Origin of the sequence: Lactovum miscens (assembly GCF_014202895.1) — a bacterium.
Lineage (GTDB): Bacteria > Bacillota > Bacilli > Lactobacillales > Streptococcaceae > Lactovum > Lactovum miscens.
On sequence record NZ_JACHHV010000015.1, the window covers coordinates 1 to 42,671 of the forward strand.

Consider the following 42,671-nt stretch of genomic DNA (forward strand, 5'->3'; position numbering starts at 1 on the left):
TTTTTGACGATAATCAAGTACCCAACGGGTAAGGAGGGCAGGATTATTCAGTCTCAGCTCGTGAGCGAGTGTTTGGTACGATTTCTCGCTTGTTATTACCGCATTGAGTTTGAATGGTGTTGAATAAGCTGTGTGTTGACGTTTACGCTCAAGCCCTTGAATCCCATAAGATTGATAGGAATGAACCCAATTTTCAATGAGTTGATGCCCTTTCATATGATATTTCTGAGCAAGAAAGGGAGTGCCTCCAATCCCATTAAGATAATCTTGAACAACTTTGAATTTGAATTCAAATGAATATTTTGCCATAAGAAAAGACCTTTCATTTTTGAAAAGTCTATATTCTTGGGTTCACATCAATCAACTTCCTCTTTTTTATTTTTAAGAATCAATTTATATAAAAAATTACTTATTCTCACAAAGCCAGATTATCTTCCTCCCCCGTACGAATCCGAATCACTCGTTCGACAGGTTGAACGAAAATCTTCCCATCTCCAACCTCTTCAGTCTTTACTGCATTAATGATGACATTTACAATTTCATCTACTTCTTCATCAATACACACAACTTCAATTTTGATTTTCGAAAGAAGAGTCGTTTCAATTTTTTGGCCTCTAACATACTCAGTAAATGCGATTTGCTTCCCATATCCAAGAACTTGCGAAACAGTCATACCATGAGTAAATCCTTTAGTGGAAAAGGCTCTTTTTAAGTCTTCCAATTTATCAGTACGAATAATTGCTTCTATTTTTTTCATATTAACCTCCAATTTGTTATGAATCTAAACCTAAGAAGGTAGGATAGGCCGTCTCTTCATGCTCACTATCATCAAGTCCAATTGCTTCAGCACGATCACTTACTCGAATTGGCATTATGATGGAAATCACTTTAATAATAATAAAGCTAACCAGAGCAGAGAAAATTACAGAAAAAATTACAGCAGAAAGATTGGCAATAAAGAGTTTTGATGACCCGTAAATCAGTCCTACAAATCCATGCTGCGGTGACAAAGCCGGTGTCGCTAAAATTCCCGTCATGATTCCACCAAACATCCCGCCTATGCCGTGACAGCCAAAGGCATCAAGTGCGTCATCATATCCAAATTTTTGTTTCACCTTGCTGATCATAAAGAAGCTTAGAGGGCTGACTAAAAATCCAATAATCATTGATCCCAAAACAGAAACATATCCTGCACCAGGTGTTATTGCAACTAGACCAACTATTGCCCCCGAGCAAGTCCCCACAACTGAGGGTTTGCCAATAATAATTTTTTCAAGAATCATCCAAGACAACATGGCCGCCGCCGCAGCTGTATTTGTTGTTACAAATGCATTTATTGCGACAGAGTTAGCTGACAGTGCCGATCCTGCGTTGAACCCAAACCAACCAAACCAAAGTAACCCAGCTCCAAGGACAACAAAAGGAATATTATGTGGGCGGTATTCAAGCCTTTCATAATCACGTCTTTTTCCTAATACAAGTGCAAGAACCAAGCCCGTCACCCCACTCGAAATGTGAACCACATTTCCGCCAGCAAAATCAATTGCATGGAGTTTTGCTAGGAAACCACCACCCCAAACCATATGAGCCAGTGGGTAATAAACCAAAAGCAACCAAAAAACCATGAATATCAGAAGAGGGGTAAACCGCATTCGGCCAACGACCGAGCCTGTAATGAGTGCAACACTGATAATTGAAAACATCATCTGAAATGCACTAAAAAGTCCGTCAGGAATCTGATTTGTAGAGAAAAGTGAATTTTTTGCCATATCCACTCCATACATGAAAAGATGGTTAAAATTTCCAATCCAATCAGCACTACCAGAAAATGAGAGCGTAAATCCAAAAATAATCCACAATAGTGAAGCTAATGCCATTGGTGCAAGTGACATCATCATGTTGTTAAGTACATTTTTCCTTCGTCCAAGTCCTCCATAAAAGAATGCAAGTGCAGGCGTCATCAACAAAACCATGGCTGAGCATAGGAGAATAAAAGCAATAGAACCAGTATTCATTAGAATGCTCCTTTCAATAAGAATTCATATCAAAATCATAGCAAAATTATTTGATGAAACAATTATTTCATTCATTCCATGTTATAAAATCTAACATTTATAAGTTGAAATTAACTTACTGCTTTATTTCTATTAATTTTCTTGTAGAATGATTTCAATTTTTCCAATAGCTGTTATAAAAATATAAAAAAACTAAAGGTGCAAAATTTTAATATCTATTCCCCCTAGCTTTTTGATTTTAATAATTCTTAATTTTGGTTCTATAATTCGATAGAGCTTCTGACAGTTCTAGCATTGTATCTGAATTAAACTTTTCACAAATTTCTTGCGCCAGAACAGTTGCAATCACATTTTCCATAATCACTCCAGCTGCTGGAAGAGCTGTTGGATCTGAGCGCTCAACAGAGGCACGATAAGGTTCATGTGTATCTATGTCAACCGACATTAATGGCTTATAAAGAGTAGGGATAGGCTTCATTACACCTCGGACAATGATTTGTTGACCATTTGTCATCCCACCTTCAAAACCACCTAGCCGATTTGTTGATCTTGAGTAACCTTTTTCTGACCAAACAATCTCATCCATTACTTCAGATCCTAGTCTGTGCCCCATCTCAAAACCAAGTCCAAACTCTACACCTTTGAATGCATTAATTGACACTACGCTTGCAGCTATCTTAGCATCTAACTTCCGGTCAAACTGCACATAAGAGCCCAACCCAGCTGGGATATTTTCAGCTCTGAATTCGACAATCCCACCTATAGTATCTCCTTCTCGCTTAATCTTATCAATGTATTCGCAGATCTCATTATAACGCGACACATCCATTATAGATAGATTGTTTTTACTAGCTATTGATTGAATCTGACCAACTGTCAAATCCAATGGATAGTCCAAATCAATACCACCAAAATTCACAATGTGGTTCGCAACTTTTATATTTAGTTTTGATAATATTTTTTTTGAAACAGCTCCAACAGCTACACGCATTGTTGTCTCACGTGCACTCGAACGTTCAAGAACATTTCTAAGATCTGTAAAATTGTATTTCATACCACCAACTAAATCCGCATGACCCGGCCGTGGATGCGTCATGCGTCGTCTTAACTTGACCTCATCAGATACTTCTCCAATTGCCATTACCTCATTCCAGTTTCGAAAGTCATGATTCTCAACTGTCAAAGTAATCGGTGAACCTAGCGTCTTCCCATGACGAACACCAGAAGAAATTTCTACCTGGTCCGACTCAATTTTCATACGAGCCCCACGACCGTAACCGCTTTGCCTACGTTTTAATTCAAGATTTATATCATCAATTGAAAGTTCTAAACCAGCCGGTACGCCTTCAATAATCGCGGTCAACTTTGGACCATGTGATTCTCCAGCTGTAAAATATCTCATAAGTTTCAGTCCTTAATTTTATTAAATTTTTCGATTTATTGAATTATTAAATTCTCAAAGTAAATGGGTTTAATTTGTGAATTTTAAATAAAACCAATATATAAAAGTTTAAATCCACTTTTGATAAGTATTACCTTTTAGTTCATGCTCATTAATAATCAATTACAATGAATAAAATGCATTCCAATCATTTTGAGTGCACAGCATTTTTGTTTGTATAAAATATTTGAAAAATATCACATCAAAACCTTGTTACGATCATGATTTTGCAAGAATCCATGAATCTAGTACATTATTAGCTCTTTTCAATCCCCTACAATTTGTAAATAAAGAGGAATTAACTCTTTGATTGTTTCTAACATTTCTCGCATATATTTTGATTCATTTTCAATATTAAATTGTAAAGCTGGCCAAACTCTACCAATTTCAAAATCTGCCTTCTTTACATTTTTAAGATGATGAGCAAAATCAGCAAAATTTGATAAGTCAAAAAATTCTTTAGACATATGATCTTTTGAAACTTTGAAATCAACAGGAAATTTTCCATCAAAATCCAAAAGTCGATCACCAAAAGTGATACGTTCCTTTGGATCATCAATGATACCAAGTAAAACAGCCACATAATCTTGACAGATTGAAATTTGAAAATGTGGCATCATTTTATAGCCACGTTTATTTTCCGAAATTCCTGACAGGGTGATTTCTGGTGGATTCACTCGACGTCGTATATGCTGGGCAAGATGAAGATAGAAGTTTCGATCGGGCATTTCTTGAGACAAAACTTCAATCATCTTTTGTCCGATTCTTGACATAACAGGGTGAATTTCAGAGCGAATGGCGGGTAACCGCATCTCCAGTGTCTCTAATTCAAAAACTTTAAATGATTTTTCAGTAAACATATTCTCCTAGTTTTTACAATTTCTGGTGCGAGATATCGTCCATTTATTTTTTTTATGATTACATCCAAAAATTTATATTATTTGTCATTTTAATAGTTAATCTTACATTACATATCCCTCTCAAGTTGGCAGGAAACTCATGTTGATTCTATTTTAACAAAACTCAACTTATCTTATAGTATAGAGTATAGAAAAATTTTCTTTGTTCTCAACGATGTTTACTATAAAGAAATACATATTTATTTTCAAAGAGTCTCAACTTTTATTTTCGAAAATCAGTATTGGCTAAAAAGTTTAACTCCATTCAAATACAATGGAGTTACAATTATAGATTTGTTATTAGTTAATTAATAGTGAGGTTTTTACTTCAAATTTAAAAATTCTCTAACTAGAGTTAAATCATATGTAGTGTTTCAGTAGAAAATAATTTTGTTTTTATTAAAACCTGTTAATGCCCTTTTACCAAAATCTGGGATACCAAAAAGGGTGTCTATTGTTAAAAGAATATTTAGATTAAAGTCACCCGAATCAAGGTTAATCCTTAAAAGACTGCATTAACAACCACACTTTCAGTATAGTTTTTTTCATGTTATCAGGAAGTCTTTAATTTTTTCAATTTCAAGTGGATAAATTTTAGCATTACCAATTTTGGGTACAAGGATTAGGTTGAACTGACTCACACGGACCTTTTTGTCATGAGTCAAAATTTCAAAAAGTTCATCTACTTCCCATGGTTCGTAACCGACTGGGAGTATAAACTTTTGCAACATTTGACGAATTTTTTCAGTTAAGCCTGGCTGAGTTAATCCTTTTTCTTCGGCAACTTTAGTTATTTGAAGCATTCCAATAGCTACAGCTTCACCATGCATAACTTGCCCATAACTAGTAAAGGCTTCTATTGCATGGCCAATTGTATGACCAAAGTTAAGTAACAGTCGGCTTCCATAATCATGCTCATCTTCAATTATAGCGTCTCGTTTGACTTTAATCGCATGTTCAATTATGTATTCAGCGTATTTTAAAATACTTTCATTAGAACCAGAGATTAGCTCAAGTTGACTCCAAAGTTCTTGATCTGCAATCAAGGCGCACTTGATTACTTCTCCCATTCCTTCACGTAAACAACGCTCATTAAGTGTCTGAAGAAAATCTGGGTCAATTAAAACTCCATCAGGCTGTGAGAAAGTTCCAATCAAATTCTTTGCCTGAACAGAATTAATTCCTGTTTTACCACCGACGGAACTATCTACCTGAGAAGTAAGTGAAGTTGCAATTTGCAGAAAATGAATTCCACGCATGTAAGTCGAAGCTATAAATCCAGCTAAATCTCCAGCCACACCTCCACCAAAACCAATGATTCCGTCAATACGAGTAAGCCCTATTTCGGCACAAAAATCCCATGCAGCTTCTGCGGTATTTAAATTTTTAGAAGTCTCTCCAGCTGGAAAAGTAAAAAGCGAGACATCAAATCCCGCTTTTACCAAATTTGACATCAAACTTGAAGCATACAATGATGCTACAGTTTCATCCGAAATGATTACGATTTTCTGGGCCTTCCAGATAGAGGATACCCAATTCCCAACAGCTTTAAAAGCACCAGATTCTATTAATACCTCATAAGGATGATTTGCAATATTTATTTCTATTTTCATTAATTTTAAAATCTTTCAGATTCTGCTATTTTTTATTAGCTAGTTGCCTTTTTTCGATTTTTTATGTAACTTGAGAAGCCACCAATTACTGCTGGCAAAAGTGAAATCACAACAATCGCAAGCATAATGATTTCAAAATGAGATTGCACCCAAGCATTTGTGCCAAGTAAATATCCAGCTCCAAGTGCCACAATTACCCAAGAAAAACCACCAAGAAAATTAAAGAGGACAAACTTCTTGTGGGGCATCTTGCCTGTTCCTGCAACAAAAGGTACAACCGTACGAATGATTGGCATAAAACGTCCTAGAAAGATCGCCCAACTCCCCCATTTTTCAAAAAACTTATGAGCTTCTTCAATATATTGAGGTTTTAAAATACGACTAATCCATTTAATTCTTGGTATAACATCTCCGAAGCGACGACCAATTTCATAGTTAATCAAGTTAGCAAGGAAAGCTATAACCCCCATCACTAAAATCAACAACCAGATGTTTAATTTCCCAGCTGACAAGGCAGCAAGTCCACCAACGAAGAAAAGTACTGAATCGCCAGGTAAGAATGGGAAGATTACAAGTCCTGTTTCAATGAAAATAAGAGCACCTAAGCCGACATAAATCCAAATATGTGTTGCAGGAGTTTGAGCAAAATTTTTAAATATCGTATTAATCTGATCAAAAAGCCCAAAAAGAGAGAGGCTAGTAAACGTTGAAAGCATTATTTCTCCTTAAATGTAAGTTGTTGATAACTCAACACAATAATCGTATCACAAATGAAAGTTAAATGGGAAAATTCAAAATTCAATCTTTAAAATTTTAAAAATGATTTATAGTTAGTTGCTATATTGAATTGATTATAATTACGCTAGATATTGAATTTATCATACCATTCTTTATTGAAAAAACTTACTAGAAATAATAATGAAAACTAAAGCAAAATTCAAATATCAATATAGCCTCTGAACAATGTGAGTTGACCATCATTTGATTATTTGATATTGAAATTGAACTATATCTCAAATACAATAGCTTACAGCATTGGCTGTAAGCTATTTATGTTTTAGATTGAGATAAATATTTCATCTCAATCTACGCAGTTGACCGTTTAATAAAGCTTTTTTGATAATTCATCTTTTATCAATTTTACTGGCATATCTTTGCCCGTCCATAACTTAAAAGATTCTGCTGCTTGATAAACCAACATTCCTAAGCCATTGACTCTTCTAAGGTTCTGTGAATCAGCCCACCTTAACAAGGGTGTCACTTTGCTCTTGTATATAACATCTGCGACTAATAAATTTGATTCAATTTGTATGTCATCATTAATTGGAATTGAACTACCATCCATTCCTACTGAGGTTGCATTAATGAAAAGCTGAGATTCATTGAGCAAACCATTTAGAAGATTTTGATCATTTAAATCAAATAATTGGATCTCAGTTCCAATAAGGCTTGAGAGGGTTTGAATTTTCTTTGCCAAAAGATTGTACGAAGGTGATTTTCTGGCAAAAACATTAATTTTTTTAGCTTTTTTTAGTGCTGCTTCTGTTATGATGGCCAGAGCAGCTCCACCGCCACCCAAAATTGTAATTACTTTATCTTCAGGAAAGAAATTCTCATCTTCAAGAGATTTAAAAAAACCAATTCCATCCGTATTGTGTCCGGTGAGCTTGCCATCTTCATTCACAATAGTATTAATTGCTCCAATCAGTTTGGCACGTTCAGACAGATTTTCAGGAAACCACATAGCAAGTGATTTATAGGGCATTGAAAGGTTTACCCCATACATATTCAAGGAACGAATATTATGAAGTACTTGAATCAAGTCTTTCTCGTTAACTTCCCACGCTAAATAGACACCATTTTCGCCAGTTTCCTTAAAAGCCAAATTATGAATAAAAGGTGAGAGACTATGCTTAATAGGGGTGGCAATCACGGCTGCCATCCGCGTATATCCAGTAATCTCCATATTTATAAAAGTTCTAAAATTTTCTTAGTTTCTGTCACAGTGTACTGTCCCAGTTCATTTTTTACAGGCTCAAGCCTTGCAAAAGTCCACGGGCTGTCTACTAAACGTGAAATTTTGCCAATTTCCCCCATTATGACTATTATTAAGGGAATCGTGTATTTTTCTCGAAATAGACTTGCTCGCATGAGAACATCCCAGACTTCTGATTTGCTTCTGGCCGTCAGAGCCAATTTGATAACTGAAGGATTCTGGCCAGCAAAAGATGTCAAGATTTTTTCAAGATTATCTGGAATATTTTGAAAATTATGATAGGAATATACTAACTTGTCCTTAAAGTCTGCCAGTTCTTCCATCATAAATGGCTTACTATAAGCCTCAACATCAACAAATTCAGGGTGAAAATCTATTAAAATGTGTCGTAAAATGGAAATGTAGACTGATTCTGAAAGTTCAAAATTTCCACCTTCTTGACTCGTTCTCAAGGTAAATAAAATTGGCCACTGAGCAAATTTTTTAAAAATTTTCTCGGCAACCAAACTAATCCCATCTGGTGTAAAATAGTCTGCACGCCACTCAATTATGTCTGCGCCTTCAAAAAGTGACAATTCAACTTCGTCAATCTCTAGTTCAGAGGTTGGGCAAAATGGAACAATAATTTTCATGTTGTCTTTTTTTAACAAATTAGATGCTTAGATTGTAATTTCGGATAACTTCTTCCTCAGCATCAGCGTAATTTTTGAAATTCGCAAGGAACTTTTGCGAGCTGTGCGCTTCAAAATTACTATCTGTCTCAACTACTGAACCGATTAATTTTTTTCCAATAAAAAGGTCAACACCCTCTTTAGTATCTCGAATTGTAATTTCAATATCTTTTTTATTCATAATCATAATTATAGCAGAAAGCTGAGTTACACTCAATATGTATCTTCAATCAGTAAGTGCCAAATAGTTATCTATGAGTTTTTAAAATTTGTTTTTGGTTTATTTTTTGGTTTATATTGTATAGTCTACTCTAAGCTTTTGAGAAGTAAGATATGATTGTAAAAGTGAAATATAGCCTTATTTCGCCATTTTTTAGAATGATGCTATAGCAAGCTTCTCTGATAGGGTCTAAAGAGTCTTTGCATGTTGTAAGCGGACGCTTTGAATTCAGAAAGGGACTTTATAATTAGTCTAGAAGTTAAAACTTTGATTCCGGTGCGTACTGAGTAACACAGCCATTGCCTGAACCACTTGCCTCACTTCTACGCCGCCCATATTCTTAATTTAGGGGGCATAGAGACAGTAATAACACTTTCAAGTGTCGATGACTTTATCATATTCTTTTAGAAGTCAGCATTGCTTAAAAAGTTTGAGCGGGCTCCAACTACATTCAATATAAGATTGAGCTTGGATTAATTTTTCAAAAAATATACATTATAGTTGTTTAAGCCAGATGATAACACTAGCTAACTTATATTATTCAATTTTTATTATTAAAATATACAAAAGCTTATTGCACTTGTTTTCTTAGCTCCTCAAGCTCTTTCTTATACTGTTCATAGGAGTGGGTATTACCAAATTTTTCGTAAATTAGCACAATGTCAGATAATTCTTTGATTGCCGCTTGAATTTTGCCTGTATGTTCGTACAATTCAATTAAGATAAGTTTTTGAATAACTCTTACTTTAAATTCACTTTCATCCTTTCTATTTTCATCAAGCCAATTTAAAATTGCATAGGTTGTTTCAAAATCATTGTTTCGAATAGAAATAATAGCAAAATTTCTAGCTCCTCTTAATATCAAGTCTCTATTTTCAGGAATATCTTTAAAAAAATATTCTCGGTGAAATATTTCTTTCCCAAGGAATCTTACATTTGGATAATCCATTTGTGAGATTGTTGCGTTAAAAAGGTGTAGTTCATATTGTTGCCATTCTAAAATATTATAAAGATAATCAATAATTATTCTTTTTTCTTCATACGTTAACTTTTTACCCAACTCATGTGTGGCTAAAATTCCCTTAATTGCAAGATAATTAAGACGGTTAATTAGTTTAAAATCATCATAAAATAAATTTAATTGTTCTTCTCCTAATTTTTTTAATTCTGTAAAATCTCCTGTCTGTTCCAGATATCCTATCGTATTAAAAAGTTTTTTACTAGGATCTATATTAAATTCGTGGAACCTTTCTGCAAAGTCCTCTATAGGAACATTAATATTTTCTAATAATGCAAAAAGTTTTTTTGCTGAAATATCATTTTCTCCTCTCTCAAACCGTGAAAGTTGAGATTTTGATAGAACATTTCCAACTGTTTTTCTTATTGAAAAATCCTTTTCTTGCCTTATTGTTTTAAAAATTTCACCCAATTCTTTGACCATTTTTCCTCGTATTAAAATTTTAACATTATTTTATTCTTGTAATATGAAATCATATTATTTTGCAAATACTAAAAATTTCAATAGGCATGTCACAAACCTAAGTAATACCTGAAATTTTTGTATTTATATTTCGAAAAATGTAAAAGACACTGATTCAAATATAAGAACATTCTTATGTAAAGGCAAGCATCTAACATTTATTTATGATAAGTACATGAAGAATCACCGAGTTAGGGGGTATTTTTTTGAGGCTGTTAGGTGAGCTCCACAAACGATTTATCGTAAACTAAAAAGGCTCAAGTCAATTAAAATTTTAAAAATTATGCTACTAAGAAGGTTCAAGCTTCCTATAACACTAGCCCAAAATACCACGGACATTCCTCTATCTCTATCATCCTGATAATGTGCGTACTTTCTAAAACTTACCCTTTTTATGAAATTGTGAATATCCACTCTTATTGCTGTGGCTATACAAGTTCTGACGATAGTAGAAACCGCCATAATCTGATGCATTTGTTCAATAAATACCAATAACTGATAAATAATTTGTTATCTGTATTGAGCTTAGATTAATTCTTACCAATAAAAATGCTCAATTATAAAAGTTCGAGCCAGATGTTAAAACTGGCTAACTTATAATTGCATTTTGCCAAAATTTGTAATTTATAGAAATATATGCTTGATTAGCTCAATTATTGCTCTTTACTCATTTAATAGAGTTTTGTCTGTTTAGTAAGAACATCATAAGAAACCCTAATAAACTGATTAACGAAATTATATAAAAGGTTATTACAATACTTGTTAAATTTGCTATAAATATAAAAAGTGAAGCACCAAAGGGTACTGAAAAAGTAAAAAGTGTACTAATTCCTCCAGAAACTTTTCCTAAGTTATCTGGGGAAATGTTATTTAAAATCAGTGAATTTACTCTTGGACTGGTTTTAGAGGCGCAATATGCAATAGAAAAAAGAACCATAGGAGCTAAAAAAGTTAAATGCATCAATAAAATCCCAAATAGTGTTGAAAAACCAAATACATACAGGATAATAGTATTCATTTTTGTTTCGTTTAAGAAATCATTCATAAAAAGTGAACCTACAATCATTCCTGACGACAAAAAACAATTAAAAATGAGAACTGAGACCCCATAATTATTACCAAAAGGATGAAGGTTTGTCAATGCCAAATCTGTTACGGGGCCGATGCCTGATAAAATGAAATTGATAAAAATAATTGATAATATAGTAATTACAAATTTATTATTCTTTTCTTTAGAAAAAACCGATTTAATTTGCGAAAATGTTTCTCGTATGTTTAATCGAGAAATACTGCTAACAGCACTATTAAAGGTCAAGTATCGTTTAAAAAACAAAAGTATCAGAGCAGAAATTAAATATAAAAATGCATTAAGGATAGCCACAATTGTAAATGACTGTCCTGTTAAGGAAAGAAACATTACTCCAAATGTTTGGCCAACTATCTCTAAAATTGATCCAAAACTTTGAAGTTGTCCAAATGCAGATGATACTTCATTAGATTTTAAATTTTTTTGTAAAATAGGAATTCTGAGACCATTTTTATATGAACTTAATAAATCAGATATAAATTTTATAATTCCTATTATAAAAAAGGAAATAAAGTTATGAGTTAGTCCAATAATAATAGCAATAAGCAAAAAGAAAAACATTTGCATAATTCCGATAAAAATCATCATTTTACTTTTATCTTTAGTCTTATCCGCCCAAAAACCGGTATAAATTGATAAAAATGCTGGCAAAACAATAAATACTTCAGCGATGGATACCATTAAACTTTTATTTTGGAAACTCGTTGCATAAATGAGGAAAACGATACTAAACAAACTTGCTCCAAACATGGTAAAAACACTACTTAAAAACAGCGAAAAAAAAGTTTTATTGTTTTTTAGTAATTTCATATTCTTCCCTCAAACTTTCTACATAATTTAATCCAGCATATCCATTCTAAAATCTGTTTCATAGCCTTTAGAAGAAAAATTAAATAAATTTTCATCTTTTATGAACATCCTGCAAGTCTCTAACTGTGCACAAACCCAACATAAATATTTTTTATTATTTGTTTTCCTAATCTAATATAGTTGTATTAAAAAAGCAATCCACAAAGTTTCTTTTAAAAAGGAAACACATTTACCTATTTGAACATCCATTCCTTCCGCAATTGTAACTACAGTATTTTTATATTTTTCAAAGTTATAATCATTAAAAACAGATCCAAACACTACTTCCATTTGCAATATAGAGGAAATAAAAACTTTTTCTAATTCACACAAATCAATAATATTTAATTTATTATTTATAAGCTTTTTATATGTTGCTTTTTGAAATAATGATATTGCTTCTGAAATTGTTTATCCTTCAATCAATAATACTTTAACAAATCTTTTATATTAATTTCATAACCAAACCGCCTAAATAGAGACTCAACAAGACATATTTTTTATTGACTAATAAATTTTCAGATTCAAATATATTTAGTTGATTAATGCTATACAAAATAGCTTTCCCTAATTTTCTCAAGTCTTTAACGTCACCTTCCATGCATCCCACTTTTTAAAATACTATCCAGGTGTTTTTGTAGTTATTTTTGGATACTATTTAGTTAATGGGAGTACTCTAAATCAATGTAACAGACTTCTAATCATCATTTATTAAAAAATTATTGAGATGTATGTTGCCTTGAATAATTTTGTTGAGTGCGCTATTTGAATCATTTTCAATAGGTTTTCATTTGCATTTAAATACTTTCTTCCCCAATATTTTTAAATTAATTAAAATCCCTTTGCCATTGATTTAAAGTGCATACTTAAAAGTATTCATTAATCCACGAATTAAATTTTCCAATAGGTTTGAAAAATATGATTGCTTAATCTCTTATTAGATTTAAACTCATTTTTTCTTAATTCACCATTTAGTATATTTTCTCATGCAAGAATATTAGGCTGGCTTTCTTTCAAAATAACAAGTTATTTATTCGCTCTCTATATCGTAATAGCTATCTTCTGCATTTGTTTGATAAATAATTTTTTAGATCATACTTCTCAAGAATACTTACTTTAGAATAATTTTGTTTTTTCACTTTTTCTACCTCCTTCATTAAGTGATATGAAAATTTTAGCATTTGAAAATTCTTATAAATACTTTTGTCCCATATTTGCTAAAAATATAAAAATGTTTTTTAAAATTTTTTGAATTTATTCTCACATTTTTGTAGTTTATGTGTATTTAATTTTTAAATAATTTGAGCAAGTTATATTGCAAAGATTGAAAAATATAAATGCCTTGGTTAGTAAATCGCATAATCAAATTAGCTACCCAAGGAGAGAGAAAGCACCTGAATTTTTTTTACTTGAATTTTAAAAACCAAGTAAAAGTAAATCAGATGTAAGACTTTTCTTGCTAAAAACAAAATATTTTGTGATTATTGAACGATGTAAATTGTACCTTGGCATAATAAGTGTTAATCATACTGTACGGCGTTTAGGGAAGATACCACAAGAAATTTATCAAAAACTTAAGCAGAAACGGAATCGATTGAAGGTTAAGATAAAGCATTCTGCTAAGATGATTCAAGCTTCTTGTGATACATGGGTTTTGAATAATCTAATTTGAAGGGTATCTGAGAGAAGTTATTACTTGAGATATTCCCCAATAAGTCTTCTCATTTTGTATTTTAAAAACACAAGAAAGTTCAGCAGTTGATGAAAAAGTAGCACATTGTGTAGGCCATATCGGCGGAAAACACCTAACTAGAGAAGTAGGAAGAGATAAAAAGAACAAGCTTCACAAGCTTTTCAAGAATTTCGTTTCAGACAAGAAAATTACTATGATTACAATGGAGTTCAAGTATTATGAAAATAGAATTCAGAAGAAAGCCTACTTTAAATCCTTTCTGGACATGTTTAATAATGAAATACTCAGTTTTAAGCTTTTACAACATCCGAAGAGCAAAGTAAATTTCACTGCAACGAATGATGCAATCAAAATCATTTCTGATTGTCTCTTTCAGCAGACTTTTCATTCAGACTAAGATTAAGTTTATTAGATGAAAAGTTATGTTAAAGTATTCAAGTTTCCTTACGATTTATGAATTTATAAATCGTAAGGAAACTATTATGATAATGCAGTGATATAAAATTCTTTGGCTTACTCAAACAAGAAATCTGTTACGGTCGTTTCTTTAATTCCTTTAGAGTACTTGAACAGGTAATTTCTTCTTGGGTTTAGTTTATGATACAAAACGAGTCAAAAAAATTGAACTGGATGAGCCCAATTCAATTCCGTTTAACCTATTCAAAATGAAAAAGATAAGAAGTTTAATCTGTCTTAATGTATTGCACTATATAAAGTACAATTTTTGAGGGGTGCATCAAGGCTGTTGCCAAAATTTAGACATGGATGAACCGTTATTCAAATTAGATTTAAATTTTACCTCTTTTTAGGAAATTAAAAATTCAAACCTATTCGTCTTCTAGAGGTTGGATTGTCTCATGCTTAATTATTAACTTCGAGATGCCCATTGCAATGGCTACGGCAAAACCAAGTGGTACAGCAGAATTGAGGGGGAGGTGGGTCACTTCAATCAACATAAAGAGAGCCATTAGAGGTGCTTGTTGAGCCGCAGCCAACAAAGAAGTTGCGCCAACCAATGCCCCTTGCCAAACTGGAAAACCAGGTAAGATTAAACAAATAATTGCTCCAACACATGCCCCAATGGCTAGCGCGGGTGTTAGTGTTCCCCCAGCCGCTCCTGAGCGAATGGTGACAACAGTAATAAATCCTTTAAGGAGCATAAGTAAAAGTAAAATGGTTATAAATCTCGTAGATTTAATGTTCATAGCCTCTTGAGCTAACGCGCGTCCATTTCCCATAATTTCTGGAAAGCGCATTGAAATTATTCCCGTGACTAGAGCTGCAAATGGTAAAAGCCATAGTATATGTTTATTATGACTCTGATGAGCTTCTGCCCAGAGAAAAGTTTTGCGGAAATAGGCTCCAATTAAGCCACTGATAGGCGAAATTACTATAACTAGGATCATGAAGTAATTTGAAAAGGATTGAGACCCCACAGCATAGTATGCACTGTTTCCCTTAAAAAGACTTCCTATTAACGCGGCAATAATTGACATCGAAAGGCTTACTGAAACTGCCCGAGCTGAGATCTTCTTGTGCAGGATTTCAATACAAAAGAACATCCCCGTAATTGGCGCTATATAAGCACCTGCAAAACCTGCACCTGCTGCTGCTGCAATCAAGAGTGACTTGTCTTCTGCACTCAGAGAAACAAGTCCAAATTGCTGAAGTAATTCATCCCACTTATTGGCAAAAAGTGCTCCCAGCTCACGAGGTGCTAATTCTCGGCCAACAGATCCTCCAGTGCCAACATAGAAAATTTGTGTCAGGACATGCAAAACAGTCCTCCAAAAAGGCATTTTTGCTCCAACCATAGTTTCCGATATTTTTGGAATTTGATGTTTACGACGGATAAAATACCCAATCAAAGCTGCAATAAAGCCACCTATCAGGATTGATTCTAGACGCTGAGGAGGATAGGTGGCAAGTGAAGAGGGATGAGTGGGACTTTCTTTGAAACCTAAAAACAGTCCTTCAATTAAGTCCAAAAAAAGGCTCAAAAGGCCTGCCCCTGTTCCTGCTAAAAGGCCCAACACTAAAATAGATAATGGAAGTATAATAAGATTTTTATTTTTCATAAAATTTTTAGTCCAGCTTGTAAGCTTTAACTATTTTAGTCTATCAAAAAAACCCGCGATTAGCGAGCTTTTTTTGACTAAGCAATTTCTTCCAAAATTTGCTTTATTTGAGCCTTTGTATGAACCCCAGCTTCTTGGCGAACAACTTGTCCATTCTTCATGAAAAGAAGAGTTGGGATCGCCATCACGCCAAAACCTTGAGGGGTTGCTGGATTTTCATCTACATCCATTTTTACGATCTTGAGTTCAGATTCATCAAGTTCTTCTGAAAGTTGAGTCAAGATTGGGGCTTGCATACGACAGGGGCCACACCAGGTTGCCCACATGTCAACCAATACTGTACCATTTGCTGTTTCTTCAACAAAATTGGCATCTGTTACATGATATTCCATGATACTTATCTCCTTTATGACTTGCGTCTACTAACTTATTTTAATTTTACCATTTGCTTTGCAAATAACAAAGTATATGCTCATATAAATTTATATTCCATAAAAGTTAGTCAAAAGAAAAATTATTTCAATTGTGCAATGGTTGCACCTGATCCACCTGCGTTCATCGGTGCGTACTCAAAACTTTTAACATGCTTATTGGCTTGAAGTTTCTTCTTAACAAGTTCACGAATCACGCCTGTACCAATACCATGCACAATCGTAATTGTACTTAGATTGGTTAGGAGAGCTTGATCAATATAATTGTCAATCTCTAAGCTTGCTTCTTCATAACGTGTCCCGCGAAGATCCAGCTGAGCTTTAATATTAGTTGAAACTCTACGACTGATATTTTTTAACTTAGTAGATGGTTTTTCGACCGTTTGGAGAATTTCAAGGTCTGACTCATCCACTATTGCAGTTATTGAACCAATTAGAACTTGCCAGCGGCCATCTTTTTCAAGACGAATTATTCTCCCATGTTGGCCAAAACTTGTTACAAGCACTTCCGCACCTACTATAAGACCACGTGATGCTTTTGCCTTCTTAAGAACACGATTTTTGGATAAATCAGGAATCAATTTATCCAGTTCAGCCATGCCTGCAATCACTTCATGTGGTTTTAACTGCATCTTTTCATTTAGTTGTTTGAGAATAGCTTGAGCTTCTTCACGAGCTTTACCGGCAATTTCTGCAGCTTCAGTTCGGGCGGAATCAATAAGCTTGTCTTTTTCACGTTCCAAAGCCCTTTGTTCACTTATCAATTGCTTGTTAATCTTTTCAGAGTCCAATTTCAAACGTTTAATTTCAGCGGTTGCTTCTTCTTGAGAATGGACTTGACTCTCGAGACGTTCAATCATGCCGTTTATGTCAGTCTCATTATCATTTAGTTCAACTTTTGCGGCTTCAATCACAGACTCGGAGAGCCCAAGACGTCTAGAAATCTCAATAGCATTTGAACGCCCTGGGACACCTAAACGGAGGCGATAGGTAGGGCGCATATTTTCGATGTCAAATTCCATGGAGGCATTCTGTACACCTTCAGTCTCAAGGCCATAGGCCTTAAGCTCAGGATAGTGTGTAGTTGATAATGTTTTTATTTTACGAGAGCGGAGTTCTTCAAGGATAGCAGTTGCAAGAGCCGCTCCTTCTTTTGGATCTGTTCCTGCTCCTAGTTCATCAAAAAGTACTAATGAATTTTTATTAGCTTTTGTTAGAATCTCGATGATGTGCAACATATGACTTGAAAAAGTTGAAAGGCTTTGTTCAATGGATTGTTCGTCACCAATATCAGCAAAAATTTCATCAAAAAGGGCAATTTTAGTTCCTACTCCGGCTGTAACTGGTAATCCCGATTGAGCCATCAAGGTTAATATACCCAAAGTCTTAATTGTTATTGTTTTACCACCAGTATTTGGTCCTGTTATCACAATAGAATTGAGATCATTTGAAAAAAGAATGTCATTTCGAACAACTTTATTAGCTTCTATTAATGGGTGTCTCGCTTGATAGATCTGAATATCGTGATCATGAGCAAGGGAAGGTATAATAGCTTCATTACGCCTCATAAACTCTGATTTAGCCTTAATCAAATCAAACTTACCAATAACCCACGATGCTTGTTTTAAATCCGGCAAGAATGTAATTAATTTATCTGAAAGCTCCATGAAAATTCGTGAAACTTCATTCTTTTCTTCAATTCTTTTTTGATTGAGATTATTATTTCGAGTAACTGCTGCATTTGGTTCAATAAAAAGTGTAGCACCTGAGCTAGAAATATCATGTACCACACCAGGAATTTTCGACTTATTTCCTGCACTGACAGGGAGAACTTTACGATCGTTACGAATGGTAATCAAATTCTCGGTTAGGTCAGCAGCATGATGGTTAAGCATATCCTGCATAATTTTGTCAATTGCTGACTGCTCTTGGCGAATTTCAGTACGAAGCTCATATAGCTTGCTTGAAGCAGTATCTAAGAGGGCACCTGAATCATCGAAAATAGATAGCAAATGGACAAGTTCATTATTCTCAAAGATTTTGTCAAGTAGAAGACCAAGACTTGGAAATTCAATATTGGTAGCCTCTTTAAAATATTGTTTTATACGTCCCAAGGTTGAAATAACTCGTTTGATGCGTAAAAATTCAGGTCCGGACAAACTAGCCTGAAGCTGCAATCTCTTTAAAATTTCTGAGATATCTTTTGTATGCAAAATATTTAGCGGGCCATTTTGAGATATCACCTCTTCAAATTCAGCCAACTGAGAAAATTCCTCTTGGATTTTATCAGCATTTGTAAAGATTTGTAAGTTACGTAACTCATTTTTCCCTTGCTCAGTAGCTAAAAAGGGTTCAAGCTTCGCCTTTACTAAATCAAATTCTAAAGTTTTTAATATTTTATTATTCATTATAAATATGTAGATTTTCAAATTAGTAAATATTCAAATGCAGCACATTATTAATAAATAAATGTAAGAGAGCATTTGAAGAGATAGGTGTATGTAATATAATATATTGAGCAAAACCTGATGAAGACAAAAAAGTTTGTAAATCATTTACAGGTAAGAGAGCTAATAAAGTTAATAACAATTGCAAGGCAAAATATGTTACCAAGACGCTTAATATGCCCGCAACTAAACGACCAAGTTTTCCAAAAGATAAAAAATTGCTGAACTTACGGAAAAGCAAGAGGAAAAGTCCCGCAAAGATACTTGCTACAATAAAAATGACTAAAAAAGAAACAGAAGAAAAGAAAGATTGGCTAGCCTGAGAGGATACAGTTTTATCAATGATTTGATAAGTTCCTTTGGGTACTTCTAGACTAAGACGTGTTATCGTTTTATTCGCCAAATCTTTATAGAACAGACTCGCCACAACAAATGAAAAAATAGTTGATAGAAGGCTCATCAATTCAAGGAATAATCCACGGTGCCACCCATTAATAAAGGCGCCTATCAAAAAGACAATTAAAATTAATGTTAAAGTCATAAATTTCTCCTGAATTTAAATTTAAAATTCATTTTGCAAATAATGATGAACTATGCCCATTCCTCGTCTTGTGGTTAAATTCAACGGTTTTCACGATATCGTTGATTGCTATCACAGCTTCACCAAAACCAACAGACATTAAAGGTACTTTCCCTTCATAGTCGCTAGCATCCCCTGCTACATAAACTCCTGAAATGTTTGTTCGATTGGCAATGCCAGCATGAATTTTACCTGCACGGGAAATTGCAAGTTTATCAATCAATTCATTATTTTCAGTTATAAATCCATGGAAAACCAAAATTTTGTCAACCTCTAAAGTCAATTTTTCATCATTTTTACCCCTTTGTAAAGTAATTCTATTTTGAGACATTTCTTTAAGTATATAAGGCGTATGAATTTGAATCGATGAATTTTCCAATTTAGAAATCGTTGATTCGACTGCTCTAAATTTATCGCGACGGTGAATCAGATGAACCTCACTAGCAATTTTTTCAAGCATCAATGACCAATCCAGCGCAGAATCTCCTCCGCCAAAAATTGCCAACTTCTTTCCTCTGTAGGCCTCAAGATTTTTAACAAAATAGGCAAGAAGACCAGACTCAACTGCTTCATTTTCACCTTCAATAGCTAAAAGTCGTGGTTTCAAAAGTCCATTACCACTGGTGATTAATATGGCTTTTGATAGGAAGTCCCCCGCCCTCGTCACTACTAAAAAATCTTTTTCTTCTTTCTTTTCGATTTTTTGAACCTGTGCACCAGAAATAATTTCATGTTCAACTAATTGAAGTTGCTTTAAAAGATTCTCACGTAGTTCAATGCCATTAATTTCAGGAATACCTGCGATGTCATAAATCTTCTTTTCTGGATATAAGTTTGCGGGTTGGCCACCCAATTCATCAAAATTTTCTAAAATTTGAACCGAAAGTCCTCTCATTCCGGCATAGTAAGCAGCATAGAGTCCTACCGGACCTGCTCCAACAACAATTAAATCATAAGTTTTCATTTCATTCAGTATAGCAAAAAAAGTTATAAATGGTTGACATGCTAGTCGTCTAAACTTTTTAAAGCTTCGACATCATCAGAAACAACATCCACAAAAGATACTTCATAAGTTTCATGAACTCCCCATAGCATTTTTGTCAAGCGATTAATAAATAGCATGAGCCAAGCAAAGCTACTTGCAAATGAAATGATCTCGAACGCCGTTAAACTTAAATAACCAACAAATTTCCATGAAATATAAGAAATTGCAAGTAGTAATGCAATCCCATATGAGATATTGATAAATGATTGATTCGCTTCTGGAAAGAGCCACCGTATTCCAAGAATTGCAATACCCATAAAGAAAACAATCCATATGGCAATTTGATCATGCCAAAAATGCTCTGGTGTCGTGTAATCAATGGTATTAGGAATTAATCCAACACCTGAAATACAAATAGCCGTCAAAGTCAATAGGGTCCTCAATGTATTATGACGCCAGTTTGTTCCAACTCGATCTGCTAAGGCTACAAAAACATAGTCAATTAAGGCAATAAAAAGTGCACCTGAAATAATTAATGTTAAATTAAATTGAAAACTTGAATTAGAAATACTTGTTCCTAACAAAGAAAAATTACCCTTCCACCAATATTGATTGCCATTTGTTGCCATCGAAGCCACAAGTCCCCCAACTGCAACAAAAATAAGCATGTTAACCAACATTTCAATAGAAAAATTATCAACTACAAAAATGATAAAGTAGTTGATAATACCCGCAAACATGGCAAAAATAATAGTTGAAGTAAAAATATCAAATCTCACACCGTGAAAAATTTGATTAAAAAACCAAAATAAGGCAACTAGGGCAAGCGTTGAAATAATCAGCACTGAAACAGTAACCGTCGCGAAGGTCCGCCAATAAATCTTTTTGGTCATGTAATGATAAAGACTTTTGCGTTTCGCAATGTAAGCCAAAATGAAAGTGATAAAGGCTGCCCCATTGGCTAAAACATCAACTGCTGTGCCAATTGACATACTACCTATAAGAGGAATGGTTGGATACCTTAATATGAGAGCAGAAACAAAAAAAATTACCACTACTATTGCAGTTGGTAAAAGAAACCAACGAGGAGCATAATCACTTTGATTTTTTGCATTAGCTGCATGAATAGTAAAGGAATCCTTCGCTATATCCACAACTTCAACTTGATCAGAGTTCTCTATCAAATCAAGTTTTGTATATAGCTCCTTAGGTAAAATAATTTTTTTATTAGCTCCCATTTTTTCTCCTAGTTTTCCATTAAAATTTCTAATTGATAATTTCCTAAAATTTGCTCTTCTTTGAAGATTCTATATTTTAATAAAAGTCGATTATCAGATTGACTAAAATCAAGAGTTTCAATCTTTAACCAACCTAAACTGTCATAATAAGTCTCAGTCACTTGGGAGACTGAAAAGTGCATAATCGTCCTAGGATTGGTATAGGCAATACGTTTCAAAGAAGTCAAGTCATAAGAAATTATCATTTTAACTTTCCTTTTATCAATGTATTCGAGGAAGGTTTGGTTTCCACGCACTAGTTGATTTCCCTCAAATTCTTCTCGAACTAATTCTTCTTTTCCATCAACTTCAATAAGATTCTTTATTAATAATTTCACAGAACTATTTTACACTATTTATGCCAACTTTAATATAACCTCATATTACTATTGAAGAACTTCATAAATCCCTACCTAAGAAATAAGCATCTGCCTACTCTTTTATGATAAAATTAACCTATGAAAAGATTTGAAAAGCTCTTCCGCGATCCTATCCATAACTTTATCACAGTGGAAGATCCGATCATTTATCAACTTATTAATACAGCTGAATTTCAAAGACTTCGACGTATTAAGCAACTAGGGACAACTTCTTATACCTTTCATGGGGCTGAGCATAATCGTTTTTCTCACTGCCTTGGCGTCTATTGTTTAGCTAAGAGAATAACGGATCATTTCACCAAAAGTTTTCCAGAAATTTGGAACTCTGAGGAAAATCAGGTAGTCCAATGTGCCGCCCTTCTTCATGATCTGGGACATGGTGCGTACTCTCATACTTTTGAAAGACTTTTTGGAACTGACCATGAAGTTATCACTCAGGCTCTGATCACTTCTACAAAAACTGAAGTAAATGCTATTTTAAAACAGGTATCTGATGATTTTCCTGATAAAGTCGCCAGTGTGATCAATCATAGCTATCCTAATAAACAGGTAGTTCAGCTTATTTCTAGCCAAATAGATGTAGATCGGATGGATTACCTCCTCCGAGATTCATACTACACAGGTACCAACTATGGTCAGTTTGATTTAACTCGAATCTTACAGGCCATGATTCCTGTCGATAATGGCATTGCCTTCCGCTTTAATGGAGCTAATTCTGTTGAGGACTATATTATTTCTCGATATCAAATGTATAAACAAGTTTATTTTCATCCTGCATCCCGTGGAATGGAAGCTATGTTAGCTCAAATTTTAAAAAGAGCGCAATACTTATTCAAAGAAATACCTGGTTATTTCGAATTGACTTCACCCTGCTTAATTCCCTTCTTTAAAAATAAATTTACTTTAAAGGAATATTTAAGGCTTGACGATGGTGTTCTTGAAACATATTTTCAAAGTTGGATGGAGTCTGAAGACAGTATTTTGGCTGATTTAGCGACATCTTATACAAACCGAAAAGTATGGAAATCTTTTAAGTTTTCCGATGAAGTTGAATTAGATAAAATGAAGAAGATTATCAGTCAGTCTGGGTATGATCCGACTTATTATTCCGCAATTCATTCTGTCTATGACTTACCCTATGATATCTATAACCCAAGTGAAGATAAACTTCGTAAAAATATTGAATTAGTTAGGAAAGATGGAAGCATGGTTGAACTTTCAGAAATATCTCCTTTAGTGACAACCTTGTCAGGTAACATTTATGGCAATAAGCGTTTCTATTTTCCAAAAGTTATGTTGGAAAATGATAAATTCTCTAAATACATACGAAATGAGGAATTGATTAATAATGATTAAACTTGTAGCATTAGATTTAGATGGAACTACACTTGATTCCGAAGGTAAGTTAACCTCCGAAGTAAAGGAAGCTGTTGAAGCTGCTAAAGTGGCAGGTGTGAAAGTCGTTATTTGCACTGGACGTCCATTACTAGGCGTCCAATGGATTCTTGACGAACTAGGATTACGTGATCATGGAGACTTTGTTATCACATATAATGGTGGTCTTGTTCAACGTGCTGACACTGGTGAAGAATTTATAGCTCAAGGTATATCTGGTGAAGAATTTCTTGATATCGATAATGCAGCTCGTAAGGCGGGGCTGCACATCCATGCTGCAACTCGTGATGGCATTTATACGACAAACCGTGATATCGGAAAGTATACCGTTTACGAAGCCTCAGTTGTTCAAATGCCTTTACACTACCGTACTGCTGAAGAAATCATGAAGCTCGATTTAATCAAAGTCATGATGATTGATGAGCCTGAAATTCTCGATGAGGGAATTGCTTACTTGCCTTTTGAACTTTTCGAAGAATTCAACATGATCAAATCAGCACCATATTTCCTTGAATTTGTTAACAAAGATGTTAGCAAGGGTAACGCCGTACTTCATCTGGCAGAAAAGCTTTCAATCGACGTGGATGAATTAATGGCCATTGGTGACGCAGAAAACGACCGTGCTATGCTTGAAAAAGTCGGGCATCCAGTGGTTATGGAAAATGGAATTCCAGCCCTTAAATCTATTGCCAAATACATTACAAAATCGAATGATGAATCTGGAGTGGCGTATGCAATTAACACATGGGTTCTTCCTGATTACAATTAATAGAATGCTAAATGAAAGAGAGGCTTACGAAAGCTTCTCTTTCATTTATTTAAATATGTTTATATGAAGTCACATTGCATAATATATTCCAACATTTTAACGTTACCCTATTTCGCTTTTAATTAAATCCTATATTATAGATAGCAACCTTTTTCCAAATATTATTCAAAAAGGACTCAGAAAAATTACTACATCTCTTATGTTAGCTTTCATACAACTTTTGTTTTTTAGAATTATTCTAGTTCACTATCGTCTAAAAGTTTTAAAAAAAGATAAGAAATTCATCTCATCTTAAAACGTCCAACTTATAAAAGCATACCAATTTGTCTTTTTTTTATTTGTATTTATGACTATTAATACTATGCGGATCCAGGATACGAGGATCCTGATCCCCCGTAATAGTCGAGCTGTCAGCATTTATTTCAAGTGAAAAATTATCAAGTTCATCAATCAACTTATTCAACTTTTTGAAAGAATTAGGTTGATGTTCAAAAACATACTCACTCATAATTTTCTTAGCCTTGAGTAAGTGAGTCTTGGCTTTAAAAACTTCTTCAGTTGCTTTGGTTGACTTCATAGAAGAACTCCTTTTTAATTCTAAGCGAGATCTAAACATTTTTTCAGAAATCTTGCTTTCGACTCATTATAGCATTTATTTTCTAAATATCATAAAATGGATTAGTGTTTTCAATGGATTTAATAGCTTTTACAGCTAATTGATGCTCAAAAATTATTGAATCTAATTTTTCTGTCACTAAGGGGACAAAAAGATGTTCCATGTAATGTCCTGGATCAAGAACTGTCAGACTTGTAGAACAGATGTCATGTCCAACATGATAAAAGACATCCGCTGTGATAAATAAATCTGCTCCTTTTGCTAAGGCATCTTTCCAGAACTTGCTCCCAGCTCCACCACAAATAGCCACGCGATGAATTGAACGCGTCAAATCATGATTATAGCTGACGATTCGAAATCTTTCTTGGTGAAAAATTTTTTTGGCTTGATCAATGAAATCTTGTAGCGAGATCTCTTCTGGGAGATCTCCAACTCTTCCCATTCCATTTTCAAGTAAGAACGTCACATTGGTCAAACCTAGTTTTGAAGCAAAGAAGTCATTAATTCCTCCTAACACAATATCAATATTCGTATGGCTGGTGTATACTGAAATTCCCGCAACGACTAGGTCCATTACAATTTTCTCTTGACTGTCAAGATCTGTCAAATTAGATAATGGTGTAAAGATGATTGGGTGTTTGGCCAGAATCAAGTCTGCACCAACCCTTTTTGCTTCTTCAACTGTTTGTTCACGAACATCTAAGGTCACCAATATTTTTTTGACCTCATTTTTCAGACTACCAATTTGCAAGCCAACTGGATCTCCAACTTCTGATAACTCTTTTGGACAAAACTCTTCATATAATTTTACAAATTCTGAAATTATCATTTTATAAACCTCTCAATTTGATTTTTCTCGGCTATAATTTTCTGCTTTTCAGTTTCTTGACTTTCAGGCAAAACAGATAGTACATAGTTAATTTCTGACAAACGTTGGCTCCATTTTTTTTTAAAAATTTCATGCTTATTTAAAAAAATGCCAAACTTCATCTCATCTTCATTAAGCAACATATCACCAGCTTCTGCTACGATGATTTCGTAAATCTTTCCACGATCTTCTAAAATCTGCTCATTCACTAACTTAAAACCATTTTTCATTAACCAAAATCGAACCGCGGCTTCTTCATTATTTGGTTGTAAAATAAGATGTTTAACTTTTGTAGTAAACTCTTTTCTTGCTTCCAAAATTTCAGAAATTAATATACCACCCATACCAGCAATTACAATTGTGTTAATGACATCAGCTTCTTCAATCGCAAAAAGGCCATTAGCCAGACGAACAGTAATTTCAGGAATATCTTTAGTATTTTTCAATGAAATCTCATAAGGTCCTCTAGCCACTTCACCAGCTACTGCATAAGATACTTTCCCTGTCTCAACCAAGAAAATCAATAATTTTGCGTGATCAGATCCAATATCAGCAATACGTGCTCCATCAGCTACTAAATCAGCAATAGCCCTTAATCTTTTTCCTAATCTAAACATGGATCCCTTCCTTCATTCTAGCTTGACCAAAGTTACAATAAACAATCAGCGGACAGAAATTACATTTTGGATTTTTAGCAGTACAGTGATAGCGGCCAAAGAAAATAAGATGGTGGTGGCTTGAAACCCATTTATCTTCAGGAATAACCTTCATCAATTTTTCTTCAACTTCGATGACACTAGCCTCCTGCTTCACCAGAGATAAGCGTTTTGAAACACGTTCCACATGGGTGTCTACAGCAATTCCAGGAATTCCATAAACTTCACCTAAAACAACATTTGCTGTCTTTCTTCCTACTCCAGGTAGGAGTTGTAATTCCTTCTTATCCTTTGGCAATTCGTTATTTGAATAGCCCCATTCCAACAGCATTTCAGCGGTCTTTTTTAAGCTCTTTGACTTATTATGATAGAGACCAATTGTTTTAGTAAACTGTTCAATCTCCACAATTTCAGCATTTGCCATACTTGTGACTGTTGGAAAGTGCTCAAACAAGGCTACAGTTGCTTTATTGACACCTTTATCCGTAGCTTGAGCGGATAAAATGGTTGCAACCAATAATTGGAAAGGCGTGTTCCAATTTAGTTCCCCATGAGCGTCTGGAAACATTTCATTAATAATTTCTAAAGCCTCCAGAAATTTCTGTTTACTTATCATTATTCTTACTCCATGGACCGTCAATTGGAATTGTTAAATTACTTGAAGGTTCAGAATTCGCATTTTTAGTTTGCATGCTAATTTCGCGCTCCTCGCGTTGAATTTCAACCTCCTTAACTGTCGAAATTCCTTCCATCTTCCAATGCCGTAAAATAGCCCTTACGTAATTCAAGGATACCTTACGATTAATAGAAGCTTCACGAAGCGCAGCTAGGATTAAGTCCACATTAAATTGGTCTATTTCTAGCCATTTTCTCAATTCTTCAAGTTGCATGGGACTTATCATACCCATTTCGGCTTCAAAAGCATGTGAAATTTTTTGCAATTTACTTGTATTTTTAGCATTATCAGTTTTTCCAGCCCTTGAAATTTTACCTTCCAACAAACTATCTAATTTCTCCATGGCTGGTGACACATCAAAAATCATATCCATTTGTCCCGAAATTTCAATTACTGTAACTTTTAAGACTGCAGAATCTTGCATTCTCTGAATGATTGTATTAACTTCATTTAAAGTTTTACCAATTTTTTCAGCAATATCACTTGGTGCACTTTCTTTCTCATAGAGAAAAAATAACCAAACCAAAAATTCTTCAGATGAATCAAAAATCTCATTGAAATTTTCCAACAGAGCAGCTGGAACTACAAGATGTCCTTTTTTATATTCTTCGTAAAATGTCATATTATTTTTCCATAACTCTCTAAATACTCTCGATTAAACTTCTAATAATTCCAACCAGTGTTCTTCGATTTCATCTTTCTCAACTAGCAGTCTGTCTAGTTCTTTTTGTAATTCACCTAATTCAACGAAATCATCAGTATTTCTTAGCATTTCTTCATGAAGCAAAATTACTCGATTATCAATCATTGAAATTTTTGTTTCGATTTCAGCAATTTCACGTTCAATTTTTCTTTGTTCACGCGCCTCAACCTTTTGTTCAGTTCGATTATCATTTTTTTTCTTATGCTGAGATTCAATGGTTTCATTTTGTGCTTCCTCTAATTCCTTCTTCTCCAGATAATAGTCATAATTACCTTTATAAAGTTGACTACCATTAGTAGATATCTCTAGAACTTCAGAAGCCACTTGATTGATAAAGTAGCGATCATGGCTAACAAAAAGAAGTGTACCTTTGTAATCCACTAAAGCTTCTTCGAGTGCTTCACGACTCTCAATATCTAAGTGGTTAGTTGGCTCATCAAGAATCAAGAAATTATCATGTTGCATTGATAACTTTGCTAAAAGGAGACGAGCTTTTTCTCCACCTGAAAGCATCCCCACTGTTTTCTTGACATCTTCACCACTAAAGAGAAAAGAGCCCAAAATCGTACGGATTTCTGTTTCCGAAACTGTTCTATGAGCATTCCATAATTCATCAAGGACTGAATTTGAAGCCGTCAAATCTACCTGTTCCTGATCATAATATCCAATCGTTACATTGGCGCCAAGCTTAATTTCCCCGTCAATTAATTCAAGACGGCCGATAATTGTTTTTAAAAGGGTTGACTTACCAATTCCATTAGGACCAACAATAGCAACAGAGCCCAATTTGGGTAGGTTAAGATTTATGTTTTTGGCAAGAACTTGCTTATCATAACCAATTTTGGCTCCTGTCACTTTGAGTACTTCATTTCCAGAAGTTTTGTCGGGTGAAAAAATCACATTTACAATTTTATCTGTATTCTGAGGAACATCTAATCTCTGCATCTTATCCAACCGTTTTTGCCTAGACTGAGCTCGCTTTGTTGTTGAGGCTCGTACAAGGTTTTTCGCAACAAAGTCCTCTAAAGCAGCAATTTCTTTTTTCTGCTTTTCGTATTCATTTTCCTCTGTCAAAAGCTTAGCCTCACGCGCTTCAACATAAGCAGAATAATTTCCCACATAATGTGTCAAGTGACCGCGAGACATTTCATAGACTTCATTAGCCACCCGATCAAGGAAATAACGGTCGTGGGAAACAAGAAGCATGGCACCTCGGTAATTTAAAAGATAATTTTCAAGCCAAGCTAGGGTCGCAATATCCAAATGATTGGTTGGTTCATCAAGAATCAATATATCTGGAGCCATCAAGAGCATCTTTGCCAGGGCTAAGCGAGTTTTTTGTCCCCCAGACAAATCCGAAATCTTATAGTCCCACATTTCTTCAGAAAATTTAAATGCATTAAGCATGGCTTTCAAGTCCGATTCAAAGGTATATCCACCATTTCGGCTAAAACTTTCATTTAAAGTATCATAACGCTTAATCAAATCATTTAATTCTTGACCAGAAAGTTCTGCCATTTGAAATTCCATGGCCCGAAGCTCTTTTTCTTGGAGACTCAGATTTTCGAAAACCGACTCCAACTCTTTTAAAATTGTTATTTCAGAAGAAAGGCCTGTATTTTGAGCCAAATAACCTATTGTAACAGACTTTTGAATCGTAATTGTTCCACTTGATGGTTCTTCTTCCCCAACAATAATTTTTAGTAAAGTAGACTTCCCCACTCCATTCTTACCAACTAGTGCAATTCTAGATTTTTCTTGTATCGAAAAAGAGATATTTTCAAATAAAACATCTGCTCCAAATGTACGTGCTAAATCATTTCCTTGTAAAATTATCATATTCCTAATTATACCACAGGCCAATCTTTCGGAACTCAGGAATATACAAAGAAAAAGCCAATAAAAACAAAGTCTCAGTAACTTTAGCATTCATCTAAATATATTTAGAAAGCACCCCCCAACCTAGCTGAACATCATATCTGCTAAAGTTTTCAAAAAATTATATAAGTCTAATTACACCCAATATTTTTTAAAACTCTATCTCAAATAATTACTTTAAAGGAAGCCTATTCATAATATCCATCAGCCGTCATCATCGCAATTAAACGTTGGATAAATTCCGTTTGACTTCTGCTTTCTTTCAGATATTTCACGTGATACTCATCCACTAGGCATTCAACCATACGTGGAAAAATTCGATTGAAGTCAAATGAATCCCCACTACTAACCGCAAGTGCAATAACCAATATCACTTTATGTTCATCCCAAAAAAATTCGTCTTTGGGTCTGATAATCAATAGCCCCGTTTTTTTAGTCTCATATTTAATAGCATGAGGAATAGAAACTCCACTGGCAAAAGTTGTTGGTGACATCTGCTCTCGCTCTAATAACTTTTCACAATAATCTTCTTCAGTGTAACTATGGGATATAAACCAATCCCCAATTTTCCTAAAAGCTTCTATTTTTGACAATGAACTTTCTAGCTCAAGATTTGCATCCTCCTGAATAAGTTTAGGTAACAATCCTTCTAAAAATTGTAAATATCGTTGCTGTTTTACGTGCTTAATCCCATTCTGTATCATGTCAAAATCTCTACCATTTAAAAATTCATGCACCTTCACCTGCTCGGCATTCCTTATACTTGGCTCCTCAATAGAGATCTCTAATTCAATATTCTCATTGTTTGGTACAATCAATATCTCATCTCCAAACCTATTCTCAATAAGGTTTTTCATTTTATCAATATGATCTAAATAATTAGAAACGGAAAGAAAAGTCCTAATTTTATTAGAATTATTCTTTTGTTCAACTAAAAATGAGCCAATATGTAAAGCCAAAAATGCAATTTCGTCTTCGGCGATTTTTATTTTTAAATCACGCGCAATTATAGAAGAAAGATAAACTGCCATATCAAATAACACAGGATACTGCATCTTTATATTAATAGCGCTTAAATTACGTTTTACTTTATTTTCCTTTATTCGATTATATAAATTTTGCATATGCAAAAGTAATCGCGTCAAAAAAAGTTGATCCGTAAAATCAATCAGGAAAACATCACTTAATTCTTTCAAAGCTTGATTTAATACTGCAGAGATTTCTTGTTCTACATAGCTATCTACTTCCGCTTTATTATGACTAAGCTCCCCATCGCATAACAACGCTAATTCATATTTCCCTTTTTGACTGATCTCAAGTTTATAATTTTCATAAATCCAGCTTGAAATTTCGTTTATCATTTCTAAAGATGGACTTTTAAAATTTGAAATTTCCAATGTATCTTTTTGATTCAATAAAATTATCAGGTGCAAAATAAAATTTTGCTCAAAGTATTTATTTGTCTTGAATCCAAAGCGTGCAAAAATTTTTTTGCAATAATCTTTTAACTTTACAAGTGAAATTTCTCCTAAAAATTTCTGCATTTCACACTCAAGAGAAAGAGTTGAATTACTAGACTTCCGAATCATGCTAGCAATCAAAGCTCTCTTATGCTCATCTTCTCCTCTTATGAAATAGAAAAAATCGTGCTGGCGAATCACCAACTGATAATTTTGAGCCAGAACTTGCAAAAATGACATATCTGAACGTATTGTAGCTTCAGAAACCTTTAATTCTTCAGCGATATCAAAAAGATCAACTCCCTCTTCTCCTTTTTGTAGAAGAAGTCGCAAAAGCGAAAAACGCCGCCCATCAACTGCGCTAACATTAATTTTCTCTCTACTTACATCCTTTTCATGATTAAAGCGATATCCATTTCGATCTGTTTCAATTAAATCAGGGTAATATTTATTTGTCTGCACCACGTAGTTTCTAATAGTTCGATCCGTCACAGACAAAATCTCAGCCAATTTAGCTGATGAAATAAATTTACCAATTGGTTGTTTTTTAAGATATTCAAAAAAGATTTCTATTTTCTTCATTATTTTGCTATGTAATTATATACTTTTATTTAATAAGAAATATGCACGAAAAAGGATACTAACTCCTTTTCGTGCATATATAAATTTATTAAATTTCTTCTCCATTAGATTGGATAACCTTTTGATACCAATAAAAACTATCTTTCTTTAAACGCTTACCGGTTCCTTTTCCTTTGTCGTCAAGATCCACATAAACAAAACCATAACGTTTACTCATCTCTGCTTGGGAATAACTGATAATATCAATTGGCCCCCACGAAGCATAGCCAAAAATGTTAACACCATCTTTAATAGCTTCTTTCATTTGCAGGACATGATCTTGTAGATATTTTTTTCGGTAATCGTCATGGATTTTTCCATCGACAACTTCATCAACAGCACCAATTCCATTTTCGGCTACAAATAAAGGCAAATGATAACGATCCCAAAGCACATTGAATGTATACCTAAATCCTACTGGATCCATTACCCATCCCCAAATTGAAGCTTTTGTATACGGATTATCCAACAACAACTGGTTTGGTTTCTCGGCATGCACAACCCCACTGCTGTAATAACTAAAAGAGATATAATCAACCGTATTTTCTTTAATTAGTTGAAGCTCTTTCTCTGTCACTATTAAATTGATATTATGATCCTTAAAATATCGAATCATGTAGCCTGGATATTCACCATGGACAGCTACGTCTGAAAAAAAGAATGTGTTTCTGTTCCAAAGCTCATATGCTGCCATGACTTCCTCTGGACGCGAACTAGCTGGATATGTCCCATTAATGCCCAACATCATTCCCATTTTCATATCTGTTTTAATTTGATGACCACATTTTACAACCTCTGCTGTAGCTACAAATTGATGATGAACAGCTTGGAACATTGTCTCTTCTTGATTCTCATGTCCTTTCAAAATTCCAAGTCCGGCAAACTCGCCCCAGCCATAAACATCATTTTGCTGGTTAATAATTATCCAGTACTTCACTTTATTTTTGTAGCGCTTTAAGAGAACTTTGGAGAAACGAACAAAGAAATCGATGAGTTTTGGATTTGCCCAGCCACCATATTCAACAATTAAGTTGATTGGTATTTCATAGTGAGAAATTGTCATTACTGGTTCAATACCAAGCTCCAACATTTTATCAATTAGACGGTCATAAAACTCAAGTCCCTTTTCATTAGGCTCAAGTTCGTCTCCTTTTGGAAAAATACGAGACCAGCTGAACGAAGTACGGAAGCACTTAAAGCCCATTTCAGCCATAAGTGCCAGATCATCTGGAAATGTATGAAAGAAATCGATTCCTCGACGCCGTGGATAATTACCAGTTTTGTCGTTTAAGGCTGTTTGAATTTCTTTTAAAGTCACATTTTCCCCAAAAGATCCTAGACGACTATATTCCTCTGGTAGGATCATAATATCTGCTTGTGATGGTTCCCGTCCATCAACATCCCACGCTCCTTCTGCCTGATTGGCCGCAATGGCTCCTCCCCATAGAAAGCCTTTAGGAAAACTGGTTGTGGCATTAAATTTATTTAATAGCACCTTAAGCCACCTCTCCCTCTTGCTCAATCAATGCCTCCTTGTCGGCAAACTTGAAAAATGGATAATAGACGATCCAAGAAATTGCGAACAAGATAACAACATAAATTGGACCTGCAATTGAACGAGTAGATAAGAAAGCAAAGATTGGAGTTGGTAGATACCATAGACCAAAGACGTGACCTGGAATTGGGACTAACCCAATTTTCATCACAACATACGTTAAGATTGGGCCGACCAGGCCCATAATCCACATTGGAATCATCAAGAAAGGATTAAACGCAATTGGCGCACCGAAAACTACGGGTTCATTAATGTTAAATATTGACGGGATAATGGCAGCACGCGCTACCATTTTCATTCGTGCTGATTTTGCCATAAAAAGCATCATAATACAAAGAGCAAGAGTAGAACCACCGCCGCCAATCACAAAGATACCAATCGTTTCCTCAACAAAAATATTGGTTGGTGCATGACCAGCTGCTACCATTTTTGCATTTTCGGCAATTGCAGGCAATGCAATTGCCATTTCTACTGGATAAATGATCCAACTTGAAATTCCAAAAGAATAGAGGAATGAGTAACCCAAGAATATAATAATCACAAATCCAAAGAAGCTTCCACCAAGGTGTACCAATGGACTAAAAATTGAGGAAATAACGGTTGTAACATTAATGTTAAGCTGGAAAGTGAATAACCAGCCTATCACAAGAAGAACTAAAATTGGGATTAGGGTACTAAACCAAGTGGCAACAAAATCTGGTAGTGCAGAATCTTCACCAAAGGGATTAAATTTTGTTGCAAGATTCATAATCATTGCTACTACTAAACCAGCTACCAAAGCATCAAGCATTCCAGCAGTCCCTAGAAGATTAGCATTCAGTAAAAGATTCCCAGCCTTGTCATATGTTGGATAAAGTAGCATAAGGAAAAAAGCAACACCAGTTAAGCCAGAGATTTTAGCTTCATTTTTATGCCCCTTATTGTTCATTAAATTTTCTGGAACCAAATATGCAATAAAAAGTGAGAATATCCCAAAGCTGAAAGAACTAATTGGTGAAAAATCTGGCATAGCGGGCCAATAAGTTTTAATTAGTGACAGTATTGTCATAAATGATCCAATAAATATCATTGGAATTGCTGTTAAAATTGCAGACTGTATGGATGATACCCACGGATTCTTGGCCATTTTATTTACTTTAGGCGCAAATTTATCTGTCATCCAATTCATAAAAGTATCCATTTTATTTTCTTAACTCCTTATATATTTGAATTATTTCCTTAATCAAATCAATTTCTGATTTCGTTGTCATGAGAGTGTCTTGAGCATGCACAAATAATGGAGAATAAGGAAAGTCTAGTCCCTCAGCTTCTTTTTGAAGTGTTTCAGTTTGTAACTTATGAGCTAAAACAATCTCACTATTGGCTTCTTGCATAAGTAAGTTGCAAGATTCGAAATCTCCTTCTTGAGCTTTATGAATTGCTTGAAAAATAAATTCTTTTGCATTTCCTGCATGAAGGATTACATTCATTGATAACAAATACAGCTTTTCTTTCTCTATTTTTTTTATCTCTTCCATGCTTGATTTCCAATCTTTTCATTTATTAACACCACTAAACCATTACCATCTAATGTGCCATATATTTTTTTAGGAATTAAAGCATAAGCAACATTATATGCTTCGCAATCTCTTTTAGTTTCATCAATCATATAGGAAAGATGCGGCGCAACTAGCAATAAATCAAGCCCTGGGAGACTTTCCACTAATTCCGATTCAGATTTTGCTTTAATTTCATAATTCAAACCTGCTTTTTTGGCTGCCTTCCGAGCTGCTGCCGCCATAAATCCTGATGACGCCCCTGCACCACAAACAAGCAATATTTTTTTTGTCATTTTTTCTCCTTTTTCTTTATGGCTGAATAATATCAAATTATGAGAACGCATTCTTCTAACTGTTTTTCCTAATGGTGGAAAATTTCTTATTCTAAACATAAAAATACCTAGTCAGGTCAACTGTCTAGGTATTTTATTACAACAGGAATATAGCCTGCCAAGCTTGTTGAAAATGAGATCCATAACTTGAAATATTTTCAAATATGCATATTTTAAAATAACATAATATAATTGGTAACCATTGCTTCTATTAAAACGTGCTCTAACTTTAAGCGTCTCCAAATAAATAAAATTTCAAATTCTTTTATAAAATTGAGTACAATGTTCTATTATTTTTTAAATGATCAATTAATGAAGTCCTTAACGTCTCACAGGATTGATTCGAATCATAAGTGAAACTGACTAGGTTTGAGATTCTCTCAGAGAATGGTTAGTGCATTACCGACAGTCTTAGGAAAACTATCTGTTACATAGAATGCCATTTCAATCATCTAAATAGAAGGCTAAGAGAGATGCTCTTGTCGTTATCTAGGTTCGACTACAGCATATTTTTCTAACCGTCGTTTAACTAATCCTTTTGGTTCATCTGAATTCACTCTTCATGGTATCCTTCAAGTTTACTAGATTTCAATTTTCTTTTAGGACATGACCACTCAATTAAGTTACATACTTGCTCTTTCGGCACATGTACTAGATAAACTTATAATTTTTATTTACATAAATCATCCATATCATAACTTAATTGCAGATTGATACAATTACTGGGTTAACATTAATTTTAATTTTTGCAAAAGCTTTACTTTATTACTTCTATGTCTATTTAGCTGCATAAAAAAAGGCAAAACTGTTGAGACAGTTTTGCTTTTAAGATCTTTGAGTATTTTTTATTCATGCTAAATAAAACTCCTTCAAGATTGCTAAGACTTCCTCAACTTTTTTATCAGTTGTATCTATTATCTCATCCGCTAAAATTTCATAAATTATAGAGCGCTTATAGTAAAGTTCTTCTAACTCTTTTCTAACCAAATTTTCAAAAATTGGCCGACGATTAATTTTATCTTTTTCTAGTCTTTGAAGTAAGCAATTGAAATCAGCCTTCAAATATACCACGTTATTTTCATTTAATAAAAACTTTTGATTTTGTAAAGATTCTATTATCCCACCACCTGTTGAGATAATCTCATGTTTACCAACTAAGCTTTTCAAGCTTTCTTCTTCAATTTTCCGAAATGATGAAATTCCTTTTTTATTGATATACTCTGAGACTTCCATCTCAAATTTTTTTGAGATGTATTCGTCTAAGTCTATGTAATTTTTAGAGAAAAGTTTAGCTATAGTAGACTTTCCTGCTCCCATAAAACCGATTAAGATTATTGACATATTTTTCTTAGGTCCTCAAAGAAAGTTGGATAGCTTGTGGAGATAATTTCCTCAATATTGTCTGGTAAATTGTTCCCGTTTTCCGCAATTAAACCCGCAATAACTGCTGTCATCATGAGACGATGATCTTTGTTTGCCTCAACCTCCGAACTAGATAAATCCGTTTTTCCAACAATAATCATTCCATCTTCATATGGAGTAATATCTGCACCCATACTTTTCAGTAACGAGGTGACAGAACTTATTCGATCTGACTCCTTAAAACGTAATTCTTTAGCATTCTTGATAACAGTTTCACCAGTAGCCTGAGTAGCTAATAAACTAAGGATTGGTAGCTCGTCAATACAGCGAGGAATCAATTCACCTGAAATTTCTATACCTCTTAGATCTCCAGTGTAAGTAACATGAATGTCAGCGGTCTCATGGGAATGATCAAAATTTAAGAGTTCAATTTTGGCTCCCATCGTTTTGACAATGTCAAGTAGACCAGTTCTTGTAGGATTCACTCCTACCTTCTTTAAAAGAAGCTCTGAGCCTGGAACAATCAAAGTAGCTACGATCCAGAAAGATGCTGATGAAAAATCGCCTGGCACCGTAAGCGTTGTTCCAAAAAGATTTTGTGGGCCAGAAACTTTTATTTCAAGATCTTTAACTTCAATTTTTCCACCAAATAGCGGAAGCATTCTTTCAGTATGATCTCGCGTTTGCAGTTGCTCAATAAAATGCGACTTACCTTGAGCTCTGAGGGCTGCGAAAATCAAGCTTGTCTTAACTTGAGCCGAGGCCACCGGTATCTCATAGTTAATTGGATTCAAGTGTCCACCTTTTATTGTCACAGGTAAAGTTGCTTGACTACCTTGGGCACGCACATCAGCACCCATAAGACTCAAAGGAATCGCTACCCGATTCATAGGACGCTTCAATAAAGATTCATCACCTACAAGATGAGTTTCGAAATTCTGGCTTGCTAGGATGCCCATTAATAGTCTTGCTGTTGTTCCCGAATTTCCAAAATCTAGAGAAGTCCTTGGCTGGGTTAGATGAAAGTTACTTCCCTCAATTTCCAAATCATCACCAACAAACTTCATCTTTACCCCCATTTTTTGGAAAGCAGATAGAGTGGTTTTGACATCTGCAGAAAGCAAAAGACGATGAATGATTGTTTTGCCTTTTGCTATAGAGCCAAACATCACAGCACGGTGTGAAATTGATTTATCACTAGGTAATTCAATCTCGCCTTTCAAAGGATTCATAAGCTTTGTAATTTTCATATTTCTAAGTTCCCTCAATTTTTTTATTTCAAATTAGTCAAAAATGAAAAAAATCAGTCAAGACTGATTTTAAAATACTAAATAAATGATCACAGCAAAGGCAGACGCGAGAGCAGTCACTCCCCAGAAAACCTTGTCGATCTTCCATTCAGACCAGCCATTACCTTGTCCAGATATTCCTCCCAACTCCAAATGATGATGAAAAGGAGCCATGCGGAAAATTCGTTTTCCTTTAGTTAGTTTAAAGTAACCCACTTGAATTATTGTAGATAGTGTTTCAATAGCATACACAGCACCAATAAAGAGTAGTGTCCACTCTGCTCTCAGAACAACAGAAATAGCAGCTAAGAAGGCACCAAGGGCAAGTGAACCAACATCGCCCATGAAAATCATGGCAGGCTTTTTATTGAAAACTAAGAAGCCAAGAAGAGCACCAATCAAAGACATGATCATGATCAGCACATCCCATTTAGAAATACTTAGCGCAATGATAGCAAAAGCAAGCAAAGAAATAATCACTGAACCAGCAGCTAGACCATCAATACCATCCGTTAAATTAACTGCGTTTGACCACCCTACCAACCAGATAATTAAGAATGGAATAAATAGAATTCCTAAATGAAGACTAAAACCAAAGAAATTTATAGAATTACCTTGACCTGTTGGAAAACCAATTAGGATGTATGCCAATAGACCAATAAGAATTTGAGCAAGAAACTTTTGCCAAGCCTTAAATCCCTCGTTCTGATGACGATAGACTTTTAAGAAATCATCAATCGCTCCTACAAAAGCATAAAGCAAGAGAACCATCCAGACTACATTAAAATTGCTTTTAGATGTTCCCGTAATCAGAACAAATATAAGTGCCACAATAATAGAGATTATTACAAAAACGACTCCTCCCATAGTAGGGGTTCCAGCTTTTTTTGCGTGCTGTTGCACTTCTTCTTGCATTTCTTGACCAGACACTTGCGCCTTCTTCAAGAATTTAATAAATAAGGGTACTCCTACTAATGTTATTGCAAAACTAACAAGAGTAGCGAGTATACTCCAACCAATCATTCTGTATTTCCAAGTGTAACCGTCCAACTGTCACCTGTTTTAACATTGGTAAGTTGGTCTGCTGACTGTTTCGTCACGTGTCCAGGGCTACTCTTTCCTTTCTGTCCAGTATCTCCATTAAATGTCACTGAGACATTATACCATTTTGCCAATTGTTCAACCATTGACTTTGACCACCCATACATATCGGGCATGATGTGATTACCATTTGTCAGCAAAAGAATTTTTGAATTTGCATCAACTTGTTTCTTAGCAGGTATTGACTGAGCAACAATTGTACCACCATCACCTATTGCAACTGGCTGTAGAAGCTTACGACGTAATGCATCCATGGTGTCACCCGTACTCTTGCCGTTGTAGTCATCAACCTTAATTTTGGCATTTGGAATACTCATTTTTGTATCATCAAGAGTAGGTTTTAAAGTTTCTGCTTGAGTAATCAAATTATCTGCAAGTGTTGCTACATCTGGTAATTGGTAGTTTTGTGCAATCTTTGTAGTCATATAAAAGATATAGTCTGGATTTTCGGCCGGATAAAGGATTACAACTGAATTCAAGGTGTCATTTGTCCCTTCTAGATAACCTCCTTTTGTAGGATCAGGATTTGCAATTTGTGCAGTACCCGTTTTAATAGCTGGAACTTGGCCGTTAATCTTGAAGATAGATTCATGTCCTTTGTTTTTATAAACTCCATAGTTAGCAGTGCCATAAGTTCCATCTGAGCCAACAGTCACCATCAATTGATCAATTGACTTTGCAGTTGAAGAAGAAATAGGTTTACCAATTACTTCTTTTGATGATTGAAGGACTTGGTTTGTATTTGGATTAACGATCTTATTGATGAAATGAGGCTCCAACATTTCACCATTATTTGCAAAGGAAGTCCAACCTTTAAGCATTTGAATCATTGTCACATCTATACCCTGACCAAAAGCAGACATAGTCTGAGAGACACTGTCTGGTAGCATGCTACCAAATGACTCACCACCCATTCCCAAACGAGTTGGTTTTGCAAAGCCGAAACGTTGTAAGTAATTTCCCCAGACACCATAGCCTTCAGCAAGCTCGACTTTTCCCATTCCTGTATTGCTTGACCAAGCAAAGCCTTGAGCATACGTAAAAGTATCACTAATTGAGAAATGGCCATTTTCATTCCAATCCCAGTCGTTGATTGTTGTATCCGCTACCTGCAAGGTACGTTGATAAGTGTCATTAGGATGCCAGTTACCTGTATCCATGGCAGAAGCAACTAAGAAGGTCTTTATAGTTGATCCTGGTTCGTACGCACCTTGATAAAGATTGCTCCCCCATGAAAAATTAGGATCATTGTTTGTCGACATATTATTTGGATCATAGGTCGGACGTTGGCTGACTGCTAAAATATCGCCTGTTTTAGCCTCCATCAACACAGCTGAAACTTGCTGTGGCTTATCATTTGTGACAAAAGTGTTTAACTGATTTTCCAAATTGGTTTGTAAGTCTGAAGAAATTGTTAAGTAGACATCTGAACCATCTTTTGCAGTGGTTTGTGAGACGATAGCACCAGGGATTGCACGACCATATTGATCCTTTTCAACTGTTTCGGTGCTTGGTGAACCTTGCAGAACACTGTCCATAGCTTGCTCAACCCCACCATTTTTGCCTACCAAACCTGATGCTGGATCACCTGGATCCTTTAAACCAGCCGTACCAATAAATTGTGAAGCAAAAACGCCATTTTGATATTGTCGAGCTAAGTTTGTATCAAAGCCAATTCCTTTTAATCCCGCCGCTTGCTCAGCTTTTTCTATTTCTGCCTTTTTGTCGAAAGAAATATTGTTTCCTGCTGTTCCAAAATAGGCCTGAAGCGTACCCTTACGACGCAATTGACTATCAGAATCTGCCTTAGGGATATTGAGCTCCTTTAAAAGAAGATCCTCAAGTGATACAAATTCAGAAGGTTCGGCATAAAGTTTTTTACCGCTTGTGTCTACAAAGTTTTTATCCTCAGTGACATATATAGTGAAGACGGAAGAATCTACTGCAATTGGTTTTCCTGTACGATCGTAGATTGTGCCTCGTTTTGGATAAACAGTAAATGTTTCAGTATAATTTGCTTTTGCTGCCTTTGCTAAATCAACACCATTTATGGTATTTGCTGCCACAATCCATGTTAATCGGAGAATAATAAATATAAAAATAATGAGAGTTATGTAAAACAAGCGTTGAGCTACGGCCCGTCTATTTTCATATGGGGTCATTTTGCTTGCAGCTGCTTGTTTCTTAATTCTATTCACGGAAAATATTCTTTGTAAAAATCTAAGCATTATTTGGTTGCCCTTATAACATTGTCTGGAGACGCTTGAATAAACCCATCCGCTGTAACTGCAGCGGATACCTTACCCATTGAAGTCACATCATTGACATTCTGATTATATTGATCAATCTTTGTTTGGTTTGTATTCATTTCAATTCGCATTTCATTCGTCGTAGAGGTAATTTCGTAGATTTTCATTCGCACAAAAACTGTGGCAGCCATGAGAATAACAACAGTAATACCTACCATACAATAAAAAACACGTTCGAGATGGGTAAGTCGACTAAACCTTTTCCTCAAAAGAGGAGATAAAGTATTTGTTCGAATTCTAAAACTCTCTCTTTGTAAAGCCGTTGATATATCTAAGGATTTTTTATCAGCCATCTAAAAGTCCCTTCTTATTTAAGTCCGTTCAGCTACACGTAGTTTGGCACTATGAGCCCGATTATTAATTTCTAACTCTGATTCGCTTGCTAAAATTGGCTTTCGTACTATAACCTTAAGTTTTGCCTTCATTTCATCTGGAATCATAGGTAACCCGTGTGGAACATTTACCTCAGAGTTCTCTTTAAAAATACGTTTAACAATTCGATCCTCAAGGGATTGAAAGCTAATTACAGCAATTCGTCCCCCAGGACTCAACATGCCTATTGCAGAATTAAGTGACTTTTCAAGACTCCCCAATTCATCATTAACCTCAATCCGGAGAGCTTGAAAAACTCGCTTAGCAGGATGTCCCTTCTTTTTTAATGCCTTTTGAGGAAGAGCTGACTTTATTAGATCGGCTAACTCGGTGGTTGTTTCAATTGGCTTTATTTCACGAACCCGTTCAATCTTTCTAGCAATCTGTTTCGAAAATGGCTCCTCACCATAACGACTAAAAATACGCATCAAATTGTTAAAAGGATATGTATTAACGATCTCATAGGCCGTCAAGCTAGTTGATTGATCCATCCTCATATCAAGTTTTGAATCTAATTTATATGAAAAACCACGCTCTGCCACATCAAATTGCGGGCTTGATACACCTAAATCATAGAGAATCCCGTCAATTGAAGGAAGACCATGCTCTGCCAAATTGGCAAAATTATCATGTATGAGGGTCCATCGATTATCTAATCCTTTGCTAATTGCATTATCAATTGCCACCTTATCTTGATCAAAGGAATAAAGGTGACCTTCTGGGCCTAATCTGCTCAAAAGCAGGCGTGAATGCCCAGCTCCACCCAAGGTTGCATCAATATAATTACCATTTGGATTCACATCTACATTGAGTGCTCCAACAGTTTCTTCAAGCAAAACAGTAATATGCTCAAACTCAATTTTTACTTTTTCTTCAAATATAATAGTGTCATTTTACCATAAAAAGCATTCTTTTCCTAATAGCTTGCAATGGCGTAAGTGTCAAATAATTGGCTGTAAATCTTCAAAACTGAATTTTTGTTTATATTTTAAAGCCCATCCTGAGCTTATGAGATCCAAGATGTACTTG

General features: G+C 34.7%; 40 protein-coding genes and 1 pseudogene. 3 read left to right on the forward strand and 38 right to left on the reverse strand.

The annotated features are described in order from the left end of the window. From HNQ37_RS04880 to HNQ37_RS04945, 14 genes and pseudogenes are all read right to left on the reverse strand, one after another. Positions 1-309: pseudogene (locus HNQ37_RS04880) on the reverse strand (IS3 family transposase); the annotation flags it as partial. Between the two features lie 106 nt (positions 310-415). After that, a complete protein-coding gene (locus HNQ37_RS04885) occupies positions 416-757 on the reverse strand; it encodes a P-II family nitrogen regulator (protein WP_183539866.1) in 342 nt (113 codons plus the stop codon). Between the two features lie 16 nt (positions 758-773). Further along, on the reverse strand, positions 774-2,015 hold the full coding sequence (locus HNQ37_RS04890; protein ID WP_183539868.1) for an ammonium transporter: 1,242 nt from the start codon (positions 2,013-2,015) through the stop codon (positions 774-776). 238 nt (positions 2,016-2,253) lie between these two features. Next, the gene (gene aroC / locus HNQ37_RS04895; RefSeq protein ID WP_183539870.1) at positions 2,254-3,417 is read right to left on the reverse strand and encodes a chorismate synthase; all 1,164 of its coding nucleotides are present in this window, start codon (positions 3,415-3,417) and stop codon (positions 2,254-2,256) included. A 305-nt stretch (positions 3,418-3,722) separates the two neighbouring features. Beyond that, on the reverse strand, positions 3,723-4,316 hold the full coding sequence (locus HNQ37_RS04900) for a DUF1054 family protein (RefSeq protein ID WP_183539873.1): 594 nt from the start codon (positions 4,314-4,316) through the stop codon (positions 3,723-3,725). Positions 4,317-4,900: 584 nt separating this feature from the next. After that, a complete protein-coding gene (gene aroB, locus HNQ37_RS04905; protein ID WP_183539875.1) occupies positions 4,901-5,968 on the reverse strand; it encodes a 3-dehydroquinate synthase in 1,068 nt (355 codons plus the stop codon). A 35-nt stretch (positions 5,969-6,003) separates the two neighbouring features. After that, entirely contained in the window at positions 6,004-6,684 is a 681-nt protein-coding gene (locus HNQ37_RS04910; protein ID WP_183539877.1) for a VTT domain-containing protein, read from the reverse strand. Positions 6,685-7,070: 386 nt separating this feature from the next. After that, positions 7,071-7,934, reverse strand: a complete 864-nt coding sequence (gene aroE, locus HNQ37_RS04915; RefSeq protein WP_183539879.1) for a shikimate dehydrogenase — start codon at positions 7,932-7,934, stop codon at positions 7,071-7,073. A 2-nt stretch (positions 7,935-7,936) separates the two neighbouring features. Then, positions 7,937-8,596 carry a type I 3-dehydroquinate dehydratase gene (locus HNQ37_RS04920; protein ID WP_183539881.1) on the reverse strand — a complete coding sequence of 220 codons (660 nt, stop codon included), beginning with the start codon at positions 8,594-8,596 and terminating at the stop codon, positions 7,937-7,939. 19 nt (positions 8,597-8,615) lie between these two features. Continuing rightward, on the reverse strand, positions 8,616-8,816 hold the full coding sequence (locus HNQ37_RS04925) for a DUF2969 family protein (RefSeq protein ID WP_183539883.1): 201 nt from the start codon (positions 8,814-8,816) through the stop codon (positions 8,616-8,618). Positions 8,817-9,426: 610 nt separating this feature from the next. Next, positions 9,427-10,296 carry a helix-turn-helix domain-containing protein gene (locus HNQ37_RS04930; protein ID WP_183539885.1) on the reverse strand — a complete coding sequence of 290 codons (870 nt, stop codon included), beginning with the start codon at positions 10,294-10,296 and terminating at the stop codon, positions 9,427-9,429. Between the two features lie 706 nt (positions 10,297-11,002). Further along, the gene (locus HNQ37_RS04935; RefSeq protein ID WP_183539887.1) at positions 11,003-12,232 is read right to left on the reverse strand and encodes an MFS transporter; all 1,230 of its coding nucleotides are present in this window, start codon (positions 12,230-12,232) and stop codon (positions 11,003-11,005) included. Between the two features lie 171 nt (positions 12,233-12,403). Next, positions 12,404-12,604 (reverse strand): hypothetical protein, encoded by a 201-nt coding sequence (locus HNQ37_RS04940; RefSeq protein ID WP_183539889.1) that lies wholly within the window; start codon positions 12,602-12,604, stop codon positions 12,404-12,406. Positions 12,605-12,716: 112 nt separating this feature from the next. Next, a complete protein-coding gene (locus HNQ37_RS04945; protein ID WP_183539891.1) occupies positions 12,717-12,872 on the reverse strand; it encodes a hypothetical protein in 156 nt (51 codons plus the stop codon). A gap of 1,590 nt (positions 12,873-14,462) precedes the next feature. On the opposite strand from HNQ37_RS04945, the gene HNQ37_RS08680 reads away from it, so the two are divergent. Continuing rightward, positions 14,463-14,558 carry an IS3 family transposase gene (locus HNQ37_RS08680; RefSeq protein ID WP_183539934.1) on the forward strand — a complete coding sequence of 32 codons (96 nt, stop codon included), beginning with the start codon at positions 14,463-14,465 and terminating at the stop codon, positions 14,556-14,558. Between the two features lie 233 nt (positions 14,559-14,791). On the opposite strand, the gene HNQ37_RS04955 is transcribed toward HNQ37_RS08680, so the two are convergent. The 7 genes from HNQ37_RS04955 to HNQ37_RS04985 form a co-directional block, all read right to left on the reverse strand. Then, entirely contained in the window at positions 14,792-16,042 is a 1,251-nt protein-coding gene (locus HNQ37_RS04955) for a chloride channel protein (protein ID WP_183539893.1), read from the reverse strand. Positions 16,043-16,119: 77 nt separating this feature from the next. Then, on the reverse strand, positions 16,120-16,443 hold the full coding sequence (gene trxA / locus HNQ37_RS04960) for a thioredoxin (protein ID WP_331036140.1): 324 nt from the start codon (positions 16,441-16,443) through the stop codon (positions 16,120-16,122). Positions 16,444-16,556: 113 nt separating this feature from the next. Further along, the gene (locus HNQ37_RS04965; RefSeq protein WP_183539897.1) at positions 16,557-18,881 is read right to left on the reverse strand and encodes an endonuclease MutS2; all 2,325 of its coding nucleotides are present in this window, start codon (positions 18,879-18,881) and stop codon (positions 16,557-16,559) included. Positions 18,882-18,903: 22 nt separating this feature from the next. After that, entirely contained in the window at positions 18,904-19,461 is a 558-nt protein-coding gene (locus HNQ37_RS04970; protein WP_183539899.1) for a CvpA family protein, read from the reverse strand. 28 nt (positions 19,462-19,489) lie between these two features. After that, positions 19,490-20,464: an NAD(P)/FAD-dependent oxidoreductase gene (locus tag HNQ37_RS04975; protein ID WP_183539901.1), complete on the reverse strand. Its 975-nt coding sequence runs from the start codon at positions 20,462-20,464 to the stop codon at positions 19,490-19,492. Between the two features lie 41 nt (positions 20,465-20,505). Beyond that, positions 20,506-21,723: a DUF998 domain-containing protein gene (locus HNQ37_RS04980; RefSeq protein ID WP_183539903.1), complete on the reverse strand. Its 1,218-nt coding sequence runs from the start codon at positions 21,721-21,723 to the stop codon at positions 20,506-20,508. A gap of 8 nt (positions 21,724-21,731) precedes the next feature. After that, positions 21,732-22,100, reverse strand: a complete 369-nt coding sequence (locus HNQ37_RS04985; protein ID WP_183539904.1) for a DUF1934 family protein — start codon at positions 22,098-22,100, stop codon at positions 21,732-21,734. 120 nt (positions 22,101-22,220) lie between these two features. Here HNQ37_RS04985 and HNQ37_RS04990 point away from each other — a divergent pair, with 120 nt between their 5' ends. Both HNQ37_RS04990 and yidA read left to right on the forward strand, forming a co-directional pair. Then, entirely contained in the window at positions 22,221-23,498 is a 1,278-nt protein-coding gene (locus HNQ37_RS04990) for an HD domain-containing protein (RefSeq protein ID WP_183539906.1), read from the forward strand. Beyond that, the gene (gene yidA, locus HNQ37_RS04995; protein WP_331036141.1) at positions 23,488-24,306 is read left to right on the forward strand and encodes a sugar-phosphatase; all 819 of its coding nucleotides are present in this window, start codon (positions 23,488-23,490) and stop codon (positions 24,304-24,306) included. The genes HNQ37_RS04990 and yidA overlap by 11 nt, the downstream gene beginning before the upstream one ends. A 334-nt stretch (positions 24,307-24,640) precedes the next feature. Here yidA and HNQ37_RS05000 read toward each other — a convergent pair whose 3' ends face one another. The 17 genes from HNQ37_RS05000 to rsmH form a co-directional block, all read right to left on the reverse strand. After that, positions 24,641-24,883 carry a hypothetical protein gene (locus tag HNQ37_RS05000; RefSeq protein WP_183539910.1) on the reverse strand — a complete coding sequence of 81 codons (243 nt, stop codon included), beginning with the start codon at positions 24,881-24,883 and terminating at the stop codon, positions 24,641-24,643. 82 nt (positions 24,884-24,965) lie between these two features. After that, positions 24,966-25,751 (reverse strand): Nif3-like dinuclear metal center hexameric protein, encoded by a 786-nt coding sequence (locus HNQ37_RS05005; protein ID WP_183539912.1) that lies wholly within the window; start codon positions 25,749-25,751, stop codon positions 24,966-24,968. Beyond that, the gene (locus HNQ37_RS05010; RefSeq protein WP_183539914.1) at positions 25,748-26,407 is read right to left on the reverse strand and encodes a tRNA (adenine(22)-N(1))-methyltransferase; all 660 of its coding nucleotides are present in this window, start codon (positions 26,405-26,407) and stop codon (positions 25,748-25,750) included. Before HNQ37_RS05010 ends, HNQ37_RS05005 begins: the two co-directional genes overlap by 4 nt. Next, positions 26,400-27,062 (reverse strand): endonuclease III, encoded by a 663-nt coding sequence (gene nth / locus HNQ37_RS05015; protein WP_183539916.1) that lies wholly within the window; start codon positions 27,060-27,062, stop codon positions 26,400-26,402. The genes HNQ37_RS05010 and nth overlap by 8 nt, the downstream gene beginning before the upstream one ends. Then, positions 27,052-27,744 (reverse strand): DnaD domain-containing protein, encoded by a 693-nt coding sequence (locus HNQ37_RS05020; RefSeq protein WP_183539918.1) that lies wholly within the window; start codon positions 27,742-27,744, stop codon positions 27,052-27,054. Before HNQ37_RS05020 ends, nth begins: the two co-directional genes overlap by 11 nt. 33 nt (positions 27,745-27,777) lie before the next feature. Continuing rightward, on the reverse strand, positions 27,778-29,664 hold the full coding sequence (locus HNQ37_RS05025) for an ABC-F family ATP-binding cassette domain-containing protein (RefSeq protein ID WP_183539920.1): 1,887 nt from the start codon (positions 29,662-29,664) through the stop codon (positions 27,778-27,780). A 227-nt stretch (positions 29,665-29,891) separates the two neighbouring features. Next, positions 29,892-31,745, reverse strand: a complete 1,854-nt coding sequence (locus HNQ37_RS05030) for a BglG family transcription antiterminator (protein ID WP_183539922.1) — start codon at positions 31,743-31,745, stop codon at positions 29,892-29,894. An 88-nt stretch (positions 31,746-31,833) separates the two neighbouring features. Further along, a complete protein-coding gene (locus HNQ37_RS05035) occupies positions 31,834-33,279 on the reverse strand; it encodes a family 1 glycosylhydrolase (RefSeq protein WP_183539924.1) in 1,446 nt (481 codons plus the stop codon). A gap of 1 nt (position 33,280) precedes the next feature. Continuing rightward, positions 33,281-34,519 (reverse strand): PTS sugar transporter subunit IIC, encoded by a 1,239-nt coding sequence (locus HNQ37_RS05040; protein WP_183539926.1) that lies wholly within the window; start codon positions 34,517-34,519, stop codon positions 33,281-33,283. A 1-nt stretch (position 34,520) separates the two neighbouring features. Continuing rightward, positions 34,521-34,856 carry a PTS lactose/cellobiose transporter subunit IIA gene (locus HNQ37_RS05045; protein ID WP_183539927.1) on the reverse strand — a complete coding sequence of 112 codons (336 nt, stop codon included), beginning with the start codon at positions 34,854-34,856 and terminating at the stop codon, positions 34,521-34,523. Continuing rightward, entirely contained in the window at positions 34,844-35,170 is a 327-nt protein-coding gene (locus tag HNQ37_RS05050) for a PTS sugar transporter subunit IIB (RefSeq protein ID WP_183539928.1), read from the reverse strand. Before HNQ37_RS05050 ends, HNQ37_RS05045 begins: the two co-directional genes overlap by 13 nt. An 888-nt stretch (positions 35,171-36,058) precedes the next feature. Beyond that, on the reverse strand, positions 36,059-36,550 hold the full coding sequence (locus HNQ37_RS05055; protein ID WP_183539929.1) for a shikimate kinase: 492 nt from the start codon (positions 36,548-36,550) through the stop codon (positions 36,059-36,061). Further along, a complete protein-coding gene (aroA, locus tag HNQ37_RS05060) occupies positions 36,541-37,821 on the reverse strand; it encodes a 3-phosphoshikimate 1-carboxyvinyltransferase (RefSeq protein WP_183539930.1) in 1,281 nt (426 codons plus the stop codon). The genes HNQ37_RS05055 and aroA overlap by 10 nt, the downstream gene beginning before the upstream one ends. A 69-nt stretch (positions 37,822-37,890) precedes the next feature. Beyond that, complete coding sequence (gene mraY, locus HNQ37_RS05065; protein WP_221289065.1) at positions 37,891-38,883, reverse strand: phospho-N-acetylmuramoyl-pentapeptide-transferase; 993 nt, start codon at positions 38,881-38,883, stop codon at positions 37,891-37,893. Next, complete coding sequence (locus tag HNQ37_RS05070) at positions 38,880-41,159, reverse strand: penicillin-binding transpeptidase domain-containing protein (RefSeq protein WP_183539931.1); 2,280 nt, start codon at positions 41,157-41,159, stop codon at positions 38,880-38,882. Before HNQ37_RS05070 ends, mraY begins: the two co-directional genes overlap by 4 nt. Before the next feature lie 29 nt (positions 41,160-41,188). Beyond that, positions 41,189-41,563 (reverse strand): hypothetical protein, encoded by a 375-nt coding sequence (locus HNQ37_RS05075; protein WP_183539932.1) that lies wholly within the window; start codon positions 41,561-41,563, stop codon positions 41,189-41,191. An 18-nt stretch (positions 41,564-41,581) separates the two neighbouring features. Next, complete coding sequence (rsmH, locus tag HNQ37_RS05080) at positions 41,582-42,502, reverse strand: 16S rRNA (cytosine(1402)-N(4))-methyltransferase RsmH (RefSeq protein ID WP_183539938.1); 921 nt, start codon at positions 42,500-42,502, stop codon at positions 41,582-41,584. Between the last annotated feature and the right edge of the window lie 169 nt (positions 42,503-42,671).

What these genes read in the sequence shown, in the direction of transcription:
- HNQ37_RS04885 (WP_183539866.1), bottom strand. Translation starts at nt 757, where the DNA reads ATGAAAAAAATAGAAGCAATTATTCGTACTGATAAATTGGAAGACTTA.
- HNQ37_RS04890 (WP_183539868.1), bottom strand. Translation starts at nt 2,015, where the DNA reads ATGAATACTGGTTCTATTGCTTTTATTCTCCTATGCTCAGCCATGGTT.
- aroC (WP_183539870.1), bottom strand. Translation starts at nt 3,417, where the DNA reads ATGAGATATTTTACAGCTGGAGAATCACATGGTCCAAAGTTGACCGCG.
- HNQ37_RS04900 (WP_183539873.1), bottom strand. Translation starts at nt 4,316, where the DNA reads ATGTTTACTGAAAAATCATTTAAAGTTTTTGAATTAGAGACACTGGAG.
- aroB (WP_183539875.1), bottom strand. Translation starts at nt 5,968, where the DNA reads ATGAAAATAGAAATAAATATTGCAAATCATCCTTATGAGGTATTAATA.
- HNQ37_RS04910 (WP_183539877.1), bottom strand. Translation starts at nt 6,684, where the DNA reads ATGCTTTCAACGTTTACTAGCCTCTCTCTTTTTGGGCTTTTTGATCAG.
- aroE (WP_183539879.1), bottom strand. Translation starts at nt 7,934, where the DNA reads ATGGAGATTACTGGATATACGCGGATGGCAGCCGTGATTGCCACCCCT.
- HNQ37_RS04920 (WP_183539881.1), bottom strand. Translation starts at nt 8,596, where the DNA reads ATGAAAATTATTGTTCCATTTTGCCCAACCTCTGAACTAGAGATTGAC.
- HNQ37_RS04925 (WP_183539883.1), bottom strand. Translation starts at nt 8,816, where the DNA reads ATGAATAAAAAAGATATTGAAATTACAATTCGAGATACTAAAGAGGGT.
- HNQ37_RS04930 (WP_183539885.1), bottom strand. Translation starts at nt 10,296, where the DNA reads ATGGTCAAAGAATTGGGTGAAATTTTTAAAACAATAAGGCAAGAAAAG.
- HNQ37_RS04935 (WP_183539887.1), bottom strand. Translation starts at nt 12,232, where the DNA reads ATGAAATTACTAAAAAACAATAAAACTTTTTTTTCGCTGTTTTTAAGT.
- HNQ37_RS04945 (WP_183539891.1), bottom strand. Translation starts at nt 12,872, where the DNA reads ATGGAAGGTGACGTTAAAGACTTGAGAAAATTAGGGAAAGCTATTTTG.
- HNQ37_RS04955 (WP_183539893.1), bottom strand. Translation starts at nt 16,042, where the DNA reads ATGAAAAATAAAAATCTTATTATACTTCCATTATCTATTTTAGTGTTG.
- HNQ37_RS04965 (WP_183539897.1), bottom strand. Translation starts at nt 18,881, where the DNA reads ATGAATAATAAAATATTAAAAACTTTAGAATTTGATTTAGTAAAGGCG.
- HNQ37_RS04970 (WP_183539899.1), bottom strand. Translation starts at nt 19,461, where the DNA reads ATGACTTTAACATTAATTTTAATTGTCTTTTTGATAGGCGCCTTTATT.
- HNQ37_RS04975 (WP_183539901.1), bottom strand. Translation starts at nt 20,464, where the DNA reads ATGAAAACTTATGATTTAATTGTTGTTGGAGCAGGTCCGGTAGGACTC.
- HNQ37_RS04980 (WP_183539903.1), bottom strand. Translation starts at nt 21,723, where the DNA reads ATGGGAGCTAATAAAAAAATTATTTTACCTAAGGAGCTATATACAAAA.
- HNQ37_RS04990 (WP_183539906.1), top strand. Translation starts at nt 22,221, where the DNA reads ATGAAAAGATTTGAAAAGCTCTTCCGCGATCCTATCCATAACTTTATC.
- HNQ37_RS05000 (WP_183539910.1), bottom strand. Translation starts at nt 24,883, where the DNA reads ATGAAGTCAACCAAAGCAACTGAAGAAGTTTTTAAAGCCAAGACTCAC.
- HNQ37_RS05005 (WP_183539912.1), bottom strand. Translation starts at nt 25,751, where the DNA reads ATGATAATTTCAGAATTTGTAAAATTATATGAAGAGTTTTGTCCAAAA.
- HNQ37_RS05010 (WP_183539914.1), bottom strand. Translation starts at nt 26,407, where the DNA reads ATGTTTAGATTAGGAAAAAGATTAAGGGCTATTGCTGATTTAGTAGCT.
- nth (WP_183539916.1), bottom strand. Translation starts at nt 27,062, where the DNA reads ATGATAAGTAAACAGAAATTTCTGGAGGCTTTAGAAATTATTAATGAA.
- HNQ37_RS05020 (WP_183539918.1), bottom strand. Translation starts at nt 27,744, where the DNA reads ATGACATTTTACGAAGAATATAAAAAAGGACATCTTGTAGTTCCAGCT.
- HNQ37_RS05025 (WP_183539920.1), bottom strand. Translation starts at nt 29,664, where the DNA reads ATGATAATTTTACAAGGAAATGATTTAGCACGTACATTTGGAGCAGAT.
- HNQ37_RS05030 (WP_183539922.1), bottom strand. Translation starts at nt 31,745, where the DNA reads ATGAAGAAAATAGAAATCTTTTTTGAATATCTTAAAAAACAACCAATT.
- HNQ37_RS05040 (WP_183539926.1), bottom strand. Translation starts at nt 34,519, where the DNA reads ATGGATACTTTTATGAATTGGATGACAGATAAATTTGCGCCTAAAGTA.
- HNQ37_RS05045 (WP_183539927.1), bottom strand. Translation starts at nt 34,856, where the DNA reads ATGGAAGAGATAAAAAAAATAGAGAAAGAAAAGCTGTATTTGTTATCA.
- HNQ37_RS05050 (WP_183539928.1), bottom strand. Translation starts at nt 35,170, where the DNA reads ATGACAAAAAAAATATTGCTTGTTTGTGGTGCAGGGGCGTCATCAGGA.
- HNQ37_RS05055 (WP_183539929.1), bottom strand. Translation starts at nt 36,550, where the DNA reads ATGTCAATAATCTTAATCGGTTTTATGGGAGCAGGAAAGTCTACTATA.
- aroA (WP_183539930.1), bottom strand. Translation starts at nt 37,821, where the DNA reads ATGAAAATTACAAAGCTTATGAATCCTTTGAAAGGCGAGATTGAATTA.
- mraY (WP_221289065.1), bottom strand. Translation starts at nt 38,883, where the DNA reads ATGATTGGTTGGAGTATACTCGCTACTCTTGTTAGTTTTGCAATAACA.
- HNQ37_RS05075 (WP_183539932.1), bottom strand. Translation starts at nt 41,563, where the DNA reads ATGGCTGATAAAAAATCCTTAGATATATCAACGGCTTTACAAAGAGAG.